Origin of the sequence: Flavobacterium sp. FlaQc-30, assembly GCF_044005885.1 — a bacterium.
In the GTDB taxonomy this organism is placed as follows: domain Bacteria; phylum Bacteroidota; class Bacteroidia; order Flavobacteriales; family Flavobacteriaceae; genus Flavobacterium.
In genome coordinates this window covers 1038086-1095756 of record NZ_JBIPCO010000001.1, presented here as the reverse complement: position 1 = coordinate 1095756, position 57671 = coordinate 1038086, and the positions used below count along the sequence as shown (strand labels likewise).

Sequence of the window (57671 nt, the reverse complement as noted above, 5' to 3'; positions counted from 1 at the left end):
GTGTCAATGAGAAAATTTGATAATTAGATAATTAGATAATTCACTGTTATATGTTAAATATTAGATCGGAATACAAGACCATATTCTTTTTCATTGTTTATTTCTCAATAACCTTTATTTATACCAAAATTGATGCAGGAGGTCCATGCGCTCCCGGAATGGGTGCTTTTCTATTTCTTCTTGCAATTCCGATAAGCATAATTTACACTATTGTTCTTTTTTACAAATTATATAAATCTGAAGAAAATCAATATTTATATTCCATTTATACCCTTGCAGGATTTTGGGCTTTACTTTTTGTTCTTCTGCAATTAAATGAAAGCTAAATAAAATAAAATAAAAACCCGACAGGTTTTAAAAACCTGTTGGGTTTGCTATAAATTATCTAATTGACTAATTATCTCAATTATCAAATTAATTCCTTCTGCTTCCTGAATAAATCGAGATATAGTACAACAGCGTTGCAATTGAACCTATAGCCGCGACAACATAAGTTCTTGCCGCCCATTTTAAGGCATCTTTCGCACCAGCCTGTTCTTGCTGAGTCAGCATATGTTTATTTTCTAACCAAGCCAAGGCTCTATTACTTGCATCATATTCTACTGGCAGCGTAATAATTGTAAACAATGTAGTTGCCGCAAAAATAACAATCCCAAGTAGCAGTAATTGAGGAAAAGTTCTAATCATTAAGATTCCCGCAAGCAAAATCCACTGCACATAATTCGAAGCCACACTTACAATAGGCACTAATTTAGAACGCATTGTTAACCACTCATAACCAATAGCATGCTGAACCGCGTGCCCGCACTCGTGCGCCGCAACAGCAGCCGCAGCCGCGTTACGATGATTGTAAACCGCTTCACTTAAATTAACTGTTTTATCTGCAGGATTATAATGATCTGTTAACTGACCTGGAGTCGAAATTACACGAACATCTGTAATACCATTATCAGCAAGCATTTTTTCAGCGATTTCCGCACCGCTCATTCCGTTTCGTAATTGCAATTTAGAATACAATTCGAATTTACTTTTTAGTCTTGAACTTACCAGCCAGCTGAATAACATTATAGCTCCGGCAATAATTAAATATCCACTTCCCATATTTTTATCTTTTTTGATTGATTTCTAAAGTTACAAAACAAATCACAATTTCTGAACCAAACTCAAAAAATGACATTTTGACATCTAAAACAGTAATTACGGCAGTAGAAATATTAAAAATTTAACAAAAAAAAGACGCACTTCGGTGCGTCTGTACAATACGGTCATAAATCATCCCTTAAAGCAGCTGATTATTTACTTCTTCAAACTTCTCAATCAAGGCATTTATTTTGGACTGCTGTTTTTTAATTTGTTTCGGGCGAATATAAAACCAATTAAACGCCATCCAAAGCAATGTTATTCCGTAACACAAACTTGCACCCAAAACAATCATTCTGCTGGCATATTCATACATATACAAGCAAATTCCAGTTGTAAGCAGCAGAAAGTACAAACTCATCATTTTTGTCTGCATAAACTGTTGTTTCTTTTTAATCAAAATCAGTTTTTGTAAATATTCCTGATTCGTTTGTGTCGCATCAATATTTCTATACGGAGCAAACAATTTATTAAAAGCAAACACATAAATAACCATCGCCAAAATCGTTAAAACAATCCCAATTTTAGTCGAAATAAACTCTGGCTGATAATATATCCATATAAAAACAATAAATGCAGTTGTCAAAAAAAGCAAAACATTTGTTATCCATAAACTTCTTAAACCTGCTTTTTTAAATTTACTCACTCTCGACAGCAAATCTTTCATGTCTGGCTGACTTACGGATTGTCTTTTCCATAAATCTTTAAAATCTATATTGTTATCGTTGTCCATTTTCTTTAAATTTTTCGGTCAGTTTTTCTTTTATTCTGTGAATTTTCACTCTAACATTAGCATCAGAAAGTCCAACGATTTTGGCAATTTCCGACTGCTTAACTTCTTCTAATTCCAGTGAAATAATGATACGTTCTGTTTCTGGTAATTCGGCAATACATTTATACAAAAACTGAATTTGCGGTTCTATCGAAGTTTGTTTCTCTTCTGAAAGATGAATTGGTAAATCGGATTTTGGGAAACGCTTTTCTTTTTCAATCTGCCTTAAACAATTGTTAGACGCAATTCTAAAAATCCAAGTTCCAATAGCCGATTCGTTTCGAAAAGTTTCCAATTTCTGCCATACAATTATAAAGGTTTCTTGAGCCAAATCCTGTGCCGCATCATAATCATTTACGAAACCCATGCAAAGCCTGAATATTCTATCCCAATAAGTCTTATAAATTTCTTCAAATTCCATTCTTACGATTTTACAAAAGTGTTTAATTGCGCTAAATACCAAGCCGCATCGTCATACATAATAAAATGCAGACCTTTGCTCGCATACTGAAAATCAGCTGTTTTTAAATTTTTATATTGTTCCTCGATTGCTGGTTTTAAATTTATAAAATAAGATTCTAATAAAATTAATGACGGGCATTTTATAGCTGCAATTTTATTTCTCAAATCGGTATTTGAAAAATCACAATACATTTGAGCAAATGTTTTTCGGTCTGATTTTACGCTCCAATCTACAACTGTATCCATTTTTGAAGTATCTGCCAAAAGCCTTGGCATTGTTTTTTTCTGCATTTCAAGAAACTGAGCATCTGTCATTCCAGTCATTTGACTTACCATTGCTGAACAATCATTATTTTCTTTTGATTTAAATGAAGGATCCATCAGCGCAGCCAAACACGGAAGCGCATCTACAACTACAATTTTCCCAATTAATTCTGGATAATCTGCTGCGATTGCAAGTGCAAGTCCGCCGCCCATACTGTGACCAATTAAAATTGGCTTTTCAATTTTACTGTCTTTAATATAATTTGCAATTTCTGTTTTCCAATTTTCGAATGATGGATTCTGTTGTGGTTTTGCTCCCGCAAATCCTGCCATTGTAAGCGTATAACAAATATAGTCTTTTTCGAAAGCTGTTTTGGTTTCATTCCACACCTCTCCAGAAGAAGCAAATCCAGGAATGAAAATTATTGATTGTTTTCCTTTTCCCGTTTTAATAACTTCGAAAGGATATGATTTTGTTTGTGCAAAAACATTTAGACATAAAGCTGAGAATAAGAATGCGATAATTAAGATGATATACTTTTTCATTTTTTAATAGTTTTAAGTTGTTAATTTAATCGGATCCGCCTTTTGGATACGAGAACTATTAAAATGTTACAAAAGTTTTTAAATTTTTAATCATTAAGTTTAAAATCCCAATGTTGGTACGAGTTTTTAACCGCAAAGTACGCGGAGGTTTACGCAAAGGACGCTATGTTTTTTGCTCGCAAAGACGCTAAGTCGCAAAGTTTTTACCACAATCTTGTCATTTCGACTGAAAGGAGAAATCACACACGTAACTCGACAAAGATTAGCGATTTTGATTGCAGAGTTTCTAGTGTGATTTCTCCTTTCAGTCGAAATGACAAACTGTACGCATTGTCAGTCTAAGTGAAGTTAAAATCCTCTCGTAACGAAAGTCCTTCGACTCCGCTCAGGATAACAACGGTATAAAAAAAATCCCAAACCCCAATCGTAAAATTGGAATTTGGAATTTTTAATATTTAAGAATCAAACTGGTTTATCCAACCAAATTGATAATTTTTCCTGGAACGATAATCACCTTATTTGGTGTTCTGCCGTCTAATTGTTTTTGAGTTCTTTCGTCTTTCATTACAATTTCTTCGATTTGTTCTTTGGTTAAATCCAAAGGCAATTCGATTGTAAAACGCATTTTTCCGTTGAAAGAAACTGGATATTCTTTATTTGTTTCAATTAGATGTTTTGCTTCAAAAGCAGGGAAAGCAACTTCTGAAATTGAAGTTGTATGTCCTAACTGCGACCATAATTCTTCTGCAATATGAGGAGCGTAAGGAGAAACCAAAACTGCTAATGGTTCTAAAATCGCTCTTGAATGACAGTTTTGAGCAGACAATTCATTTACACAAATCATAAACTGAGAAACCGAAGTATTGAAAGAGAAATTCTCGATATCTTCTGCTGCTTTTTTGATTGTTTTATGTAATGATTTCAAGTTGTCTTTTGTTGGTTCGTCATTGTTTACAATTAAACCATTATCATCAAAATACAATCTCCATAATTTTTTCAAGAAACCAAAAACTCCAGAAATTCCAGCAGTATTCCAAGGTTTTGCCTGTTCTAACGGACCTAAGAACATTTCGTATAAACGTAATGTATCTGCTCCATATTCATTACAAATATCATCAGGTGTTACAACATTATAGTATGATTTAGACATTTTTTCGACTTCACGACCTACAATGTATTTTCCGTTTTCATCAAAAACAAATTCTGCTGTATTGAAATCTTCTCTCCAAGCTTTGAACTTTTCGATATTCAATTCATCTGAAGAATTTACAAAATGAACATCAACACGAATTGGCTGTACATTTTGTCTTTCAATTTTATTTTTAGACACAAAAGTATTTGTTCCTTCTAATCTGTAAACATAAGCCGTCGTACCTAAAATCATTCCCTGATTAATCAGTTTTTTGAACGGCTCTTCGGTTGGAGCAAAACCTTTGTCTTTTAAAAATTTGTTCCAGAAACGAGAATACAACAAGTGCCCTGTTGCGTGCTCACTTCCTCCAATGTACAAATCTACACTTTCCCAATACGCTAATGCTTCTTTACTTGCAAATTCATTTTCATTGTGTGCATCCATATAACGCATCCAATACCATGAACTTCCTGCCCAACCCGGCATTGTGTTTAATTCTAGAGGAAAAATCGAAACATTGTCAACTAAATCTGTATTGACAACTTTATTTTGTTTTGTATCCCAAGCCCAAACAGCTGCGTTTCCTAATGGAGGCAAACCGTCTTCTGTTGGTAAATATTTTTCTACTTCTGGTAAAATAATTGGCAAGTGCTGCGCATCAATCATTTTAGGCAATCCGTTTACGTAGTAAACTGGAAACGGTTCACCCCAATAACGCTGACGAGAAAAAACAGCATCACGCAAACGGTAATTTGTTTTTCCTTTTCCTTGTCCTAATTTTTCTAATTCAGCGATTGCTTTTTGAGTTGCCTCTTTATAATTTAATCCGTTTAAGAAATCAGAATTTGCGATTTCAACGTTATCTTTTGATCCGTAAGCGGCTTCAGAAATATCAACATTTGCAAAAATGTTTTTGATTTCCTGCATTCCGTTTTGACCTTTAAAGAAATTAGCAAAAGCATAATCTCTTTCGTCTCCGCAAGGAACCGCCATTACAGCACCAGTTCCGTAACCTGCCAAAACATAATCTCCAATCCAAACCGGAATCGCTTCTTTTGTAAATGGATGTTCTGCATACGCTCCTGTAAATACTCCAGAAATTGTTTTTACATCGGCCATACGCTCACGTTCAGAACGCTTTGATGTTTTTTCGATATAAGCTTCAATTGCCGCTTTTTGTTCTGGAGTTGTAATTTTGGCAACCAAATCATGTTCTGGTGCCAAAGTCATAAACGTTACTCCAAAAATAGTATCAGGACGAGTGGTAAAAACTTCGATAACTTCATCGTGATTTTTTACATTAAAAGTCACCAAAGCCCCAACCGATTTACCGATCCAGTTTCTTTGTGATTCTTTGATTGACTCACTCCAATCGATATCATTTAGACCTTGAAGTAAGCGTTCGGCATAAGCAGAAATTCGCATACTCCATTGTGTCATTTTTTTTCTTATAACAGGAAAACCTCCACGCTCAGAAACTCCGTTTACAATTTCGTCATTTGCCAAAACAGTTCCTAAACCGGGACACCAGTTTACTTCGGTTTCAGCCAAATAAGTCATTCTGTATTGTAAAAGGATTTTTTCTTTTTGATCTTCAGAATAAGAGTTCCATTCCGCAGCAGTAAAAATCGCAACATTATCATCACAAACTGCTTCAACTAATGCATTTCCGCTTTCTTCAAAAACTTTTACAAGCTCTGAAATTTCAAAAGCTTTTCCTTGTTTTTTGCAATACCAAGAATTAAACAATTGAATAAAAATCCATTGTGTATGTTTGTAATAATCAGGATTTGAAGTTCGCACTTCACGCGCCCAGTCAAATGAAAAACCAATTTTATCCAATTGTTTTCTGTATCCTGCAATTTGTTTTCCTTCTTTGTCTACGCCGCCATCAATATTTACGCGTGTTGTATCTTCTGGACGTTGTCCTGTCTGAATCGCATATTGTTCTGCCGGTAATCCGAAACTATCATAACCCATTGGATGCAAAACATTGAAACCTTGATGTCTTTTGAAACGAGAATACACATCTGAAGCTATATAACCAAGCGGATGCCCAACGTGCAGTCCTGCTCCAGATGGATAAGGAAACATATCGAGTACATAATGTTTCGGTTTTTCAGAGTTGTTTTTTGCTGCAAAAGTTTGATTTTCTGCCCAATATTTTTGCCATTTGGCGTCAATTTCGTTTGGATTGTACTTCATTTCTAAGTGACTAAGATTCTAAGTTACTAAGGTTCTAAGGCTTTTCACTAAATTAATTATTAGGCGCAAATTTACATTTATTGTTGCTTGTTGCAAAGCTATTTCACTGACAAACAAATAAAATAACAAAATACGTATTTTAAATTAAGTAAAAATACGTAAATTTGTAATAACAATACTTAGCCAAGGTGTTTTTAATTGTTTATTTTTTAATAATAGAAGAATACTATTACAGTAAAAACAATTATTTTTACAAGGATATATTTAAGAATGAAATGGGTAATGATAAAAAATATTCTATTGAAGTACGACTTTGGATTGAAGAAGCTGAAGGTCCATTTTTAGGTATTGGAAAAATCTGGCTTTTAGAAAATATTCGCAAAACAGGCTCTATAACAAATGCAGCTAAGGAGATGAAAATGGCATACAGACAGGCTTGGCAGTTGGTTGAAGAAATGAATCAGCGAGCACAAAGTCCGTTAGTCGAAAAATTATTGGGCGGAAAAGGCGGCGGCGGTGCAAAATTGACTGATGCTGGAGAAAAAGCGATTGCAGTTTTTTATGAAGTAGAAAAACGCATTAAAGATTTCGCCGAAAAGGAAACTCAAAATTTGAAGTTTTAGAGAGCTTCAATTTCATAGATCGTTTTCAATGAAATTTCCAAATATGATTTTGGTCATAATTTAAATGTGTAGAAATTGCTTTTTTTGTCGTGCAAATCAGTATTCCTGAAAAAACACACTGAATTTTTATTTTAAAAAACATACAAACCAAAAACAAATTTCTTAATTATCAGTATTCATTTTAAAACATACTGAAAAATCGTATCCTTATGAAACTAAAATTTATCGCCTTTTTACTCTTTCCGCTAATCGGATTTTCCCAACAAAACAATTCAACTCCAACAGATTCCATAAAACCATCAAACGTTTTTATGCTGGGGGAAGTAATTGTTACCAATCATCAAAACAAAGACACTTTAAACAGAGTAACTTCAAAAACAATGGTTTCTCAAAACAAAATGGATGTTTCGAGAGCTTTAAATATGCTGCCAGGAATTACATTAACGGCTTCTGGACCACGAAACGAATCGATGGTTTCTGTACGTGGTTTCGATTTAAGACAGGTTCCGGTTTATATGGACGGTATTCCTGTTTATGTTCCTTATGACGGTTATGTTGACTTGGCAAGATTTACCACTTTTGATCTCGCTGCAATTGATGTTTCAAAAGGATTTTCGTCTGTACTTTATGGTCCCAACTCACTTGGCGGCGCTATAAATTTAGTTTCTAGAAAACCTTCTCAAAAATTAGAATATGACGGCTCGCTTGGAATAATTAATGAAAATGGCTATAAAGGAAACCTCAACATTGGTTCTAACATTGGAAAGTTTTATTTTCAGGGTGGATTTTCGTATTTGGATAGAAATTCAACTAGAATGTCATCTAATTTTGTTCCAACAGCAAATGAAAACGGCGGACAAAGAGACAATTCATATCGCACGGATCAGAAAATTAGTTTTAAAATTGGATGGACTCCAACTGAAAAAAGCGAATATGCAATTGGTTACATCAATCAGCAGGGCGAAAAAGGAAATCCAGTTTATACAGGAAGCGATCCTTTGAATTCACTTTTACTAAAACCTCGTTACTGGCAATGGCCAAACTGGGATAAAGAAAGTTTTTACTTCATCTCAAATTCTAATTTTGATGACAAAAACAGCTTAAAAACAAGGTTGTATTTTGACCGTTTCAAGAATACTCTTGACAGTTATGATGATGCAAGTTATACGAAACAAACCAAACCGTATGCTTTTGAAAGTATTTACAATGATTACACTTACGGTGGAAATCTAGAATACAACACGAAATTTATTCCAAAAAATGATTTGAAAATTGCTTTTCATTTTAAAGAAGATGTACACCGCGAAAACAATCTTGGTGAACCAGTTCGCCATTTTATAGACAATACGGTTTTGGTAGGAATTGAAGATATTTATAAAGTTACTCCAAAATTTACTGTTATTCCGGGTGTGAGTTACAACATTAGAAAAAATACTGAAGCAGAAGATTACAACAGTACTACAAAAGTGATTTCAGATTATCCATCCGCTGGTGCGAGTGATGCTTTTAATGCTCAAATTGGATTTTTTTATCAGTTGAATGAAGCGCAGAAATTGGGCGCAACAGTTTCACAAAAAACAAGATTTGCAACTATCAAAGATCGTTATTCGTACAGAATGGGAACTGCAATACCAAATCCGGACTTAAAACCTGAAAAAGCTGTAAATTACGAATTGAATTATACGGCTGGACTTTTTAATAAAGTTACTTTTCAGACGGCGCTTTTCTACAGCAAACTTTCTGATGCAATCTTAAATGTAAGCAACGTTCAACCTGGAAAATCTCAAATGCAGAATTTTGGCGAAGCAGAATATCTTGGCGTTGAAGCTCAAATAAACTATGAAATCTTATCTAATTTGTCGCTTAACGTGAACTACACTTATATTGAACGAAATAATATCACAAATCCGAATATTCATTTTACCGATGTTCCAAATACTAAGGTTATGGGAACTTTAGAATATAAACCGATTACAATATTGCGATTAATTGCTAATTCTGAATTTAACTCATCTCGTTTCAGCACGAGTTATGGTGCAAGAGTTCCTGATTACACGCTTTTAAATTTTTACGCTTCGGGCAAAATAGCTAAAAATTTCAGTATCGATGCGGGAATTAATAATATCTTCGATAAAAACTATTGTCTTGTTGAAGGTTATCCTGAAGAAGGCCGCAACTTTTTTGTAACGCTTCGTTTTTTCAATAACTAAACCTAAAAATAATTTTATATGAAAACTCAAAATTATATTCTCGTACTTCTTATTGCATTTTCATGCACAATGTGCAATTCATCTAAAAAGGAAAAAGAAGATTCGATTGCTACAGAAAAGGTGTCTAAAACAGACAATGATAAGCATGCTGTTCTTACGCCGGCTGACAGTTTAAAAATGGTAAATCACACTATTGAAGTAAAAGGCGATGTCGAATTTCCGCTTCAATTAAGTGTTGATTCTTTAAAAAAGATGAAAGTGGTAACTATTGATAATTTTAAAGTTGTCTGCCAAAGCGGCGAAGTTAAAAAAGACAACAAAGTGTGCAAAGGCGTGCTTTTGAAAGATATTTTAGAGAAGGCAAAAATCAAACAAGACGGACATAAGGATCGTAATTTTTATATTGTGGCTCGAGCTTCTGATGATTACAAAGCCACTTTTTCATGGGCAGAAATTTTCAACAATCCAACCGGAGAAAATGCTTTTGTTCTTTTTGAGGAAAACGGAAAACCACTAAAAAGCGGCGAAATGATTGCTATTTGCAAAAATGATATTAAAACTGGGCCTCGTCATGTTTACTGGCTTAAAAGTATTGAGGTTTATAGAGTAAAATAAGGTTCTAAGAAACTAAGGCTCTGAGATTCTAAGGCTCTGAGATTCTAAGGCTGAAAGTTTTTTCTACTATTTAACCGCAAAGTTCGCAAAGCTGATCTACAAAAAGCTTTGCGAATTTTTTGTTATCATCAAATTAAACCATAATGCACTTTCTACTTAAATCAACAAAAATTTTATGCACTTTGCTGTTAAATAAACTTTTATTCAATATGGAATTGTACATTTATGGTATAAAAGTTCGTTAATAACTTTAAATAAAGAAATTCTTTATTATTTTTACCACATAATTTAAGCAAACTATGAGTTCTAACTTTGATAAATTTCAAAAACGCAGGTTAATTTCCTCTTATTTTTCGGTAGTATTAAGTGTATTTCTAGTATTATTCCTTTTGGGAGTATTAGGATTATTTATTATTAACTCTAAAAAACTGGCAAACGATTTTAAAGAAAAAATTGCTATGACGGTTTTCTTTAAAAATGAAGCAAACGACAGCGTTATCAAAGCATTTAATACGGAATTAAAAAGAGCGCCTTTCGCTAGATCTTATGCTTATGTTTCTAAAGAAAAAGCAGCAAAAGAACATACTGATATTATTGGAGAAGATTTCCTGACATTTTTAGGAGAGAATCCTTTATTGAATTCATACGACATTCATTTAAAAGCAGATTATGTTGAAAGAGACAGCATTCTGCAAATCGAAAGCAGTTTACGTAAAAACACCATGATCGAAGATATTGTTTACGACAAACAATTGGTAAATCTGGTAAATGATAATATCAAGAAAGTAAGTATGTGGATTTTGATTATCAGCGGTTTCTTAGCGATAATTGCAGTTTTATTAATCAACAGTTCATTGCGTCTTTCTATTCACTCAAACCGTTTTATTATCAAAACTATGCAAATGGTTGGCGCAACCAAATCGTTTATTCGTAAACCTTTTGTAATGCGCAGTGTAAAACTAGGAATGCTGGGTGCTGGATTGGCAATTATTGCTTTAATTGGACTTTTATTCTACGTTGAAACTAATTTCCCTGGTTTAGGAATTCTAGAAGATAAAGCTTTAATTGGATTGGTTTTATTAGCGGTTTTTGGATTAGGAGTTTTAATTACGTGGGTAAGCACACACTTTGCAACGCAACGTTTCTTGAATTTAAGAACTGATGATCTCTATTAATTTTAGATTTTAGACTGTAGATTTTAGATTAAAATAATTGCCTTATCCTAAAACATTGGGTTTTACAGGCTCACAAAATAAATAAAAATGAAAAACAATAATACAGACGAAACTCCAAAACACGAATTCCTTTTTGACAGTGTTAATTACAAAATCTTATTGATCGGAATTGCTGTTATCGCTTTAGGCTTTATTTTAATGTCGGGCGGAGGAAGTCATGATCCAAATGTTTTTAATGAAGATATTTTTAATTTCAGACGTATTCGTTTAGCTCCAACTACCGTTTTAATTGGTTTTGGAATTACGATTTATTCTATTTTCAAAAAATCAAAATAGACAACTTAGACATCTTAGACAACTTAGATCTTTAGAATATTCTTTTCTAAAAAAATCTAAGAAGTCTAACATTCTAATAATCTAACAATCTAATAAATGAATACATTACAAGCTATCGTTCTTGCTATTATTGAAGGAATCACAGAATTTTTACCTGTTTCTTCAACTGGACACATGATTATTGCCTCTTCTTTTTTTGGAATTGCACACGACGATTTCACTAAACTTTTTACTATTGTTATTCAACTTGGAGCAATTCTTTCGGTTGTAATTCTATATTTCAAACGTTTCTTTCAAACACTTGATTTTTACTTTAAACTTTTAGTTGCTTTTATTCCTGCCGTTGTTTTAGGATTATTATTAAGTGATTTTATTGATGGTTTATTAGAAAATCCAGTAACTGTAGCAATTTCTCTTTTAATTGGAGGTTTAATTCTATTAAAAGTCGACGAATGGTTTAATACACCAAACAGTACCGAAACTTCACAAGAAATCAGCTATTTACAAGCTTTTAAAATTGGTTTATTTCAATGTCTTGCCATGATTCCCGGCGTTTCTCGCAGCGGTGCAAGTATCGTGGGCGGAATGTCTCAAAAATTATCAAGAACTACTGCTGCTGAGTTTTCATTTTTTCTTGCTGTACCGACAATGTTGGGTGCAACGGTAAAAAAATGTTACGATTATTACAAAGCGGGATTCGAATTATCTCACGATCAAATCAACTTATTGATAATAGGAAACATTGTTGCTTTTATTGTGGCGCTTCTTGCTATCAAAACCTTTATTGGATTTTTAACTAAAAACGGATTCAAGGTTTTTGGTTATTACCGAATTATTGCTGGAATCATTTTATTGCTGATTCACTTTTTCATTCACCCGCTTACCATTATATAATGACACCTGAAGAATATTTAGACGGACAAGTTTTACTGATAGACAAACCTTTAAAATGGAGTTCGTTTCAAGCTGTCAATAAATTAAAATACCTTTTAATTAATAAAGTCGGCCTGCCAAAAAAGTTTAAAATTGGTCATGCTGGAACCTTAGATCCTTTGGCTTCTGGGCTTTTACTAATTTGTACTGGAAAATTTACTAAGAGAATTTCTGAGCTTCAAGGTCAAGCCAAAGAATATACTGGAACATTTTATATTGGAGCTACTACTCCATCTTACGACTTAGAGACTGAAATCGATCAGACTTTTCCAACGGAACATATCGATGAAGCACTTATTCATGAAACGGTTAAACAGTTTCTAGGCGAAATCGATCAAAAACCGCCAATATTTTCTGCTATTAAAAAAGACGGAGTTCGTTTATACGAACACGCACGTGCTGGTGAAACTGTCGAAATTGCGAGCAGAAAAACTACAATTCACGAATTTGAAATTACCCGAATAGCATTACCTGAAATTGATTTTAGAGTAGTTTGCAGTAAAGGAACTTATATTCGTTCTCTTGCTTACGATTTTGGAAAAGCCATGAATTCAGGATCGCATTTAACTGTTTTACGCCGAACTAAGATTGGCGATTACGATGTAAAAAACGCAATTGATATTACTCTTTTTGAGGAAAATCTATAACATTATATTTTTTTGATTTTTGTAATTTAGTCGTTTGCTTTAAAATTTACAAAATGAAAAATTTCTTTTTAGCGTTATTTTTAATCTCCGCAAAAGTTTCTTTTAGTCAAACTGCCGGCCAAAAATTTGTATCAACTGATATCGACAATTTTTGGAAAGCATATGAAAAGGTTATTTCTACTTCTGACAGTATAAAACAATACCAATTTCTAAATGAGTTTTATCTTGACAAAGCCTCACTTGGTTTAAAAAGCCTTATTGAAGTTCGTAATTACACTCCAAAAGAATTCCTTAACTCAATTACAAAATACCCAAAATTCTGGAATTCATTAAAAGCAAACACCACAAATGTCAATAATCTTTATCCTGAAATCGAAACTGACATTCGTAAATTAAAAGAAGCATATCCACCATTAAAACCATCAACTATTTATTTTTCAATTGGTGCTTTTAGAACAAACGGAACGATACAAAATGATCGCATTTTAATTGGAAGCGAACTCTCATTAGCAGATGAAACTACTATTATCGACGAACTTCCTGCATGGAGACAGCCTTTTTATAAAGAATATAATCCAAGAAAAAACATTGCTTTATTATGCACTCATGAATATGTTCATACGCAGCAAAAAGAATTAGTGGAAAACTTACTTGCTATGTGTTTGTATGAAGGTGTCGCAGAATTTATTTCCTGCAAAGTAACTGGCAAAAAATCTAGCAGTCCTGCAATAGAATTTGGAAAAAACAACCAGGAAAAAGTAATCAATCAGTTTATTGCCGATTTGTATATCATGAGCAATAATTATAATTGGTTATGGGGTGAAAACAGAAATGATTTAAAAATTAGAGATCTCGGTTATTATATTGGCTATGAAATTTCTGAACGCTATTACAATTCATCCAAAGACAAAGCAAAAGCCATAAAAACGCTTATTGAGCTTGATTATCATAACGAAAAAGAAATGGAGCAAATCGTTGATGCCTCAAAATTATTTCCAAAAAGTGTAAAGAAATTAAATCAGGATTACGAAAAACAACGACCAACTGTACTAACAATATCTGGTTTTAAAAACGGAAGTAAAAAAGTAAAATCAGGATTAAGAGACATTACAATCACCTTTTCAGAACCGTTAAACGGTCGCAATACAGGTATTGATTTTGGTCCACTTGGCAAAGAATTTTGTCCAAAGTTAAGTTCTGAAAAAATCTGGTCTTCTGATAAAAAAACATGGACTTTTAAAGCCGATTTGCTGCCAAACAAAAAATATCAAATCTTAATTACAAGTAATTTCAGAAAGCAAAACGGAGTAAGATTAAAACCGTATTTGATCGAATTTCAAACAACTGAATAAAAAAAGCACATTACAAATCAAACCGTAATGTGCCACCTCTTTAATTAAAGTAGTGTTATTTCATACGCAATTTCTTTTGGAGTTAATAATGATGAACATTCTTTCCTCCAAACAAAAAGGTCGAAAAAAAATCGTAAAACCTTTCGAATAACTTTTTCATAATAGTGCATTTTTTAATTGTTAGACATTAAATAAACACCAATAAAAAGAGTAAATCAAAAAGTAAATAATAGAAGTGGGATTGCTTTACTAAGATACAAAAATAATGCTAAAAAAAAGAATACAAATACGTTTTTAAGAGCATTATAACATTTGTTATCAACAAGTTACAAACAATCAGCTTAAGAATTCATTTTAAAAATATTCAAAATTAAAGTCTATCGTATTTGATATTCTCCATAATCTCTATTAATTCTTCCTGAACAGAAATTCCTTTATCAGCCAAATACCATAACTGAAGATCTGTTTTAATTTTTTCGTCGATTACACCAAACTCTTTTTTATAGTTTTCCATCAATTCAGACGCTCCTTTTGGTCTTGGTCCCCAATCTGCACGAACAATTCCGGCTTCTTTACAAACAATAATTACTTTAGGTATCGCTCTTCCTCCATTTGTTAAATAATGATCCATCAATTCTGTATTCTCATCACGAAAGACAATTCGAAGATCTATTTTTTTATTCGAATCATGCGCCATTTTATTTAAAATTGGAAGAATCTGCGCCGCATCACCACACCAGCCTTCAGAAATAACCAGCCAAAAATAATGATTGTCTAAATTTTGAAGCTTCGAAATCACTTCTTCAGAAATCTTGACTGTTTTATCCAGCCGATTCATTCTAGCCTCGTTCAACTTTGAATAATTGGTCAAACTTTCAGACTGTTCGTTGCCTGTTGACTTTCCTTCATACAACAAATCAGTGACTATTTTTCGATATTCGGGATAGGAATGGCTATTGAATAATGCTTTTGCTATAAAGTTTTTCATAAATAATTATTTGATTACTATAAAAATACGGATTTTAAGAAGATGCAGAAATGACTTTTATCACATTCCATAGAAAAAAATCAAAACCCGCATAAATTAAAACAAAAGAGCAATTAATTTTTTGTAAACATTATTTTTAAAAATCAGAATATGTCTATATTTGCACAAATTAACGCAACACAAACATGAAATATAAAAGAATTCTTCTAAAACTTAGCGGCGAGGCCTTAATGGGTGATTTACAATACGGAATTGACCCTAAAAGATTAGGCGAATATGCAGACGAAATTAAGCAGATTCACGCAAAAGGAGTAGAAATTGCTATCGTTATTGGAGGAGGAAATATTTTTAGAGGCGTTGCTGGTGCAAGCGCAGGAATGGATAGAGTACAGGGCGATTATATGGGAATGCTTGCTACTGTAATTAACGGAATGGCTTTGCAAGGTGCACTTGAAGACAAAGGAATGAAGACGCGTTTACAAACGGCTTTGAAAATGGAGTCTATTGCAGAACCTTATATTAAAAGAAGAGCAGACCGTCACCTTGAAAAAGGAAGAATTGTAATTTTTGGTGCCGGAACAGGAAATCCATATTTTACAACTGATACAGCAGCTGTTTTAAGAGGAATCGAAATTAATGCAGATGTCATCCTAAAAGGAACTCGTGTTGATGGGGTATACGATTCTGATCCTGAAAAAAATGCATCAGCGGTAAAATTTGATATGATTTCGTTTGATGATGTTCTTAAAAAAGGACTAAACGTAATGGATACAACAGCTTTTACATTAAGCCAAGAAAATAAATTACCAATTGTTGTTTTTGATATGAATAAAATAGGAAACCTATTGAAAATCTGTGAAGGCGAAAACATTGGAACTGTAGTAAACGTTTAAGCTGCTTTAGATTGTTAGATTGAAATTCTAATAATCTTCAAAAACAAAAAAATAAAATTATATTAGTTAGTAAATTAAATGATCTGTTTTAATCTAAAATCCAATCGTTTAAAAATCTAAAAAAATAAAAAAAATGACTGAAGAAATCGATTTTATATTAGAAAGTACTGAAGAATCAATGAACGGTTCTATTGCACACTTAGAAAAAGAATTTCTAAACATTCGTGCAGGAAAAGCTTCTCCAGCTATGTTGGGAAGTGTTTTTGTAGATTATTATGGTTCAGCAACTCCACTTTCGCAAGTTTCAAAAATCAGTGTTCCTGATGCAAGAACAATTACTTTACAGCCGTTTGAAAAAAATATGCTGCAAGTTATTGAAAAAGCAATCATGGTTGCTAATATTGGTTTTAACCCAATGAATAACGGAGATGTTATTATCATAAGCGTACCGCCTTTGACTGAAGAGCGTCGTCGTGATTTAGCAAAACAAGCAAAATCAGAAGCTGAAGATGCTAAAATTGGTGTACGTAACGTACGTAAAGACGCTAACAACGAAATTAAAAAATTAGAAAAAGACGGAACATCAGAAGACATTTGTAAATCTGCTGAAGAAGAAGTTCAAAATCTAACAAATACATACATTAAAAAAATTGATGAATTATTAGCTGAAAAAGAAGCTGAAATCATGAAGGTGTAATTGTATTTCATAACAAAATAAAATCCGTTTGGTTAAATTTTACCAAACGGATTTTTTTATTCTTATTTTTGCATACTTAAATGACATATTTTTCGTTTTTGAATCTATATTATTCTCTATGAGGCTATTTTGCTTATTGACTTTACTTTTTACGCTTAGCATACAGGCGCAAGTTCAAATAAGCGGAATTGTAACTGACTCAAACAACAAAGCACTTCCGTTTGCTACAATAACTACTTCAAACAGCAGTAACACAATTACGGATGTAGATGGAAAATTTATTTTTAACATCGACTCAAAAACGGGAAGTTTTGCGGTTTCATACATTGGTTTTCAAACTAAAATCATAAGTATTACAGAAAATAAAAAATTCTATCCAATTTCGTTATCTCAAAAAACAGACGCTTTACAAGAAGTTATTGTTTCAAATGAAAATCCTGCTTTAACGATTATTAGAAAAGTAATCGCCAATAAAGACAAAAACGATCCACAAAAAAAACTCAGCAGTTTTGAATACAAAACCTATAACAAACTGCTCGTTACTGCAAATCCTGATTCTATCGACGGAAGAATAGATTCTTCTGCCGTTTATAAAGACTTTAATAAAAAGAAGATTAACATCGATTCATCTGATTATAAATTTAAAGAAATTATAAGCAAACAGCATTTGTTTCAAACTGAAAAGGTATCACAATATCAATTTGGAGAAAATAAGCTGAAAGAAACTGTTTTGGCGACTAAAATTGCAGGTTTTAAAAACCCAATTTACGAAGTTCTTGCTTTCAATCTGCAATCTATATCTATTTATGACAATAAATACGAGCTGTTTGAAACCAAGTATGAAAATCCAATTTCGAGATCGGCACCTTCAAATTACAATTATAAACTGCTGGACACTGTGAACATAAAAGGTCGAGAAACTTTTATGATTTATTTTAAAAACAAGCAAAAACGAAAAGCTTCTGGATTAGAAGGTGTATTATACATTGATGCAGAAAACTTTGGTATTGCAAAAGCTGTTATGCGTATAAAAGGCGTTTTGGACATTAGTGGAATTCATGAATTTGAATATGTTCCAAAAGAAAAAATATGGTTTCAGAGTAACACCACTTTTAAAATTGTAAAAGGGAAGAATGATGATGATATCAAGATTCTAGGCGGAACTATTCAGTTTGACGGAGATGTTGCAGACAATTACGAACCGCGAAAAAAAACAGCTTCAGATTTTACGTATTTGCTTTCTGAGAGTAACAATTTTGACATTCATTACAATACAAATTCCTCCATAAAAAATCCTTCGCTTTATATCGAAATTAAAGACGATGCTAATAAAAAACCTGAAAGCTTCTGGAACGAATACCGAAAAGACAGCTTAGATTTAAAAGGTCAAAAAACGTATCAATTACTAGACAGTTTATCTGTAAGCAAGAGAATTGAAAAACGCTTGGGACTTGGGCGAAAAATCATAAATGGTTATCTGCCAATTGGGCCAATTGATCTTGATTTAAAAAAAATAATCAGTTACAATAACTACGAAGGTTTCCGATTAGGACTTGGCGGTATAACAAACGATCGTTTTTCTAAAAACTTCAGAATTGAAGGATATACAGCTTATGGTACAAAAGACGGGGCTCTTAAATATAATTTAGGTGTAGGTGTATTGCTTGATAAAAGCACCAATACTTGGCTAAACGGATCTTATACTGATGATGTCAGAGAAATTGCGAGTACTTTTTTTGCTGTTGATAAACGGGTATTTAAAATCTATGATCCAAGACCAATCAACATTAGTACGTTCTATAAATACGACAGTTGGAGAGCAAATGTTCAAACGAAAATTATTCCTAAGACAGAAGCTGTTTTCGAATTATCAAGAAGCTTTGTAGAACCCAAATTTGATTATCTCTTTAACTACAACGGTCATCTGTATTCTAGTTATGTTATGACAACAGCAATGCTCTCGATTGTTTGGGCTCCATTCAGTAATTTTATGCAAACGCCGACAGGAAGAAATGAATCTGATAAAAAGTTTCCAAGGTTTACTTTTCAATTCACGCAATCCCTGCCAAATGTTTTAGATAATGATTTTACTTTTGGAAAAATAGATTTTAAAGCGGAGTACGAAAAGCAATATTTAAACGGTCAAAAAACCAGTATTTTACTGCAGGGAGGTTATGCAATTGGCGATGTTCCAATTACGCATTTATACAATACAATGCCGAATAACTTAACTAAAGAAACCGTAATTCAGCGTATTACTTTTGCAGGACGAAACAGTTTTGAAACCATGTTTTTTAATGAGTTTTTCTCTAGTCAATATGTATTCTTTCAAGTTAAACATGGTTTTGATAGAATCAAGATTATGAAAAAAGTACGTCCTTCTTTGGTTTTAGTAACACGAATGGCTTGGGGAAATATGGAAAATCCCGAACAACACGTAGGACCGACTTACAAAACATTAGACAAAGGCTTTTTTGAATCGGGAATTGAGTTAAATAAAATTTTCAAAGGTTTTGGTTTAGGCGGATTCTACCGTTATGGACCAAATCAGCTTATGAAGTTTGAAGATAATATTGCCGTTAAGATTTCTTATGTGATTGATTTAGGGTTATAAGATTTCCATTTAAAAATCCCAAACTCCAATTTTACGATTGGAGTTTGGGATTTCTAAATTGTAATTTCTAAAAAAATTATGGCTTCAAAATCAAAACTGAAGGCGTGTTATTCAGCCAAGTACTTTGAGATTCTATTAGTTTTTTCCAGCTGTCTAAACTAATAATCATTAAATTCTGGCTTTCAATAAACTCTTTTTTAATTGTTCTGTCATGCATAATCATAATATGATTTGGGGCAATTTGTTCAATAGATCGAATCGTTTCTTGAATCTCACGAGTATTTTTTACATCACCGCTGGCATCCAAAACTGTAATCTGTGAACCATTATTATTGATTAATTTCTTAGCATATTCAATTAAAAAAGCATCTTCTTTACTAAAAACAGGCATAAAAATCTGATTTACTTCTTCTAAATCTTTATCGATAAGTATCCCAACCGGCATTTTAGTTTTGGCAATAATATGACGCGTTCTTTCATCAAAAGGAGAATTTTCAAACAATCCTTCTTTTCCTGTAAACTTATCTATTAAACGATCTGGATTTACTATTCTGGTGGTAAACCCAAGTATTTTTCCCAGCAATGTACCTTCAAAAATAGATTGTCCTAAACCAACTAGCAATAAATCATATTCCCCTTGGTTTGCTGAATCAATAATTTCGGCATCAATATCATTGGTAACTTTAAAAACACTTACCATGTTCTGATTCAAACGCTGAGATTCTTCAACAACAGGCACCAACATTTTACGTTCATGATCTTTTATATCAAACGAATGTATTTCTGTACTCAACGATAAATGCATTGCTGTTACAATCGAATTGTCGCCTTGTTTTTTAACCAAACTATTTGCGATCTTCAACAGTTTCTTACCTCTTTCAGGAGTTGCAAACGACAATAAAATCTTGTATTTGCTTTTATTTCCTATTTCCTGCGGCACGACTGTTTCTTTATCTTTAAATATAAATCCGATAAAATCTAAAGCCGGGCCAGTCATAAAAGTCGTTACTAAAGCCATAATTACCATCATAGTAAAAATCTCTGTAGATAAAACTCCAAGATCATAACCAATGTTTAACACGACCAATTCCATTAAACCACGAGTATTCATTAAGGCTCCAATAGCTAAACTATCTTTCCAGTTTTGCCCTACGAACTTTGCAGCCAATGCACTTCCAAAGAATTTACCTGCAACGGCAACAGCGATAATCAATCCTGTAATTTTCCATAAAGCAGGATCGTTCAACAACCCAATTTGAGTACGTAAACCTGTAAACACAAAGAATAATGGCAATAATACAATTATAGAAACGTCTTCAACTTTTTCGATAAATATATTTCTGAACTTGTTATTTTCTGGCATAATAGCTCCTGCTAAAAAAGCACCAAATAAAGCATGAATACCAATTAACTCTGCTGCATACGCAGAAATAAGAAGCGTTATAAAGAAAATAGCAACAACAGGTTTATTTAAACTTTCTCTTGTCGAATTTAAATCTCCAACACGTTTTAGGAACGGGCGAACAATTTTCAACATTATAATTACGTACAAAATAGCCAGTCCAATAACATATAAAGCACTGGTAAAAGAACCCGCTTTTACAATCGCAATTACAACTGCCAAAATACACCAAGCCGTAATATCATCAGCTGCAGCACAGGTTATGGCAATGGTTCCTAGTTTTGTTTTCTGCATTCCGCGTTCCTGTACAATTCTAGCTAGAACTGGAAACGCAGTAATACTCATCGCAATTCCCATAAAAAGTCCAAAAGAAGAGAACTCAACACCAACTGGCGCAAACGTATGGTAAATATAATAGGCTAAACTTAATCCTAAGGCGAACGGAATTACAATACTTGCGTGACTGATAACAACGGCGTCATGTGCTTTATTTTTTAGAACCTTCAAATCCAGTTCCATACCTATAACAAACATAAAAAGGATTAAACCAATCTGGCTTAAAAATTGTAAATTACCTAAGGATTCTTTTGGAAATAAAGCTGCCGAAAACTCTGGAAAATACATTCCAACCAGTGACGGTCCTAAAACAATACCCGCAATCATTTCGCCAATTACAGATGGCTGCCCTATTTTTCTAAAAACCCATCCAAACAAACGTGCTACTAAAATAATGGTAACGATCTGTGCTAATAATATAGCTAAAGGATGCTGCAGGTTTTCGACCATTGAATGCAGGAAATCATTCCAATGATTACTTTCGATCTTTTTCTTAACGATATTACGCCCCACTTCCAGCGCTGCGCCTTTAGAAATTACCCAATATATCAGCGCTGTAAAACCGCCGATAATTGTAACGTAAAATAAAGAGTTTTTAATGTTATTCATAACTCGTTCTTTTGATTTATTGCAGCAAATATCATAACTGAGGTTTAAGTGAAAAAGGAAAACTACACCTAATTTTCAATGTATGTAACAAGTGGGAAAAACTTTGTAATAAGTTATAATTTTACTTTTTTCAAAAAATCAGAACGATACGTTTCACTTAAAATTATAGTGCCATTTTTGTTGTTTTCATCCGTATGATGCAATACAATTTCATTATGATTAAAGAATTTTATGGCTTTTACAGCCACAATTTCTTTTTTATTTGCGCGGCAAAAATCGGCATCAGGCAGCTCCTCTAAAAGTGTAGCGAATTTAACATTCTTCAAGTTCAAGAAACTTCCATCTGTAAGCAAAACCGTTTTATCACGACTATCGCTTGAAGCCGTTTTTATATATTGAATTTGATTAAAGTAAAGCAGTGTTTTGCCTTTATCTGTATTGAGCTGAATAAACTTTTTAGCTGCATCAGGCTTTTCGAAATGTTCTACAGCTTTTGTAATTGCTTTTTGCAGACGTTCTAATTTTACAGGTTTTGTAATATAATCTATCGCATCAATATTAAAAGCGTCGGCTGCATACTCTTTGTAAGCCGTGCAGAAAATAACCATTTTATCACTGAGCATTTCCGCCAGATGAAGTCCATCCATTCCCGGCATTTCGATATCTGATATTAACAGATCAAAATCTAGGTTCGGAATATCTGATAACAGTTTCTCTGGATTATTATACGTTTTTACAATTTCGACTTCATGAATTTGTTCACAAAGCATTTTTAAGTACGTTAATCCGGGAAGCTCATCGTCCAGCAGCAAGCATTTCAGTTTTGTATTCAAGAAGATCAATTTTTAGATGAGCAATATAAATATCGTTTTCTACAAACCTGTCCAGTTTGAAATTATTTTTATAGATAATTCGTAAACGATGTTCCAAAGTAGCATGACCAAAACCGCTTCGTTCTTTTTTAAGTACTTTTTTATCTGAGATTTTATTCGAAACCGTCATAAAAAAAGCATTATCGCGAAACTCAAAAACAACAGATATAAAAGCATCTGCACTTTGCAAATCAGCATGTTTAAAGGCATTTTCAATTAAGTCAATCGAAATTAAAGGCGCCAGCAAAGGCTGATCGTACAATTTATCTTCCTTATTAATGTTGGTTTTTATCTTTAATTCGAAAAGCGGACTAATCTTGATTTTATTGATTTCGATTAAATTCAATGCAAAATCAATTTCTTCTTTTGCGGTAACAAATTTCTTTTTGCTTTCGTATAAAATATAGTCCAAAACATTCGCCAGTTTATCTAAAGCAAAATAGGTTTGGTAAGCATGCGACTGAATTGAATTTAGAATATTCTTAAACAAATGCGGATTCAGTTTGGACTCTAATGTTTCTAACTGTAAATCATTCACCTTTACTTCAAGCGCATAAAAACTCCTTTCGGCATCGTCTTTTGCCTTCTTCGCCTGCATTAATTGGTAAATCATAAAACAAATTATGACGATGAGAAGTAAAAGAATCGCTAAAAAAATAAATGTTGTGGTATTGTTTTCTTGCATTGGTTAGTTTGTTTTTATGCCACTGATTAAAACGATTAAAATGATTTTTTCTATACTTAAAAAAATCTGTGAGAATCTCTGTAATCTGTGGCTTATTTTTCTTTAATGACTAGAAACAAATTTCAATCCGATAATTGAAGCAATTAATGTTGAAAGGAAAAATATTCTCCAAAAAGTAGCTGGTTCCTTAAAAATTAAAATTCCAACCAGAACAGTTCCAACAGCCCCAATCCCTGTCCAAACCGCATAAGCCGTTCCAATTGGCAGTACCTGTGTCGCTTTATACAATAAAATCATACTGATCGAAAGGCATACAAAAAAACCAATCATCCAGTAAGTAGACACCATTCCTGCTGTTTCTTTTGCTTTTCCAAGGCATGATGCGAAACCAACTTCAAAAAGTCCTGCAATAATTAATAAAATCCAACTCATTTTCTTTTCCTTTTAAATTAATTGCAAATATGAGAAAAGCTGATGATTAAACAGTAAAAAGAAAGAAATTTATCACAAAAAACGATATGAATATTTGTGTTAACATTAAGTAAAATACAATCTATTGTTTATGATTTTGAGCACTTTTCACTACATTTGCATCCATTTTTAAAGAATTTATGAAAAACACTATCCAAGTTGGATTTTGGGAGAAACTGGCCCGAATTATACTTAAAAACAGAATAACAATTCTAATTGTACTTTCTGCTTTAACCATTTTCCTTGCTTTGCAATGGAAGAATCTTTCAATGACTTATACCGAAGCAAATCTGCTTCCGAAAGACCATATTGCAAATAAAGATTATCAAAAATTTCTAGACAAGTTTGGCGAAGAAGGAAATCTTGTGGTAATTGGTTTTAAAGATCCTAAATTTTTTACTCCAAAAAATTATGCGGCTTGGAATGAGCTTATGACGGGTTTAAAAAAATCTAAGGAAGTTGATTTAGTAGTTTCATTAAATGATTTAAAGAAACTTGAAAAAGATACCGTTAACGAAAAATTTGTTTTATCACCGTTTATTGATCAAAGTAAAGCTTTAGATCCAGCTTATTTAAAAACAGTTCAATACGATTTATTTCATAATTTACCTTTTTACGAAGGTCTTTTATTCAATAAAGAAAGCGGCAGTGTTCGTTCTGCAATTTATATCAATAAAGCATTAGTAAATACTGCTGAAAGAAAGACTTTTATCCTAGAAAATTTAGTTCCGAAAATCGATAAATTTGAGAAAACTACCGGAATTGATCTTCGCGTTTCTGGAATGCCTTATATCAGAACGATCAATGCGGACAATATGAAAGGTGAAATTGGTCTTTTTATCGGTGCAGCTTTACTTACTGTTTCTTTAATATTCTTTTTCTTTTTCCGTTCGTTCAGAGCAACATTCATTTCAATTTGTATTTTAATTGTTGGCGTAATCTGGTCTTTTGGAACGCTGGGATTATTTGGTTATAAAATCACGATTTTAACAGCCATTATTCCGCCGTTAATTATCGTAATTGGTATTACAAACTGTATTTTCCTGATCAACAAATACCAGCAGGAAATCAAATTACATAACAATCAGGCAAAAGCATTGCAGCGTGTAATTTCAAAAATTGGAGTTTCGACTTTAATGACGAATTTAACCACAGCAATTGGTTTTGCAACCTTTATGATTACAGGAAATGATTTGCTTTTTGAGTTTGGTCTGGTAACTTCAATCAATGTAATTTCTGTTTATTTATTGACCCTTTTTATTGTGCCGATTATATACAGTTTTATGCCATTGCCAAAAGAAAAACACTTATATCATTTAACTAAAACATATATTTCGACACTTTTAAATGTTGTTGAAAATCTAGTTAAATCAAAACGTAAAATTGTATATATTGTTTACGGTTTACTTTTAGTTTTCAGTGTAATTGGAGTTTCACAAATGAAAGTTTCGGGAAGTTTAATTGGCGAAATGCCAAAAAGTGCTTCTTTCTTTAAAGACATTTTATTCTACGAAAAAGAATTTAACGGAGTAATGCCGCTTGAAATTATGATTGACACCAAAAAGAAAAAAGGTGTTATGAAAGCGTCAACCATTCGTAAAATGGATGAATTGCAAACTACAATCGCAGAAATTCCAGAATTGGCTAAACCAGTTTCGATCGTTAATTTAGTTAAATATTCAAAACAGGCTTTCTACAACGGAAATCCAGAATATTATCAATTACCGACTTCGCAAGAACAAGCTTTTATTTTAAGTTACGCTAAAAACGCAACTAAAAACAGCAAGGAAAATCTAATGAAAGCTTACGTCGATTCGACTGGACAATATGCCCGAATCACTACTTTTATGAAAGATATTGGTACGGATGAAATGGCAAAAGTGGAGAAAAAACTTCACACTAAAATAGATGAAATTTTTCCAAAAGACCGTTATGAAGTAACTGTTACCGGAAAAGCATTGGTTTTCCAAAAAGGAACGTCGTATTTAGTAGATAATTTAATTGAATCACTGATTTTTGCAATCGCGGTTATTGCGATTTTAATGCTGTATTTGTTTAGATCTTTCAAAATGGTAATGGCGTCTGTAATTACGAATATTTTACCGCTTTGCATTACATCTGGATTGATGGGTTATTTCGGAATTCCGTTGAAACCTTCAACGATTTTAGTGTTTAGTATTGCATTTGGAATTTCGGTCGATAATGCGATTCAGTTTATGGCAAAATACAAACATGACCTGCTTCAAAGCGGCGGAAAGGTAAAGAAATCAGTTTTCAGTGCTTTAAGAGAAACTGGAATTAGTACTTTTTACACATCAGTAGTTTTAATTCTAGGTTTTGCGACTTTTACATTATCAAGCTTTAGCGGAACGATTGCTTTGGGAGGATTAATTTCATGTACTTTAGCTTTTGCAATGTTTGCGAATTTAGTGGTTTTACCTTCGCTGGTTTTGACTTTTGAGAAGAAGAAAACTAAGAAAGAGGAATTGGAGAATTTGGATAAGTAATTTTTTTTTTGCCACAAATTTCACGAATTAACACGAATTAAAAATAAAAAACCTTTATCAAAGGTTGACACACAGTTTGTCATTTCGACGAAGGAGAAATCTTCGCAAGTAGCTCCGCACTGCAATTCCAAACTTTGTCGAGTTTCTTACGAAGATTTCTCCTTCGTCGAAATGACAATAATGAGGATAAATATAAATTCATAAAAAGAATTACCTATCCTGAAACCGAGTGCCCTAGCCCTGATAGAAGCGGCATCCTTTATGTTTTTTCTTTAAAAACATAAAGATACAGCGGATAGCAGGAAACAGCTTCAAAAATTAATTATTATCGTTTATATTTGCAGTTGTTGAAAAACAAATAATTTAATATCAATATTATATAAAATGAAACACACAAAGGTTAAAGACTTATTAAACAGTACGACGACGCTACAGGAAGTGAATGCAAAAGGATGGGTGAGAACTTTTAGAAATAATCAGTTCATCGCGCTTAATGACGGTTCTACCATTAATAATATACAATGTGTTGTTGATTTTGAAAATACACCTGAAGAGACTTTAAAAAGAATCACGACTGGAGCGGCGGTTTCTGTAATTGGAACTTTGGTTGAAAGTAAAGGTGCAGGACAGAAATACGAAATTCAGGTGAACAAACTTGAAATTCTTGGAGATTCTGATGCAGAGAAATTCCCAATGCAGCCTAAAAAACACTCTTTAGAATTTTTACGTGAAAACGCTCACTTGCGTGTACGCACAAATGCTTTTGGTGCGATTATGCGTGTGCGTTCAGTATTGTCATTTGCAGTTCACAAATATTTTCAGGAAAAAGGTTTTGTGTATGTAAACACGCCAATTATCACTGGAGCTGATGCTGAAGGTGCTGGAGAAATGTTTCAGGTAACTTCATTACCTTTGGATAATCTTCCAAAAAACGAAGAAGGAAACATTGATTTCAAAAAAGATTTCTTCGGAAAACATACCAACTTAACGGTTTCTGGGCAATTAGAAGGTGAAACTTTTGCAATGGCTTTGGGTCAGATTTATACTTTTGGACCAACGTTTAGAGCAGAAAACTCAAACACTTCTCGTCACTTGGCAGAATTCTGGATGATTGAGCCTGAAGTTGCTTTCAACAACCTTGATGACAACATGGATTTGGCTGAAGATTTTATTCAGTATGTAATTAAATATGCTTTAGACAATTGTGGAGATGATTTAAAATTCTTAGAAGGAAGACTTCTTGAAGAAGAAAAATCAAAACCACAAGCTGAAAGAAGCGAAATGGCTTTATTAGAGAAATTGAACTTCGTTTTAGAAAACAACTTCAAACGTGTTTCTTATACGGAAGCAATTGACATTTTAAGAGATTCAACTCCAAACAAAAAGAAGAAATTTCAATATATCATCAACGAATGGGGTGCTGATTTACAGTCAGAACACGAGCGTTATTTAGTAGAAAAACACTTTAAATGTCCGGTAATTTTATTTGATTACCCAGCAAACATTAAAGCGTTTTACATGCGTTTGAACGACAACACTGAACCAGGAAGAGAAACCGTTCGCGCAATGGATATCCTTTTCCCTGGAATTGGAGAAATCGTTGGTGGTTCCGAAAGAGAAGAGCGTTACGACGTTTTGATTGAGAAAATGAAAGCTTTAGAAATCGACGAAGAAGAATTATACTGGTATTTAGATACGAGAAGATTTGGTTCTGCAACGCATGCAGGTTTCGGTTTAGGATTTGAGCGTTTGGTATTGTTTGTAACTGGAATGACAAACATTAGAGACGTAATTCCTTTCCCAAGAACTCCTGGTAGCGCAGAATTCTAAAAAAGTTTAATCGGTTAATCGTTCATTCGGTTAACCGATTTTCACGAAAAAACGAATTAACGATTAAACAAATAAACGATTAAACAGTATAAATGCTAAAGCAATTTTTAAATTTAAAATTATCCCAAAAATTATCTCCACAGCAAATTCAGCTGATGAAGTTAATTCAATTGCCTACGCAAGCTTTTGAACAGCGTTTATTAGAAGAAATGAACGAAAATCCAGCTCTTGAAGCTGGAAAAGAAGATGAATACGAAGCAGATGAATTTGCTAATGAAGACTACGACGATTATGATGATGCAGAATCAGACAGAATCGAAGCAGACGACATTAATATTGACGAATATTTAAGCGACGACGATACGCCTGATTATAAAACTCAGGTGAATAATTACAGTGATGACGAAGAACGCGAAACGCCTTTTGCTTCACCAATTAGCTTTCATCAGGATTTAATCAATCAGTTGAATACTTTTATTTTGAATGATGAAGAACGCGAAATCGCCGAATTCCTTGTTGGAAGTATTGATGATATGGGTTACATCCGCAGAAGCGTTCCAGATATTGTAGACGATATGGCTTTTACTCAGGGAATTTATACTGATGAAGCGATGGTCGAAAAAATGTTGACTGTAATTCACGAACTTGAACCTTCGGGAGTTGGAGCGCGTGACTTGCAAGAATGTTTGTTACTTCAACTAAAGCACAAAACACCTACGGAATATGTTGATTTAGCGATTGATATTATCGAAAATCAGTTTGATGCTTTTACGAAGAAACATTACGATAAACTTTTACAGAAATACAGCGTTTCGAACGAACAGCTTAAAAAAGCGATTCACGAAATTGAAAGATTAAACCCAAAACCGGGAGGTTCTTTTACAGGAAATAATAAAGTTACCGAAAACGTAGTTCCCGATTTCGCGATCAGAATTGTTGATGGTGAATTGGAACTTACTTTAAACGGAAGAAATGCTCCTTCCCTGCACGTTTCTAAAGATTATCAGGAAATGATGCAGACGTACAAAGATTCTCGTGATAAATCGTCGGCACAAAAAGATGCGGTTCAGTTTATCAAACAAAAACTGGATTCGGCAAAATGGTTTATCGACGCAATCAGACAACGTCAGGAAACCCTTTTTGTAACAATGAATGCAATTATGCATTATCAGGAAGAATATTTCTTAGACGGTGACGAAACGAAACTAAAACCAATGATCTTAAAAGACATTGCCGATATGGTTGGTTTGGATATTTCGACAATTTCACGTGTTGCCAACAGTAAATATGTTGAAACACCTTACGGAACAAAACTGATTAAAGAATTCTTCTCTGAAGCGATGAAAAACGATCAAGGAGAAGATGTTTCAACTTTAGAAATCAAAAAGATTCTTAAGAATACAATTGAAGAAGAAGATAAAAAGAAACCACTTCCAGACGATCAATTGGCAGAAATCTTAAAAGAAAAAGGATATCCAATTGCAAGAAGAACAATTGCAAAATACCGCGAACAATTAGATATTCCAGTGGCAAGAATGAGAAAGAAAATTTAATTCTTTTATTTAAATAAGTTCATTTAAAATAACAAACCCGACATTTTTTAAAACTGTCGGGTTTTGTTTTATAAATATTTTTCTAATCTTACAGATTAAGTTTGTCAGGCTGAGCAAAGTCGAAGCCCTTTTCCATTAATCGAGCCTTCGACTTCGCTCAGGGTGACAAACGTTTTAACAACGTCTTAGAGAACGTTAATTTATTTATATTGATCTGGCAATATCTTCACATTAAATAAAAACGTCTTCTTTTTATCGCTATAGCTGTAAATCAAAGTATAATCATTATCTCTAAAAACCTGCAGTCCCGTATTTGCTTTTGCGGTACTTAAGAGACTTTTTTCCATTTCTACTTGTATTATATCGACTTCAGCAGTTACTTTCTCCACATTCAGCAATGTCAAATTATACTGAACAACTCTCTCTTCAGGTAAACTTACGCTGTCGAGACGAATCCCTTCTTGAATTTTCAGCGGGCAGTTTTTATTGTATTTTTCAACTAACGTTGTTATTTCTGTATTTACTTCATCTGCCTTTTCAGAAAGAAAAAATTGAAAATAAACAGCCAGAGCTATCGCAATTCCAATTATAACTAATAGTATGATATTCTGTTTTCTTTTACTTTGCTTTTCTTGCATGGTTTATCAGGCTTAAATGAATTTTAAATCTATTTTTCTTGACTCTTTTTCATAGCGTTAAAATAAGCTGCACGACTTAATGGCTCATATTCTTCTGTTTCCCCAAGCATTACTAACTTATCATTATCTGTTTTACGAAAACTATAATTGGCAAGATTTCCTGTTCTGGTACAAACCGCATGAACTTTGGTAACATATTCTGCTGTTGCCATAAGCCCCGGCATTGGTCCAAAAGGATTTCCTTTAAAATCCATATCAAGCCCCGCAACAATTACACGAATTCCCTGATTGGCAAGATCATTACAAACTGTAATAATTTCATCATCAAAAAACTGAGCTTCATCAATACCAATAACATCACAGCCTTGGGCTAAAATCAAGATGTTGGCTGCAGCCGGAACTGGCGTAGAACGAATTTCGTTGGCATCGTGAGACACCACCATTTCGTCATGATAGCGAGTATCAATTGCGGGTTTAAAAATTTCGACTCTTTGTTTGGCAAATTGGGCGCGTTTTAATCTGCGGATTAACTCCTCGGTCTTACCCGAAAACATTGATCCACAAATAACTTCAATCCAACCAAATTGTTCTTTGTGATTTACTGTATTTTCGAGAAACATTTTGTATTTTTCTACCTTTAAAAATGAATAGTTTTTATTACTTTGTACTGGTAATAAATTGACGCAAAAAACTGCTGTTTTTCGGTTTTTCAAAAGTAGAAAATTTTTATCAAAACGGAGATTCGCAATCGCTTATTAACAGAAATAAAAAATTATCTCGTTGATTTTCTCCCAGAATAAAGACATTCAGATACAAAACATAATAAATTACCCTATTCACTATAATTTCAACAGTTATGAAAAAAAAATTGGAAGCCGACTTAATCAGCATTGCACATCGAATTTTAAAACTTAAAAACAAATCCGATATCAATCAATTATATCTTGAAACTCAGAAATTATATGAGAAACTAGCGGTGTTAAAATTTGTTGATGAAAATTTCGACAGCCTAAAACCTACAATAAACCACAGTGAAATTACTTCTGAAATCGAAACTATTTTTGAAAAAGAAGAAATTGTTCCTGCAGAAGTTAAAACCGAAGAACCTATTGCAGTTGAAGAAACTGTAACTGAAACCATAATTGCAGAAGAAACAAAAACCGAAGAGGTTATAGAAGAAACTGTACCTGAAATTATTGCAGAAATCTCTGAAGAAATCATTTTAGAAACTAAAGTTGAGACTATTCCTGAAGCTGTTGCCGAAATCAATGAAGAAATTGAAGCAGAAGAAATTGAAGAGCCGATTTTTGAAGCCAAAAAAGATATCGAAGCTGCTGACGAACTTTCGTTTACTACTATCAGCGATTTAAAGCCAATTCCTGATTTCATACCTGCTTTCGAATTAGAAACGGAAGAAATAGTTGCAGAAATCAAAGAAGAGACAAAAATCGAAACAGAGACAAAACCTCAAGCAGTTCATATGACTTTAGAAGAGCTTTTAGGCGTAAACTATGCTGATGCTCAATTTGTGAAAGTTGATAGTTTTGAAAATGTTTCAGCAAATACAACAACTACCGAATCTAAAGAGAAAAAAACTACGGAAACAGCCATTTTAGAAACTCCAGCAGAACCTAAAACTGTTACATTAAACGAAAAACTGGCAAAAGGTTTCCATGTTGATTTGAATGATCGAATTGCATTTACAAAAAACCTTTTTGGAAACAGTTCTGAAGATTACAGTCGTGTTCTAAATCAGCTTTTAACATTTGATTCTTATGCAGAAGCTAAAGAATTTATTGACGATATGGTAAAACCTGATTACAACAATTGGGACGGAAAAGATGATTATGCAGAACGTTTCCTTGGAATTATCGAGAAGAAATTCGCATAAACCCGAATTCCACAGATTTACACTAATTTATATTCGTTAAATTTCAACACTTTAATTATTCGTGTTAATTCGTGTAATCTGTGTTTAAATATTAAAAACAACTATGTCAAAATTATATATCGTTCCAACGCCAATTGGCAATCTTGAAGACATGACTTTCAGAGCTATTAGAGTTTTGAAAGAAGTCGATTTGATTTTGGCCGAAGACACTAGAACGAGCGGAAAATTGTTGAAGCATTTTGAAATTGGCACGCACATGCACAGCCATCATATGCACAACGAACACAAAACAACCGAAAATTTAATTGCACGTTTAAAAGCTGGTGAAACGATCGCTTTAATTTCAGACGCAGGAACTCCGGCAATTTCAGATCCTGGATTTTTGTTAACACGCGCTTGTGTCGAAAATAAAATTGAAGTAGAATGTCTTCCGGGCGCAACGGCTTTTGTTCCAGCTCTTGTAAACAGCGGACTTCCAAATGACAAGTTTGTTTTTGAAGGTTTTCTTCCTGATAAAAAAGGACGTCAGACTCGATTTTTGGCTTTAGCCGAAGAAACCAGAACAATGATTTTATACGTTTCTCCACATAAACTCGTTAAAACATTAGCTGAATTTATTCAGTATTTTGGAGAAGACAGACAAGTTTGTGTTTCAAGAGAATTATCAAAATTACACGAAGAAAACGTACGCGGAACCGCAAAAGAAGTTCTCGCACATTTTGAAAAAACAGCACCACGAGGCGAAATCGTAGTTGTGGTTGCAGGAAAAATAATAACAAAAGAACCTAAGAAAAGTAAGTTTTCTAAGGATGAAGAATAATTTATTTAAGCCACAGATTAAAAAGATTAACACAGATTAAAAATTAAGTCGCCACGAATTAGCACGAATTAAATTAGTGTAAATTAGTGCAATTCGTGGCGAAAAAACAATAAAAATCATTCTAATCATTTTAATCTGTGGCAAAAACCTAAACTGCAAAGCAGATAAACAATACAAATCATGAGCATTCAAGCCTTTTTAGAAAAAGTAAAACAAACTCCAACACAAATCACATTTCCTGAAACTATTGCCGTAATCGAAGAAAATTACAGCTTTACTCCAACTGCTTTTCAAAACGGAACACAGCATAACACTGCCGGAGAAAATTCTGGTTCTTGTAAATTATTTTCGTTTGCAAAACTGCAAAACCTAAGCAAAGAAGAAACTTTAACGTGTTTTGGCGCTTTCTATTTTGAAGAAGTTTTAGGAGATCCAAACGGAACAAATCACCAAAATATTAGAAACTTCATCAACTTAGGCTGGGATGGAATTCAGTTTGAAGGAAATGCTTTAGAAGCGAAATAATTTTATTTAAGATTTTTGATTAACGATTTTTGATTTCAGATCTGAAAAATCAAATGATTTAAGATCATCTATAGCAAATCAAAAATCGTTAATCAACACTCTAAAATCTAAAATCAACCCATGCGTTGGACATTAAAACCAAAACCTTCTCAAGATAAAATCAAACATTTGGCGCAAGCCATAAATGTAGAAGATTTTGTTGCAACGCTTTTGATTCAGCGCGGCATTGAAACTTTTGAAGATGCTAAAAATTTCTTTCGTCCCTCTTTAGAACATCTTCACGATCCTTATCTGATGAAAGATATGGATAAAGCGGTTTCCCGAATCGAATCTGCAATTGAAAATCAGGAAAACATTTTAGTTTTTGGCGATTATGATGTTGACGGAACAACGGCGGTTTCTTTGGTTTCATCGTATTTAAAATCACATTATCCAAATATTGCAACTTATATTCCAGATCGTTATGATGAAGGTTACGGAATCTCTTTTAAAGGAATTGACTTTGCTGACGATAATGGTTTTTCGTTAATTATTGCACTCGATTGCGGCATAAAATCTATAGATCATATCGCTTACGCGAAAGCAAAAAACATCGATTTTATTGTTTGTGATCACCACAGACCTGGTGAATTTCTTCCAGATGCGGTTGCGATTCTTGATCCAAAAAGAGAAGACTGTACTTATCCCTATGATGAGTTATGCGGCTGTGGAGTTGGTTTTAAATTGATTCAGGCTTTAGGCCAAAACCGAAATGAAACTATCGAAGATTTAGTTCCCTATCTAGATTTGGTTGCAACTGCAATTGCTGCAGATATTGTTCCTATTACAGGAGAAAATCGTGTTTTAGCTTATTTCGGTTTAAAAGTAATTAACAGCGAACCAAGACCTGGAATTAAAGCTTTGGTTCATCAGGTTAAAAAGACAGTTTTAGATATTACCGACGTTGTTTTTATTATTTCACCAAGAATAAACGCAGCTGGAAGAATCAAACACGGAAATCATGCAGTTGAATTATTGACCGAATTTGATTTTGAACAAGCGCAGCAGTTTGCATCTGAAATTGAACAATATAATGCTGATCGAAAAGATCTCGATAAAAAAATCACAAAAGAAGCTTTTCTGCAAATTACAGAAAACAATGAGGAAGAACGTTTTTCTACCGTTGTTTTTCAAGAAGACTGGCACAAAGGCGTTATTGGAATTGTTGCTTCTCGATTAATTGAAACCTATTATCGACCAACTTTAGTTTTTACCAAAAGCGGCGATAAATATGCGGCTTCTGCCCGATCTGTAAAAGGATTTGATGTTTATAATGCATTAGATGCCTGCGCAGAACATTTGGAACAATTTGGAGGTCATATGTACGCGGCGGGAATGACTTTAAAAGCTGAAAATTATCAGATTTTTAAAGACGCTTTTGAAAAACAGGTTTCCTCAACTATTCTACCCGAAATGCGAACTCCTGAAATCGAAATTGATGCCGAAATTAATTTCTCTGATATTACTCCAAAACTCATCCGTATTCTTAAACAATTTGAACCTTTTGGCCCGCAGAACATGACACCGGTTTTCATGACAAAAAACATAAAAGATACTGGTTATGCCAAAACTTTAGGTTCTGAAGAGGAACATTTAAGGCTTTTTGTAAAACAATCTAATTCAGATGGAATTGCAGCAATTGGCTTTGGACTCGGAAAAAAATTAAGTATAGCACAAAATCAGAATCTGTTTCAGCTGGCTTATTCTTTATCTGAAAACGAATGGAACGGAACTATTTCAACACAGCTTATGCTGAAAGACATTAGAACAAATGACAACTAAATCAACAAAACCAGATCCGTATCAAGCGCTTCGCTATAGAGAGTTTAATATATTTTTACTATTGCGCTTTGCGATGGTTTTTGCTTGGTCGATGCAGTTTATTGTGATTGAATGGGAGGTTTACAGTTTAACTAAAAATCCGCTTTCGTTAGGAATTATAGGTTTAATGGAAGTGATTCCAGCGGTTTCAATGGCATTGTTTGCAGGACATATTGTTGATCAAAGAGAAAAGAAAGGATTATTGGTAAAATGTATTCTAGGATTTTCAGTAATTAGTTTTGGACTATTTTTATTGACTTGGCCAAAAATTATCAGCGGTTGGTCGACTGAATCTATCTTATATTCCATTTACTTTTTAGTATTTCTTGGCGGATTAGTTCGTGCTTTTCTTGGCCCTACTATTTTCTCACTACTATCACTTATTATCCCTAAAAAAGCATATCCAAATGCCGCTACTTGGAGCAGTTCGGTTTGGCAGATTGGTGCGGTTATGGGACCGGCACTTGCAGGATTTTCAATTAACTGGATTGGTGTTCACTGGTCAATGTGTCTCGTTTTTGGATTCTCAATTCTTTCCTTAATTGCCTTATCACAAATCAGTAAAAAACCAATCATAAATCCGAAGATTGGAGAATCCATAAAAGACAGTCTTACAGAAGGTTTGACTTTTGTATTTAAAAACCAAATTGTTTTAGGTGCTTTGTCACTTGATATGATTGCGGTACTTTTTGGAGGTGCAGTAGCATTGTTACCTGTTTTTGCACAAGATATTTTAAAAGTGGGTTCTGAAGGTTTTGGTATATTAAGAGCCGCGCCTGCCGTGGGTGCTTTTATTACGATGATTGTTTCGGCGTATATCCCTTTATACAAAAATGCCGGAAAAAAACTTTTAGTAGCCATATTTGTTTTTGGATTGTCGATTATTTTATTTGGACTTTCTACGTCATTCTGGCTTTCTGTTTTTGCTTTATTCTTGAGCGGACTTGCTGATGGAATTTCGGTAGTAATTCGCCAGACCATTTTACAGCTTAAAACTCCTGATCATATGCGTGGACGTGTTGGTGCTGTAAATTCGATTTTTGTAGGCTCTTCAAATGAATTAGGTGCGTTTGAAAGTGGTGCAACAGCTAAATTAATGGGAGCTGTAACATCTGTTGTCTTTGGCGGAAGCGTTACGCTTTTGACCGTTTTAGGTTTTGGTTTTATATCTCCAACTTTTAGAGATTTAGATCTTCATAAAGATATGGAAGAGCATCACAAATTGGAGTAATTAGTTTTTAAACCATATAAATTATATTAAGTTCATTTAAAAAATGGATCTTAAACTTAGAGACTTCCAATAAAAGGGGGTCTTTTTATTTTTGCATCCAGCAAAAACAAAAAAGCCTTTACTATGAACTTATAGTACTTATATAGTAAAACATTTTTCAAATTTTTATGATTTTTTTATTTAGAATTAATATAAATAATATTTATATTTGCTGGAATAAAAGGATTTACAATGAGAGAAATACAACAAATATATCACAACAGCTTCGGCATAGCCTTTTACTGGAAACAAAACAGCCAGACAATTCTTGACAAAGTACAGTTGGTTTTTAAAGAAACAGGCTTCTATTTTACAGTTTCAGAATTGAATATGTTTTGCGATTTAATCGAAGACAGCATTATCGAGAACGCTTGTTGCGAAGCTTGTGAGTTAAAATATTCTTGTCATAAATTTTTACTAAAAACTCCTTGTTCGTCAATAGATTTAGCGGTTTCAATGACAGAACTAAAATCAATTAAAGATTTAGTTGAAGGCTCTTTGTTTAAAATCGAATTAGACGAATATGTTTATGGTCCTGGATTAAACTAAGAAACATTCTAAATATTTTAACAACATTTTTTCATTATTGAAATATATTTTGATTTTATTCAAAAAAAAGTATATTTACGGCAATGAAAAAAATAAGCATTCTTATTGCCTTTACTATTCTAGCACTCTTTTTTACAAACTGCAAAGACGCTTCTGAAGAGTATATTGATCCGCGAGGCACTGATTATGCAGGCTCAGAAAGCTGTATTCAATGTCATCAGACTCAATATGACATGGCAGCAAAAAGCGCTCACTTTAAAGCAACTGCTCCCGCAATTCCGGCAAATATTTTAGGGGATTTTGACAAAGCAAATCACACTTTTATCTATGACAAAAACACCAAAATTGTCATGGAAAAACGCAACGACAGCTTGTATCAGGTTTTATATAAAAACGGAAAAGAGGTTGAAGCGCATCGTTTCGAGATTGTTTTTGGAATTAAACATGCACAAACTTCGGTATACTGGCGAGATCGCAACACCTACGAATTACCTGTTTCTTATTATAGATCAATAAACAATTGGGCAACAAGCCCAGGATTTCCAGCCGATAAACCTTATTTTGACCGTATGGTCGTAAAAGACTGTTATTCTTGCCACAGCTCAAACATCAGCAGCAGAAATGTTAATCAGAATTCTACAGATAAAAACTTTTTATCGATGGAGGTTGAAGATGTTATTGATAAAAAAACGATTGTTTACGGAATTGATTGTGAACGCTGTCACGGACCAGCGAAAAAGCATGTTGATTTTCATCTAAAAAACCCAACTATCAAAGTTGCAAATAGCATTACCAGTTTTAAAACACTTAACAGACAACAAAAGTTAGATGCCTGTGCGCTTTGCCACGCTGGAAATGACGGAATGAAAATGAAATCGCGTTTTGACTTCAAACCGGGCGATAATCTTTCAGATTTTTATAGAGAAACAAGAAGTGTAACTGATACAGCGAAATTTGATGTTCACGGAAACCAATTTCGCTTAATGGCGCAAAGTAAGTGTTTTATAAAAAGTGACAAAATGGATTGTATAACTTGCCATAATCCGCATGAAAATGCTTCTAAAAATATAGCATCGTATTCAAAAATCTGCATGAGCTGTCATCAAGGTTTAAAACACAATGAAACGACTTTAAAAACGATGCCTGAAAAATTATTGGCTGCTAATTGCGTGGAATGTCATATGCCGAAAAAAACATCAGGAGCAATTAAATTTCAACTTTCTAACAGCAAGCAACTTTCAGAATATATTTTGAGAACGCACAAAATTGGGATTTATCCAACAAGTACAAAATAAGACATTTTTTAGCTTTTGGTTTTAGCCATTTAGCCTCAACTTTGCGACCTGCAACTTTCGACTTTCGACTTACTTATTTCTCGAATTTTTTAAGTTCAAAATTCTCCCCGTCAAAAACGCCATAAGTAAAATAACCAATCCAATCGCCTAGATTTACATAATTAGAATCTTCGCCAACAGGAATAATCATTGGTAAATGGCGATGCCCAAAAACAAAGTAATTATAATGTTTGGTTTCGAGTTTGCGTTTGGCGTACAAAACAAGCCATTCGTTTTCTTCACCAAGAAACTTTACATCTTCGTCACCAGAGATCAATTTGTTTTTAACTGATAAATATTGCGCTAAACTTACGCCCACGTCTGGATGAAGCCATCGAAAAAGCCATTTTGAAAACGGATTTGTAAACACCTTTTTCATTCTTTTATAGCCTTTATCTCCGGGACCTTTTCCGTCTCCGTGACCAATTAAAAAAGTTTTTCCGTTAAAAGTAAATTCTTTGTTATCATGATAAACGGGAATATTCAATTCGGTTTCAAAATAATCATTCATCCAAAGATCATGATTTCCAACAAAAAAGTAAATTGGAATACCGCTGTCGCGAATTTCAGCCAATTTTCCTAAAATTCGAACAAAACCTTTTGGTACAACTGTTTTATATTCGAACCAAAAATCAAATAAATCACCAAGTAAAAAAATCGCCTCGGCATCTTCTTTAACCTCATCTAACCAAGCCACAAATTTCTTTTCGCGCGGCAGACTCAATTCAGGAGTCGGCGCACCAAAATGCTGATCTGAAGCAAAATATACTTTTTTCATTTAGATTTTTAGATTACTGGACTTCTTAGAATTTTAGACTTTTGTCTCTCTGAGCGAAGTCGAAGAGTTTGGAATTTCTTTTTTTGAATATTAAATGTTATCACTTGCATACCACTCTGCAAACGACGATTCCGTTTCTTGAAGTTTAAGAGAGAAAAGCGAAATTCCTTTTGGCAGTCTTGCGATAATTCTATCAGCAAAATCAACTACCATATTTTCGCTTGTTGGCTGATAATCAACCAATATTACGTGATGTCCGCGATTTTTCAATTCATTTGCTAATTCGATATGCGGCGTTGTTTGATTGAATACAGTCGCATGGTCAAACTGATCGACGATTTCTTCTTTTACAATTTTCTTTAAATCAGAAAAGTCAATTACCATTCCGAATTTCACATTCGATCGATCTGTAATTGGCGAACCAATAACAGTTACCGACAATTTATAACTGTGTCCGTGAACGTTCTTGCATTTTCCGTCGTAACCGTACAATGCATGCCCGGTTTCGAAACTAAATTGTTTTGTAATTCTAATATTACTCATCGATTTTTAATTTAAGCTTGCAAATTTACAAATTAATAACCGTTTTCGTCTCTTTTTTTAGCACGGTTATACATCCAATAGGCAATTCCTACTAAAACGACAAACGGAATAAATGATCCTATAACAACACCTATTTGATAACTGCTGTCTGGAGCGTTTTTAATTTTCTCTGCCACATCAACCTTTTGGAATAAAGAAATAATAGTCATATTCAATAATTTATATGATGAAAAATTGGTTTTAAATCCTTTTTCAAAACTATGTTACTATTTGTATAAAATCAATGACTTATGTCATGCCTATTTTTTAAACTGCCTTAAAGCATTTCTGCTAAAATCAGACAAAACCAATTTACCTGTAATAGCGGCACGTTCAAAAAGCAGCGATTCCCAGTTTTCTGTATTTTCCCAAATGATCTTTTTCATTTCGTGTAATGCTTCCGGATTGTATGAACTTAATTTTTGAGCAAAATTTTCTACCTCTTTATCTAGATTTTCTGAATCAATTAAAACAGAATAAAGTCCTTTTTGAAAAGCCCAATCTGCTGATTTCCATTCGTGCGCTGCCAATGTCATTGCTGTCATTGCAGTTTTACCAATTTTACGAGATACAGCGGGCTCAATTACAAACGGACCAATACCAATTGCAAGTTCAGATAATTTAATATCACTTTGAGGAGTTGCAAAAACATAATCGCAAGCCGCAATTATTCCTACTCCGCCTCCAACTGCTTTTCCTTGAACTCGCCCAATTATAAGCTTGCTGCAGCTGCGCATAGCATTTAGTAAATGTGCAAAACCAGAAAAAAATTCTGTTCCTTGTTCTTCATTTTCTACCTGCAGAAGTTCATCAAACGAAGCGCCGGAACAAAAAGCTTTTTCGCCTTCGCTCTTCAAAACAATAAGGGAAACTGCATCGTTTCGGCTCAATGAATTAATTTCTAATGTAAGTTTATTTAATAATTCTCGCGGAAAAGAATTACTTGCAGGATGCCCAAATTGCACCGTTGCAATTGTATCTTGAAAAGAAGTCGAAAGCGATCCTTTTGTTGTTTCTAAACTCATAAAAATAGTTTTAAATGTAAAGTTACGGTTTTGACAACTATTTTTACTCAGATCCTTTTCTAAATTTGTTTATTGAAAATTAATTGACTTTATTTGCTATGACTTTGGGGGATTAGCTCATTTGGCTAGAGCGCTACGCTGGCAGCGTAGAGGCGATCGGTTCGAATCCGATATTCTCCACAAAAACTGTATTACTTAATTGAAATACGGTTTTTTTTATGATTTATTTTAAACACAATCAACTTTAAACCAACACAAAACCCCATGAAAAAAAGCATTCTGATTGCATTACTTACTCTAGCTGGCGCAAGCTCTTTTGCACAAGAATTCAAAGTTAAAAAAGGTGAAGTTTTACTAGATGGTAAACCTATTGCTAAAATGTCAGCTAAAGTACTTCGCCAATATGAAATTTCGAATCTGGACGGAACAAATACAATTACAGCATACATGAGAGTCTGTGAAAATCCTGCACCTGGAAAAGCTTATATTGAAATTGCTAATGAAGAAAAGAAAGCAAACGATCTTGATTTTGCAAAATATTCACCTTTCAACGTTGACCGAAGCATTATTCAAACCTTATTTGCAAAAGGTATGATTACAGAAAACGGAATTCAATTAGAACAAGTAAACACTTTTTTAAATGGCGAACCAACTGGTTTAGGTGAAAAATACGGGTGTAAACAACAAAGTGCAGAAAAAGCAATAACAGATGCATTGGCCTTAACAATTGATGATAACGGAAATGTTTTTAGTAAAAAAGAAAAAATAGGTTACATCAGAATGATTACAAACAATGGAACTACCAGTGGTGCTGTTGAAAAATACGAAGTAACAAATCTAGATTACAAAGTAATCGGAACTTGGTATGGAAAGTTTGGAATGGTTCAAGGTTACAGCAAAGCTTTAAATCAAGAAATTTATACTTACGATGGTAAAGTTTTTAAAGTAGAATTTAATAACGGAGGAAATTTTATTGGTTACAAAATGAGCCAAGACGTTACTGCCATGAACATTATAAAAAAATTAACTGGAAATGGATATTCTTTAGGCCATAAATAAAACCAGCAATACAAAAGCAAAAAAGAGTTCTCGTTGTTAATTCGAGAACTCTTTTTATTTATAGCTTCTTCTTATTTCTCATTTGCCGCGTCATCGGCGTCTATTCTATCTTTTACAGCTTTCTTGAAATCATTATTCAACAAATCTGTTAGTTTCTTTTTCTCTTTTTGATTTTTTCTGATTGTAAGTACAACTAGAATAACTACTAGTACTGCAACAACCGCCATTACAACCCAATTAATTTCCATAGCTTTAATTTTTAATTAAAAATAAGAAACTATATCTAAATACTATATTATCAAAAAGTTAAGTATTAGATCTTCAACAAAAACTTATTCTGACAGAATTATACCTTTTACAAGACATCTCACTAAATGATATGATTACTTTTGTATATCAAGAATCTTAAAAAAGTGAATGTTTGTAAAATTTCAAAAAACAAATCTTTTAAAATGAATCAAAATTTAAAGTCTGAGATACTTTCATTCTTAAAGAAACTTATTGCAATTGCACTATTAACATTCATAGTCACTTTCTTAGAAATATATTGGTCAATGCAAAGTCTTTCTGAACAAATATCCAGCGGGAATCCAGATAGTCATTTTTTTGATGATGCTTATTTAATATCTGTATTTACAACCGTTTTTCTAACAATTATTTTTATGCCCCTTGCATTCATAAAAAAAATATACCTGAGAATAACAGCCCAATTACTGATTATAATTTCAACATGGTTTTTCTGGAATTACAGCATTTTTGTTGATCGTGAATCTTCGTGGAGTACGTATCTTTTTAAAGAAGAATTAATGTACACTCTTACATTGTCCTTTTTTCCTATCTTGGTTTTATCAATTGTTATGGTATTTGCTTTAAATTATATCTCAAAAAATAGGAGCCTAAAACATGAAAAAACAAATACTGCAAACATTTAAAACTCCTATCAACATTTTTTCAGCTCGATTTTACAATTTTACTTAAAACTATCAATATGCGTAACTTAAAATTTTTACTTCTCGGATTTTTGCTAATGTTTTCTTTTAAAGGCATTTGCCAAGATAAAATTTCACAACAAATACTAGAACGTCTAAAAGCGCAGCAAACCTGCTGGAATAATGGTGATCTCGAAGCTTATCTTGACTTTTATGCTCCCGTAGATTCAGTTCGAATGATTTACAGCGGAGGTGTGGTATATGGGAAAAACAACATTACAGATTTTTTCAAAAAATATTGGCCAAAAGAAAGAATGGGAAAATTAACTATGACCGATTTTGTTATTGAACCTCTTTCGAAAAAAGATGCTTTTGTGAGTGCAAAATTTAGTGTCGAAGCTCCGAATGGTAAAAACAGTTCTGGGCAATTTTCGGGAATAATGCGAAAAATAAACGGTGTTTGGTATTTGTATGTTGATCATTCGGGATAAAATAATAAAGACGCTCAATTGAGCGTCTTTATTATCCCTAAATCATTCTTTTTGAATGGGTTGTATGATTAGTTTTCCTTTCATTACTGTTACGGCAACAGGTTTATCAATTAAAAATCCAGCCTCTTTGAGCCAATTACCGCACAAACGTATCTGTGGTACAATTACTGGCTGTGTTTTATACATGCCTATAGAACGCGAAAGCCTGTAAAATGCATAAGCTTTCATTCGCCTAATTGATAATACATTTGAAGTTTTTTCGATTTCAGAGGTTGTAGTTTCTACCTCTTTACTGCTTGTTTTTTCTGTGTAAGTCATTTCAGAATTTTTTTAGCCAGCCAAAAAAATACGGTTTCAGCCTTTCCCGTTGACTTACACCTTTATAGGGCAGTGGGCGCATTAACGCACCACACGGGGGTACCGAAACCGCGTATCTATTAGGGCAGATAAAAAATCCGCCTTATTTTGACGAAGTAATCGCCCTATAAAAGATGTAAGTCGTAGCAAATGTAGCGAAAAAGCTTTTCTGTTTTGTAAGAAAAAAGATAAAATTAACTTTTAAAACTTATGCAGGCTTTAAACTTTTGATTTTCAAATTAAAACAAATTAAAGTACTTTCGTACATAACGAAACTCAAAATCATATTTAAGTAATGACAACAAGATTGTTCTTTTTATCAAGTGCTTTTTTAATTTTATTATCTGCTTGTAATAAAAAAGAAAACACCTCAAATACACTTCCTAAAGTAACAGAACAGAAGGCAGCTGAAACGAATACTCTTCAAGCTGAAGAAACCTCGAGAAAGGAAAGCATCTATTTATTTACTGTTATGCCAAAAGACAGCAGCGATGTTGCTTTTGTTTCTCTTTCGGATATTTATCCTATTGACAACGAAAAAGATACTCTGACTTTACCCAACCTTGAAAAAATGGCAGATGCCGATGCCCAATATTTCACCTTTACCAAAAACTACAGAAAAAGATTTTTATCTAAAACCAATATTTCTGAAACCGATTCGCTGTTTGTTTACGATTATGCCAAAAACAAACTTGCATCTTTTTTAGTAAAAAATCTAAAAACTGCTGCGATGCTAAATGTGTATTCTATTGGAGATGCCGGACCGTATCGTAATTATGATTTTATGATTGGTTTCGAAATTAACAAAAAACATTTAAACGGATTCAGCGATTATTACAGAAATGCTTTGGTATATGTAGGCAAAGAAAATCCGTTTTCGAAAGAACGCTTGAAGCCAATTTCGTGGAAAAAAATCGCAAAAAAAGATTATCCGTCTAAAGCACTGAAAAATAACGACCGTGCTTTGCTAAAGAGTACAATAGCGGGAAATACGTATTTTTACAAAACAGAAAGCTATCAGTATTTTTTACAAGACTATCTAGACAGCAATAAAACAATTTATGGCAGACGTTTATTAGTCGTTGATTCAAAAACCAAAGATGTTATAATCGAAAAACTTTACAGCCAAAGCGAAGGCACATCACCTGCTCCGCTAAATTATGAAAATGGAGAAGATTCTATTGAGCAATGGACTGGAAAACTTTTTAAAAACAAACCTGAAGTTGTTTTTGGTTTCGAGTATCTTTCCTTTAGTTGTCCAAGTATTTCTGTAATCGACAAATCAAATGAAGAGATTAATATTCAATGCGATAATCGTCATTAAGATTTCTTCAAAAAATATTAACCAAAAGAAATAATATAAAACAATATCGGGCATTTATATGTTGATCATTCGCGATATTTTTTTATCAGAATTCTAAAACCGTAATTTAATTCCCTAGCAACAATCCAAAAACAATTTTCACAATACTTAACTACAGAGGAATTACTAAAGGAGAAATAAATCTTTCAATTCATCACTGCAAAAAATCCATTTCTGTTTTTGAGCATGCTCAAAAACAGAAATGGATTTTTTTTATTACAATGACTTAATTACAACAAGTAAAACGGTTATTAAAATCTCATTTTCTTAATCTCTGTACAATATCATGTCTTATTTTGCTGCAAATAAAACTTTTACATGCTGTCTTTTTTCTTTTGCTTTACAATATTTGGATGTTTTATTTTATAATAATCACCCCAAAAAGATTGCATCTCAAATAGCATCAACGCATTACAAAAATTCTGTTAAAATGAATAAAACATTAAAACTTATAATTTTTTTGACAGGAACAACTCTTCCATTAGCCTGTCAAAATAATTCCTCTTTATTAACTGCAGAAAATGAAACTCTTTTAATTGCTGCAAAGGGAGAAATAGTAAACATAAACCTTGAAACTAATACAATAAAATGGCAGTATAAATCTAAGAATGACACCATTATTAACTATTCTGTATTTACTGTTGACGATAAAACAATATACGCTCCTTTCAGTAGCGGAAAAATAACTGCTTTAGATCTTAATTCAGGAAAACAAGTTTGGGAAGGCGCAATAAACAATAGTGATATGGAAATTCAGGAAAACACACAAAACAATCCTTATATTACAACAACCCCCTTAATTTACGAAAATAATCTTTACCTAAACACTTCTTCACTGGACCGCTCAAAAAGTACAGCATATTGTTTTGATAAATTTTCAGGCAAGAAAAAATGGCAAACAGAAACAGATATCTATGAACGACAGTGCATTAACCTAATTAATGATTATCTATTTCTAGGATTCTCAAAATATACTTTAGAAGGTAAAGCAGAAAGTATATTTAAAAATCCCAAAGAACAGGAAGAACTCGATCCACAACTTTGGACACAAAGAATTCATATACAAATACAAGCCGACAAAAACAATCTATATGCTGCCAACAAAGATTTTGGAAGGATATTTTGTCTGACATTTGATAATGATACCTATCTTGAAAAACATACCTTAAAAGAGAGTCCTTTTATAAACAATCCAGAGATATTTAAATGGATATTTTATGATTATGAATTTAACAGTGCAACAGATCTCTTATCTTCAGAAGATATGCTTTTTGCAGCTCTTGAAGATCAGTATTATCGCACCTGCATATTTGCTATTGATAAAAAATCAGGAAAAACAGTTTGGAAAAGACTATTAGGTACTAATAATACCCCTAAAGAAAATGATCCTAATACTTCCAATTTTTTTATGAATAAGGTAAAAACATGGTCACTTATCAACAACCAATTGACTGTATGTGATCAAAACTATATATACCAGATTGATCTTGATGGAAAACTAATAAATCAGGTATTGATCCAGGGAGAAAAACATAATCCACTTTCTAATATTGAGATGGATCACAACAATAATTTTTATTTTATTACCATAGATGGGGTAACAAAATACAATGCAAAATCAGAAAATTTTGAAATCATCCTGAAGAAAAATTTTTACAGAATGCCATTTACCCGCATAAATGATTTTCAGATAAAATATTTACCAAAAAAATAATAAATGTAAAGCCAATGAACAAGTATTTGCTTATAAAACACATTGCCGTAAGAGTTGTGGTTATTCTTATCGCTTATGCATTTTTGCTGTATAAAATGATGAGCAACAACAGAGATGGCGGAAGCAATTTTGTTCCAGACAACTTTGTACCTATGATGATTGGGCTTGGAGGTCTATTAGCCTGGAGCATTTGGCTTGTAGCCGAAACAGTTGTATATGCCATACAAAAATCAAAAATGGCGTTTGTTGATTTTATCCTCTTGATTGTTCTGGTTGGAATACCTTTGGCTGTTTCCTATTTGATGCATAAATATTATTGAAAAATTCGATGCCGGAAATATTCAATAAAAGTTGGTCAAAAGCAGTTCAAAATAAATGTAAAGATGATCTAAAAGATGAAAGAGTTTTAGAAAAAGAGATTGCCAGATGTGAGCGAATTATAGATGCAAACAAACAGAGTCAAACCGCCTGTTTAAAAACAAATGCTGACATTACCAAAGACAGATTATATGTATTTAAGTTATTAGTCTCTCCTCTTTGCAAAAATTCACAAAACATATGAAGACAACTTAACAAATAACTACTATGAAAAACTATTTAATAATGATACTAATTCTATTTTCCTTAATTAGTTGTAAATCTCAAGAAACCGAATTATTCACGGTTTTTGGCAAAGAGCTAAATAATACCTTATTCACTGCTAAAGTTAACGATAAAACAAGTATCGTAATAGAAGAGAATAATGACAAACTTAATGAAAAAATAAAAGTCACTGAGCAGTTGCAAAGCACTACCCGACAAAACATTTATTTTTTTCAAAGTAATGGACTTGATAGTAGAAAAATCAAAGGCTTAACTGTGGCAGAATTTATAGAAAATGACAATGTACTATGTATTTATATCGATACAATTTTTGCTAATAAAGAACAGGTTAAAAAATTTATTTCCAAACCTATGAATCTGGAAATGGCAATACCTATTTACTTCGTAAAAAACATAACGTTAAAACAGGTAAACAGAATGCCTACCATTAAAAACATATCTGCAGAAGATTTAAAAACGCTGAAAGAAAGAAACAATCAAAGAGTAGAGAGATTGAAATTACTGCCTGAAAATTTGGATGATTTTACAAAATTAAAATTATATATGAAACAACAAACGTGGCTGAACACACAATGTTTACTATTAGGTTATAAATTTCCTCTTACCAGCGACGAACATAAATGGCTCATTAGTGAGATAAATAAACAATGCTACTACAAAAAATAACTACAGTATTCTCAGAAATGTTTTGAAAGCACAAGAACAAATCACGACAAACAACTATGAAAAATTTTACAGCCCTACTACTCGCTTCAATACTTTGCTTGCAGTCCTGTGCGCAAAATGATAAAGAGATGAATGAAAAAGCGACACAAATATTAAGCAATTTATATAAAGAAGTACGACATTACGATCAGCGTATCAATTATCAAGCAGATATATTTATAGGCGGTTGTAATTTAGAACTATTAATAAATGATTTTCCTGTACAAACTTATTTTGATTCGGGCAATGGCGCTATTTCTACCAGTATCCCTATCAATACCGCTATTCTCAGACCTGGAACACAAACCTGGAAAATCAGAATATACCCCATACATGATGTAACGCAAATAAACGGCGTGATTACTAAACTACCCCGAGCCTCAATAGAGGAAAATGCCCGTGTAGAAATCAAAATTGAAGGAATACGGTACAAAGAAAATGGAGATATCGAAAAACATTTTGGAAAAGTTTTAGAATTTAAAGCTCCGCTAATAAAAGATGAAAAAACAGGAAAAAACAAATTGGCAGATGCTGGAAAAACCTACATAGAATACAGCGGAACATTTGAAGCCAACGTTCCGTACAACTTATCTGGCTGGCAAAACAGTGAAGATTTGAGAAGTATAGAACCCGAAATGCTTAAGCTGGAAGTAGTAAAAGAATACGAAAAAATAAGTCAATGGCTCAAAGACAGAAACCTTATCAATATTGCACAAGCCAAATTAAAAAGTAAAAAAGAAGAAGCACAGGCACTCTTTTACAATAACTCAACAAACAACGAATACATTACCGATTTTATTGACACCTGGGGGCATGAAAATACCAAAGTGCAATCACTAGAAAATTATTCACTTCAATTTTATGGAAATGGAAAAATAGTCACTTTAATTAGTAATACTTATAAAAAATCGCCTTTATGGGCCACTTTTAAAGATGATAAAAATGAAGACAATTATGTTATCTATTCCCTTTATTTACACAGTCCCAAAGGGAAAAAGGAATTAGAAATTATCCGGTGAAAAAATTGATTATGAATAAAAAAGAAATTATTGAGTAAATAGAACGCAAACATGTATAAAATCTACAAAGCCCGCACAGAAAAAGTTAAATGATGCAAAATGAAACAATTTAATCCTATATGGGCACTTAAAGCAGTTTTTCTCCTGTTTATACTTTTAGGAATAGGATTGGCTTGTTTTGCATTTTGCACAATTAATATACCCTTTGGCGCATGGATTATTATTGGCGCTTTTATCCTAGTACCGTCATTTTTGCTTTATAGTTTAAGTTACAGAATTCCTATATCAGCAAAAACACAAAAAAGAATAGACGAAAGACGCAGTATTCTTCAGTTCGAAGAACTACGTTTTTTAATTATCGATCCTTTATTTGATCAAACCACAATTGTAGAATGGGATAATATCGCTCAGATCAACTACCATAATACAAACATAACAGATTATGAAGCCGTTTTTTGTATAGAACTGGAAAAGCTTCCCGAAGTAATAATGCATCAAAATAGATGGTGGTTAAACCGATGGGCTAATAAAAAAGGAATTGTATCTAAAAAAGTAACTATAAAAGAAGACACCAAAAATACAAATCGTTTTTTAGATCAGATCAGTAGACATTTACTAGTTACAATAGATGATGAAATTTTTGTAGACAAACGAAAAGGACATTTATTGAGCACAATTAAGGTAGAAGACGTTAATCCGAGAACCATTACAGAACATTGGAAACCTGTTAATAATACCGAAACAACAGTTTTGTTTTACAAAAGAAAAAGCTCAAAATACTAAAGTTCTAAAAAAATCCCACTGGAATTTCTTAGATATCTCCTTTCTTTCGATGTTTTATCTCAACAAAAAACCCATCCTTATCGACCCATAAAAATATCCCGAATTGGTGTCAATTCCTGGATCATTCAATTCACGTCCTCGATAAAGAAAAGAATAAGATAAGTTGAAGTTATTGTGTCGGTATTTTAAACCTGCTTCGGCATTAAAACGAAGCGGCACCAAATCAAAAGTTATGGGACTTGTGTTATTAAACATACTACCTTCGATTGTGGCATCATAAAACTGATAATTAACGCTTGGCAAAGCGTAAAAATAGAATTCTCTAATATTTGGTTGTGCTTGTGCACTCACCGAAGCCTCATGCATATTTGAATCGTAAATTGGAAGCAGTTTTTTAAAACCAATCCTAGTCATAAAACCTGTTGAAACTCCCGTAAAAATAGTTCCTAAATTGGCGTCTGACTGCCAATGAAGATCTGCAAAATCATTATGTTTTGATGGAAATAATTTCTTCGAATACATTACATGAGCCTGTACAGCAAAAGCATTATGAAGCTGATTTTCCCAGCCATACACCTTTTTATATCCAATAATTTTATGAAATCCTTCCTGAGTTTCTCTGCCTAAAGCATTTGGCCCCATAAAACCCAGCTGAAAATCTGTCTTTAAAACAGATTCACTTTGGTAAAAAAAACTTCTTCCTGCTTCGGCAAAAAGATATGCCGTAAACGGACGGTCATTTACATTAACTGCCTCTTTGTTTATAAATCTCGGATTATAAATATATTGCCCGATTCTAAATTCAGTAATTTTCTTGTTGATTTTTTCATTGTCGTTTTTAGACAGAAATCGATAAAAAAATTCTAAACCATTGGTGTAATACATATCATTTTTTGATGATGTGTATAAATCATTATCAGATATGAAACCAATTTCTGTTTTTTTACCTTGACCAAAAGTCAAAGCTGTAGTTAAAATGAGAAATGCAAAAAATATGTTTTTACTTCCCATTATAATTAATTTTTCCAACGGCACGCATTTCGCGTACGATTCTTTCTTTTCTGCGGTTTATATAACTTGAAGAACCTGTAGCCTTAAATTTTCTTGGGTTTGGCAAAATTGCTGCTATTCCAGCTGCCTGCATGGGCGTTAAACTTGAAGCGTCGCGACGATACCAATGTTCCGTTGCGGCATAAGCACCATAAACGCCATCTCCCATTTCGATACTATTTAAATACACTTCCATGATACGCTCTTTGCCCCAAATCAATTCAATTAAAACAGTAAAATAAGCTTCAAGTCCTTTACGGAAGTAGCTTTTTCCCTGCCATAAAAAAACGTTTTTTGCAGTTTGCTGTGAGATTGTACTTCCGCCTCGAATTCGGCGTCCGCGCTCGTTACTTTTATATGCCTTTTGAAGTGCTTTAAAATCAAAACCATTGTGACTTAAAAAAGTTCCATCCTCGCTGGCGATAACCGCTTTTTGCAAGTTCATTGAAATCTTTTCAATTGGTTCCCAATCGTGATCAAAGTAAACTTCTTTTCCAGCCATTTTGTTTTCGATTGCTCGAATAACCATTAAAGGCGTAAAAGGTACAGGCACATATTTAAAAAACACAACCGATGCGATCGAAATTCCAAAAAACCAGAGACATAGTTTAATGAAAAACCATTTTACTTTTTCTCCAAAAGAACGATTTGTCTTCTTAGAAGCTGTTTTAGGTTTAGGTTTGCTTGCGGTTGTTTTTTTTGGTTCTGCTTTTTTGATTGCCATTATATTAAATCTGCTAATTCTGTTCCTATTAAACTGCCTATCGCTACTCCCATTCCGCCTAAACGTACTCCACAAAACACGTTTTCAGACAGTTGAGCAACAACAGAACTTTTACTATTTCCGACTCCCATAATCCCACTCCAACGGTGTGCAATCTTGAAATCCTGATTCGGTAAAATTACATTTTTCAACAACTCCTCCAATTTATTTTGAATAATTTTCGTCTGCCCAAATTCCGTTGTCGTTTCACCTTCAAAATCTAGATTTCGACCTCCTCCTAGCAAAATGCGATCGTCTATATTTCTGAAATAATAATAACCGCGATCTAAATGAAACGTTCCTTTTATATCCAGATTTTTTATGGGTTCGGTAATTAAAACCTGTGCTCTAGCAGGCTTTACTTCTCCTTTCGTCAAAGAACCTGCAAAACCATTTGTAGCAAAAAGCACTTTACTCGATCTAAAACTAAAATCGTTTAGAACCAGCTCTACATAATTTCCTGCATCAAAATACGAAGTTACTGTTTGCTGATTTAAAATTAAAATACCCGCAGAAACAGCTTGTTTCAACAATTCCTGCATCATATTTCCCGTATCTATCTGCGCTTCAAATGGATTAAAAACCAAATAATCCTGAGTATTTATAAATCCAAATCGATCTGTTTCTTTAGAAAAAACATCTGCTTTAAAAAGTGGTTTTAAAATTTCATTAATGAAAGGCATTTTCGAAATACATTCATTAAAACCAGTTTCATCTTCCTTCAAAAACAATTCATATCCGCCGTGAGGTTTAAAATCAATTACGGAATCTCCTAATCTTTTTCGGAGTAATTGCAGTCCTTTCCAACGTTTTTCGATTAAACCCACAACATCATCTTCTGAATTTGTTTTTAAGTCATCCATAATTTCCGAAAGACTTCCAAAACAAGCAAAACCTGCATTTTTTGTACTCGCGCCTTGTGGTAGCATTCCTCTTTCTATAACTAGAATTTTTGAAGCAGGAAATCTTTCGCGTAAGCGCAAAGCAGTATGCAGACCAACAATTCCGCTGCCTACAATTGTGTAATCAATATTTGTAAACCAGTTCTTTAATTCCCAATAACTTAGTTCCATCTTCAGAGTTTTTATAAAAATAATGTTTTTTTATTCGCCACGACTCGAGCGATAGCGAACAGACGAAGTAATTCACGAATTATTTTTTTTATTAGTCTTTGAGAATAAAAAATTTGTGAATTCGCGGCGAACAAAATTTTAAAGATTCCATTTTTGGATCTCTATCCAAATGTCAGGCTGAGCGAAGTCGAAGCCTCTTTTGGGAACGAAAGCCCCTTGACTTCGCTCAGGGTGACAATGGATGATAAACTTTAACAAATTTTGGAATTTTAAATTCGTATTTTTAGCCCCACAAAAAATAGAATTTTTATTATGAAAAAAGTATTATTTACAACCTTAATAATGATGAGTTTAAACGCTATCGGACAAAATGTAATGTCGCCAGAATTGTTATGGAAATTAGGAAGAGTGAGTGCACTTGGACTTTCAAAAGATGAAAAAAATGTTGTTTTTAAGGTTTCTACTCCATCTGTAGAAGAAAACAAATCGCATTCTAAATTTTATACTATCCCTGTAGGCGGTGGTAATGCAACTGAAGTTACGGATACAAAAGCGATTTTAGCCGACAAAAACATTTCGCCTGACGGAAAATTTTTAGTGTACAATGAAGAAGTAAAAATTGACAAGGTTTTAGGTAAAGATTTTTATCCAAAACTTGATAAATCTGACGCACAAATTTATGATGGTTTAGATTATCGCCATTGGGATACTTGGAACATAGGTAAATTTAACCACGTTTTTTATAAGGAAAACAAAGACGGTGCTAAGGGAATTGACATTTTGAAAGGAGAAACTTTTGACTCTCCGCAAAAACCTTTTGGCGGTGATGAAGATTATATCTGGTCTCCTGATGGAAAAAGCATTTTGTATGTGTGCAAGAAAAAAGCAGGAACTGATTATGCAGTTTCTACGAATACCGATATTTATGAGTACAATTTAGAGACTCAAAAAACAACTAATAGAACTGAAGGCAACTTAGGTTACGACACTGCTCCTCAATTTTCTCCAACAGGAAATTTAACTTGGCTACAAATGAAACGTGATGGTTATGAGGCTGATAAAAACGACATTATTGTTGAATTTAAAGGAATCAAAACGAACTTAACGGCAAACTGGGATGGAACTGTAGATAATTTTATCTGGAGTAAAGACGGAAAAAATGTATTTTTTGTTGCGCCTGTTGATGGTACAAAACAACTTTTCAGCGTTAATTTTCCTGGATTAACAAGAATTGCAATTACTGTTCGCCAAATAACAAAAGGTGATTTTGATGTAAATGATTTAGTAGGATTTGCTGGTGATGATATTATTGTAACTAGAAATGACATGAATCATGCACCGGAGATTTTTTCTTTTAACTTGAAGAAAAACACTTGGAAACAACTTTCAAATGTAAATACTGATACTTACAAAACGTTGACTCTAAGCAAAACTGAAAAACGTTATGTGACTACAACTGACGGTAAAAAAATGTTGGTTTGGGTAATTTTGCCTCCAAATTTTGATGCTTCAAAAAAATATCCAACTTTGTTATTCTGTCAAGGCGGACCTCAAAGTGCATTGACACAATCGTATTCTTTCCGTTGGAATTTCTCATTAATGGCAGCAAAAGGTTATGTTGTTGTGGCGCCAAATCGTCGCGGAATGCCTGGTCATGGTGTTGAATGGAACGAGCAAATTAGTAAAGATTGGGGCGGACAGGTTATGGACGACTATCTTTCTGCAATCGATGATGTTGCCAAAGAGAGCTATGTTGACAAAAGCCGTTTAGGATGTGTTGGTGCGAGCTACGGTGGATATTCAGTATTTTATTTAGCAGGAATTCACAAAAACCGTTTTAAAACTTTCATTGCTCATGATGGTGTTTTCAATACGGTAAGTATGTTGGGAACTACTGAAGAAGTTTTCTTTAACAACTGGGATTTTGGCGGTGCATATTGGGAAAAAGACAATGCTGTTGCACAAAAAGCATATACGACTTTTAACCCTGCAACTATGGTTGAAAAATGGAATAAACCAATCTTGATTTTCCAAGGCGGGAAAGATTTCCGTGTGCCAATCGGACAAGGACAAGAGGCTTTTCAAGCGGCACAATTACGAGGAATTAAAAGCCGATTTGTTTATTTCCCTGAAGAAAATCACTGGGTTTTACAACCTCAAAACGCTCAAGTTTGGCAAGGTGAATTCTTTAAATGGTTAAACGAAACACTTTAATCTCAAAATAAAAACAAAAAATCAGCCTCAGATATTTATATAATCTGAGGCTGATTTCTTTTTAAGACTGTTTAATTATATAAACATTTGGACTGTTTTTGCTTTTTTGAGATCGAAATTTTGAATAAATTGCAGATAATTCCAATATCTCAAACACTTCCTCAATCTACACCTAAATATTTATGGAGAGTAAAAAAAGTTATACAGCACTCAAAGTCTTATTCAGTTATGTTGCATTACTGGCTTTGGTCGTTACTGTTGGATGGTTTTTATACTCTGAAAATGTAGTCTACAATAAATTGGAAGATAAAATTGCTTTTGAAAAAACTAAAATTTTAAGAGTCAGCAAACTATTTTCAAACGTTTATAAAACGGAAAGTTTAGCTCGAAAAACAATTCAGACCAATTCTGAAAGTGATTTTAAAAATTATCTTATTGAAACGGATTCTTTAAGAGCAAGAATTGACACTTTAAAACAAATTGTTACTACTGAATATCAAAAAGTTCTATTAGACAGCGTTACTTATTTATTGTCTGAAAAAACAGAAAACATCCGCAAGCTAAAAACTATAAAAAACAAAGCTGATGATGAAGTTTCTGTAAATACCGCTATTGATGAAATCACTAAAATGGAATTTAAGCTTAGAAAACTGGAACTTCAGGATTTTAGCAAAAACCCAAATCAATTAGGCAGTTATCAACGAAATGTACTTCAAAAATATGTGGATTATCTGAACCAAAATATTCCAGATGACAGCACAAATACTTTAAGCAAGCAAGCTTCTGATTCTATCTTGGCCAATTCGAAAAAATTACTGAGTAATGTAAAATTGAAGGCTGAAAAGAAAAAGGAATCGTTGAATTTTGAGGAAAACAAGTTACTAAAAAACGAAATTGCCATTTCTGAACAACTTAGAAAGGTTCTTCGAATTATCGAAAGAGAGATCATTATTAATTCGATAAAAAACAATTCACTAAAAGAAAAATCATTACGCAAAGTCAATGAAATTGTAACTGCTTCTGCCATTATAGGATTAATATTGACTATTTTCTTTTCGATTTTAATTGTAAGCGATTACTCGAAATCGCAATTGTATAAGAAACAGCTTGAAATTGCGAATTTTAAAACTAAAAATTTATTAAAAAGCCGAGAGCAGTTAATTTCGACAGTAAGTCATGATTTAAAAACGCCGCTGAGCACCATTGTGGGTTATTCTGAACTTTTGGGAAATTCTGATGTCAATACAAAACAATCTTACTTTATTAAGAACATCAAAAATTCTTCGGAATATATTACACAGCTTGTTCAGGACTTATTGGATTTCTCTAAAATTGAAGCTGGAAAAATTACTATCGAAAAGGTTCCTTTTTCTTTAACTGAAATTATTGAAGATACTGCCAAAAGCATTCAATCTGTTTACGAGCAAAAAAACATTGATTTAATTATAAATGTTGACGAAAAATTAAAAACAAGAATCGTTGGCGATCCGTTTCGATTAAAACAGATTTTAACCAATATTATTGGTAATGCCTTTAAATTTACTGAAGAAGGTTTTATTAAGATCAGCGCATATTGTACTGATGATGAAAAATCTTTTGCAATTACAATTGAAGACACTGGTATTGGAATCGAAAAAGGCAATCAAAAATTAGTTTTTGAAGAGTTTGCACAGGCTAATGAAAACATTGAAAAGAAATACGGCGGCACAGGATTAGGTTTATCAATCTGCCAAAAAATAATTGCAATTCTTGGCGGAAGTTTAAAACTCGAAAGTACGTTTGGAAAAGGAAGCACATTTAAAATCAAACTTCCTCTACAGTTTGACAGCAGTAATAATACTGTTGAACACAACGAAAAACCAAAACTTGGTTTTACTCAAAAACTGACTTTTATTGTAATTGATGACGACACTAATCTTTTGAATTTAACCAGCGGCGTGCTTCGACAAGAAAAGCACGAAGTTTTATCCTTTAACAGCGCCGTAAAAGCATTGGAGACTATTCAAAATACGCCTTTTGATTTTGTTATTACCGACATTCAGATGCCGGAAATGGATGGTTTTATGTTTTTGAAAAAGCTCCAGACTTCTGAAAAAGGATTGTACAAAAACCAACCTGTTATCGCTTTGACCGGAAGAACAGATTTAGAAGCGTCTGTTTACACCGAAGCTGGATTTACAACGGTAATCAAAAAACCATATTCGCCAAAAGTACTTATAGAAACAATTCAATCTATCTTGGCAGATGACAGACTTCCAAATGCAGTAATAAATGAGCAAGAATCTGGAGAGACTTCTTCTCAATTGTATTCTTTAAAAACGCTAAAAGAGTTTTTGGGTCATGATAATGATGCTTTAAAAGACATTTTAAAAGCTTTCATGGCTAGCAGTAACGAGAATTTTACGGC

At 33.1% G+C, this 57671-nt stretch carries 55 protein-coding genes and 1 tRNA gene (1 of these 56 cut by a window edge); 35 read left to right on the top strand and 21 right to left on the bottom strand.

From position 1 onward, the window contains the following. Positions 1 to 50 precede the first annotated feature (50 nt). Entirely contained in the window at positions 51 to 326 is a 276-nt protein-coding gene (locus tag ACHRV0_RS04850) for a hypothetical protein (RefSeq protein ID WP_395440080.1), read from the top strand. Positions 327 to 414: 88 nt separating this feature from the next. Here the strand turns inward: ACHRV0_RS04850 and ACHRV0_RS04845 are convergent, their stop codons facing one another. The 5 genes from ACHRV0_RS04845 to leuS form a co-directional block, all read right to left on the bottom strand. Then, the gene (locus ACHRV0_RS04845; RefSeq protein WP_395440079.1) at positions 415 to 1101 is read right to left on the bottom strand and encodes a zinc metallopeptidase; all 687 of its coding nucleotides are present in this window, start codon (positions 1099 to 1101) and stop codon (positions 415 to 417) included. 178 nt (positions 1102 to 1279) lie between these two features. Continuing rightward, entirely contained in the window at positions 1280 to 1873 is a 594-nt protein-coding gene (locus ACHRV0_RS04840; RefSeq protein WP_395440078.1) for a hypothetical protein, read from the bottom strand. After that, positions 1860 to 2333: an RNA polymerase sigma factor gene (locus tag ACHRV0_RS04835; RefSeq protein ID WP_089054312.1), complete on the bottom strand. Its 474-nt coding sequence runs from the start codon at positions 2331 to 2333 to the stop codon at positions 1860 to 1862. The genes ACHRV0_RS04840 and ACHRV0_RS04835 overlap by 14 nt, the downstream gene beginning before the upstream one ends. 2 nt (positions 2334 to 2335) lie before the next feature. After that, the gene (locus ACHRV0_RS04830) at positions 2336 to 3184 is read right to left on the bottom strand and encodes an alpha/beta fold hydrolase (protein ID WP_395440077.1); all 849 of its coding nucleotides are present in this window, start codon (positions 3182 to 3184) and stop codon (positions 2336 to 2338) included. Positions 3185 to 3656: 472 nt separating this feature from the next. After that, the gene (leuS, locus tag ACHRV0_RS04825) at positions 3657 to 6521 is read right to left on the bottom strand and encodes a leucine--tRNA ligase (RefSeq protein WP_395440076.1); all 2865 of its coding nucleotides are present in this window, start codon (positions 6519 to 6521) and stop codon (positions 3657 to 3659) included. 275 nt (positions 6522 to 6796) lie between these two features. Here leuS and ACHRV0_RS04820 point away from each other — a divergent pair, with 275 nt between their 5' ends. The 8 genes from ACHRV0_RS04820 to ACHRV0_RS04785 all read left to right on the top strand — a co-directional run bounded on the left by ACHRV0_RS04820 (position 6797) and on the right by ACHRV0_RS04785 (position 14412). Further along, positions 6797 to 7144 carry a winged helix-turn-helix domain-containing protein gene (locus ACHRV0_RS04820; RefSeq protein ID WP_129023758.1) on the top strand — a complete coding sequence of 116 codons (348 nt, stop codon included), beginning with the start codon at positions 6797 to 6799 and terminating at the stop codon, positions 7142 to 7144. Between the two features lie 209 nt (positions 7145 to 7353). Next, positions 7354 to 9354: a TonB-dependent receptor plug domain-containing protein gene (locus ACHRV0_RS04815; RefSeq protein ID WP_395440075.1), complete on the top strand. Its 2001-nt coding sequence runs from the start codon at positions 7354 to 7356 to the stop codon at positions 9352 to 9354. A gap of 18 nt (positions 9355 to 9372) precedes the next feature. After that, positions 9373 to 9969, top strand: a complete 597-nt coding sequence (locus tag ACHRV0_RS04810; RefSeq protein ID WP_395440074.1) for a molybdopterin-dependent oxidoreductase — start codon at positions 9373 to 9375, stop codon at positions 9967 to 9969. Between the two features lie 299 nt (positions 9970 to 10268). Further along, complete coding sequence (locus ACHRV0_RS04805; protein WP_089058423.1) at positions 10269 to 11144, top strand: ABC transporter permease; 876 nt, start codon at positions 10269 to 10271, stop codon at positions 11142 to 11144. Between the two features lie 87 nt (positions 11145 to 11231). Further along, positions 11232 to 11480, top strand: coding sequence for a DUF3098 domain-containing protein (locus ACHRV0_RS04800; RefSeq protein ID WP_395440073.1), 249 nt, complete (start codon positions 11232 to 11234; stop codon positions 11478 to 11480). 96 nt (positions 11481 to 11576) lie between these two features. Further along, entirely contained in the window at positions 11577 to 12374 is a 798-nt protein-coding gene (locus ACHRV0_RS04795) for an undecaprenyl-diphosphate phosphatase (RefSeq protein ID WP_089054319.1), read from the top strand. After that, the gene (gene truB, locus ACHRV0_RS04790; protein ID WP_129023756.1) at positions 12374 to 13060 is read left to right on the top strand and encodes a tRNA pseudouridine(55) synthase TruB; all 687 of its coding nucleotides are present in this window, start codon (positions 12374 to 12376) and stop codon (positions 13058 to 13060) included. Before ACHRV0_RS04795 ends, truB begins: the two co-directional genes overlap by 1 nt. A 53-nt stretch (positions 13061 to 13113) precedes the next feature. Then, positions 13114 to 14412: a DUF2268 domain-containing putative Zn-dependent protease gene (locus ACHRV0_RS04785; protein ID WP_395440072.1), complete on the top strand. Its 1299-nt coding sequence runs from the start codon at positions 13114 to 13116 to the stop codon at positions 14410 to 14412. A gap of 370 nt (positions 14413 to 14782) precedes the next feature. On the opposite strand, the gene ACHRV0_RS04780 is transcribed toward ACHRV0_RS04785, so the two are convergent. Then, entirely contained in the window at positions 14783 to 15400 is a 618-nt protein-coding gene (locus ACHRV0_RS04780; protein WP_395440071.1) for a thioredoxin family protein, read from the bottom strand. A 185-nt stretch (positions 15401 to 15585) separates the two neighbouring features. Between ACHRV0_RS04780 and pyrH the strand changes: the two genes are divergently transcribed. The 3 genes from pyrH (at position 15586) to ACHRV0_RS04765 (ending at position 19604) form a co-directional block, all read left to right on the top strand. After that, complete coding sequence (gene pyrH / locus ACHRV0_RS04775) at positions 15586 to 16293, top strand: UMP kinase (RefSeq protein WP_089054323.1); 708 nt, start codon at positions 15586 to 15588, stop codon at positions 16291 to 16293. 133 nt (positions 16294 to 16426) lie between these two features. After that, the gene (frr, locus tag ACHRV0_RS04770) at positions 16427 to 16990 is read left to right on the top strand and encodes a ribosome recycling factor (protein ID WP_089054324.1); all 564 of its coding nucleotides are present in this window, start codon (positions 16427 to 16429) and stop codon (positions 16988 to 16990) included. A gap of 118 nt (positions 16991 to 17108) precedes the next feature. Further along, positions 17109 to 19604, top strand: a complete 2496-nt coding sequence (locus ACHRV0_RS04765; RefSeq protein ID WP_395440070.1) for a DUF5686 family protein — start codon at positions 17109 to 17111, stop codon at positions 19602 to 19604. A 76-nt stretch (positions 19605 to 19680) separates the two neighbouring features. On the opposite strand, the gene ACHRV0_RS04760 is transcribed toward ACHRV0_RS04765, so the two are convergent. From ACHRV0_RS04760 to ACHRV0_RS04745, 4 genes are all read right to left on the bottom strand, one after another. Further along, positions 19681 to 21951: a cation:proton antiporter gene (locus ACHRV0_RS04760; RefSeq protein WP_129023752.1), complete on the bottom strand. Its 2271-nt coding sequence runs from the start codon at positions 21949 to 21951 to the stop codon at positions 19681 to 19683. Positions 21952 to 22064: 113 nt separating this feature from the next. Then, positions 22065 to 22784 (bottom strand): LytTR family DNA-binding domain-containing protein, encoded by a 720-nt coding sequence (locus tag ACHRV0_RS04755; protein WP_129023751.1) that lies wholly within the window; start codon positions 22782 to 22784, stop codon positions 22065 to 22067. After that, a complete protein-coding gene (locus tag ACHRV0_RS04750) occupies positions 22747 to 23508 on the bottom strand; it encodes a sensor histidine kinase (protein WP_395440069.1) in 762 nt (253 codons plus the stop codon). The genes ACHRV0_RS04755 and ACHRV0_RS04750 overlap by 38 nt, the downstream gene beginning before the upstream one ends. Positions 23509 to 23610: 102 nt before the next feature. Continuing rightward, positions 23611 to 23940: a multidrug efflux SMR transporter gene (locus ACHRV0_RS04745; protein WP_089054330.1), complete on the bottom strand. Its 330-nt coding sequence runs from the start codon at positions 23938 to 23940 to the stop codon at positions 23611 to 23613. A 179-nt stretch (positions 23941 to 24119) separates the two neighbouring features. Here ACHRV0_RS04745 and ACHRV0_RS04740 point away from each other — a divergent pair, with 179 nt between their 5' ends. The 3 genes from ACHRV0_RS04740 (at position 24120) to rpoN (ending at position 29869) form a co-directional block, all read left to right on the top strand. Next, a complete protein-coding gene (locus ACHRV0_RS04740) occupies positions 24120 to 26486 on the top strand; it encodes an RND family transporter (RefSeq protein WP_395440068.1) in 2367 nt (788 codons plus the stop codon). Positions 26487 to 26870: 384 nt separating this feature from the next. Further along, a complete protein-coding gene (gene asnS / locus ACHRV0_RS04735; protein WP_129023749.1) occupies positions 26871 to 28316 on the top strand; it encodes an asparagine--tRNA ligase in 1446 nt (481 codons plus the stop codon). Positions 28317 to 28408: 92 nt separating this feature from the next. After that, a complete protein-coding gene (gene rpoN, locus ACHRV0_RS04730) occupies positions 28409 to 29869 on the top strand; it encodes an RNA polymerase factor sigma-54 (RefSeq protein ID WP_089054333.1) in 1461 nt (486 codons plus the stop codon). Positions 29870 to 30069: 200 nt separating this feature from the next. Here rpoN and ACHRV0_RS04725 read toward each other — a convergent pair whose 3' ends face one another. Continuing rightward, positions 30070 to 30507, bottom strand: coding sequence for a hypothetical protein (locus tag ACHRV0_RS04725; RefSeq protein ID WP_395440067.1), 438 nt, complete (start codon positions 30505 to 30507; stop codon positions 30070 to 30072). Between the two features lie 29 nt (positions 30508 to 30536). Further along, positions 30537 to 31127: a thymidine kinase gene (locus tag ACHRV0_RS04720; protein ID WP_089054374.1), complete on the bottom strand. Its 591-nt coding sequence runs from the start codon at positions 31125 to 31127 to the stop codon at positions 30537 to 30539. Positions 31128 to 31363: 236 nt separating this feature from the next. Here ACHRV0_RS04720 and ACHRV0_RS04715 point away from each other — a divergent pair, with 236 nt between their 5' ends. From ACHRV0_RS04715 to ACHRV0_RS04685, 7 genes are all read left to right on the top strand, one after another. Continuing rightward, complete coding sequence (locus ACHRV0_RS04715) at positions 31364 to 32398, top strand: hypothetical protein (RefSeq protein WP_395440066.1); 1035 nt, start codon at positions 31364 to 31366, stop codon at positions 32396 to 32398. Positions 32399 to 32501: 103 nt separating this feature from the next. Then, positions 32502 to 33218, top strand: a complete 717-nt coding sequence (gene rsmI / locus ACHRV0_RS04710; RefSeq protein WP_395440065.1) for a 16S rRNA (cytidine(1402)-2'-O)-methyltransferase — start codon at positions 32502 to 32504, stop codon at positions 33216 to 33218. Positions 33219 to 33398: 180 nt separating this feature from the next. After that, positions 33399 to 33743 (top strand): HopJ type III effector protein, encoded by a 345-nt coding sequence (locus ACHRV0_RS04705; protein WP_395440064.1) that lies wholly within the window; start codon positions 33399 to 33401, stop codon positions 33741 to 33743. Between the two features lie 120 nt (positions 33744 to 33863). Next, positions 33864 to 35564, top strand: coding sequence for a single-stranded-DNA-specific exonuclease RecJ (gene recJ / locus ACHRV0_RS04700; protein ID WP_395440063.1), 1701 nt, complete (start codon positions 33864 to 33866; stop codon positions 35562 to 35564). After that, complete coding sequence (locus ACHRV0_RS04695; RefSeq protein ID WP_395440062.1) at positions 35554 to 36834, top strand: MFS transporter; 1281 nt, start codon at positions 35554 to 35556, stop codon at positions 36832 to 36834. The genes recJ and ACHRV0_RS04695 overlap by 11 nt, the downstream gene beginning before the upstream one ends. Before the next feature lie 231 nt (positions 36835 to 37065). Next, on the top strand, positions 37066 to 37422 hold the full coding sequence (locus ACHRV0_RS04690; RefSeq protein WP_089054340.1) for a hypothetical protein: 357 nt from the start codon (positions 37066 to 37068) through the stop codon (positions 37420 to 37422). An 83-nt stretch (positions 37423 to 37505) separates the two neighbouring features. Next, positions 37506 to 38717 (top strand): cytochrome c3 family protein, encoded by a 1212-nt coding sequence (locus ACHRV0_RS04685; protein WP_395440061.1) that lies wholly within the window; start codon positions 37506 to 37508, stop codon positions 38715 to 38717. Positions 38718 to 38790: 73 nt separating this feature from the next. Here ACHRV0_RS04685 and ACHRV0_RS04680 read toward each other — a convergent pair whose 3' ends face one another. The 4 genes from ACHRV0_RS04680 to ACHRV0_RS04665 all read right to left on the bottom strand — a co-directional run bounded on the left by ACHRV0_RS04680 (position 38791) and on the right by ACHRV0_RS04665 (position 41141). Further along, on the bottom strand, positions 38791 to 39534 hold the full coding sequence (locus ACHRV0_RS04680) for a UDP-2,3-diacylglucosamine diphosphatase (RefSeq protein WP_395440060.1): 744 nt from the start codon (positions 39532 to 39534) through the stop codon (positions 38791 to 38793). Between the two features lie 90 nt (positions 39535 to 39624). Next, positions 39625 to 40077 (bottom strand): 6-carboxytetrahydropterin synthase, encoded by a 453-nt coding sequence (locus ACHRV0_RS04675; RefSeq protein WP_089054343.1) that lies wholly within the window; start codon positions 40075 to 40077, stop codon positions 39625 to 39627. A 32-nt stretch (positions 40078 to 40109) separates the two neighbouring features. Beyond that, positions 40110 to 40286: a hypothetical protein gene (locus ACHRV0_RS04670; RefSeq protein WP_395440059.1), complete on the bottom strand. Its 177-nt coding sequence runs from the start codon at positions 40284 to 40286 to the stop codon at positions 40110 to 40112. A gap of 90 nt (positions 40287 to 40376) precedes the next feature. Then, positions 40377 to 41141, bottom strand: a complete 765-nt coding sequence (locus ACHRV0_RS04665) for an enoyl-CoA hydratase/isomerase family protein (protein WP_395440058.1) — start codon at positions 41139 to 41141, stop codon at positions 40377 to 40379. A 106-nt stretch (positions 41142 to 41247) separates the two neighbouring features. Between ACHRV0_RS04665 and ACHRV0_RS04660 the strand changes: the two genes are divergently transcribed. Next, positions 41248 to 41321 (top strand) — tRNA-Ala (locus ACHRV0_RS04660). An 84-nt stretch (positions 41322 to 41405) separates the two neighbouring features. Continuing rightward, positions 41406 to 42200, top strand: coding sequence for a hypothetical protein (locus ACHRV0_RS04655; protein WP_129023739.1), 795 nt, complete (start codon positions 41406 to 41408; stop codon positions 42198 to 42200). A gap of 71 nt (positions 42201 to 42271) precedes the next feature. Here ACHRV0_RS04655 and ACHRV0_RS04650 read toward each other — a convergent pair whose 3' ends face one another. After that, on the bottom strand, positions 42272 to 42448 hold the full coding sequence (locus tag ACHRV0_RS04650; protein ID WP_164973663.1) for a hypothetical protein: 177 nt from the start codon (positions 42446 to 42448) through the stop codon (positions 42272 to 42274). 204 nt (positions 42449 to 42652) lie between these two features. On the opposite strand from ACHRV0_RS04650, the gene ACHRV0_RS04645 reads away from it, so the two are divergent. Together ACHRV0_RS04645 and ACHRV0_RS04640 are read left to right on the top strand one after the other, a co-directional pair. Next, positions 42653 to 43132, top strand: coding sequence for a hypothetical protein (locus tag ACHRV0_RS04645; RefSeq protein ID WP_395440057.1), 480 nt, complete (start codon positions 42653 to 42655; stop codon positions 43130 to 43132). A gap of 56 nt (positions 43133 to 43188) precedes the next feature. Beyond that, on the top strand, positions 43189 to 43620 hold the full coding sequence (locus ACHRV0_RS04640; protein WP_089054346.1) for a DUF4440 domain-containing protein: 432 nt from the start codon (positions 43189 to 43191) through the stop codon (positions 43618 to 43620). A gap of 42 nt (positions 43621 to 43662) precedes the next feature. Here the strand turns inward: ACHRV0_RS04640 and ACHRV0_RS04635 are convergent, their stop codons facing one another. Further along, a complete protein-coding gene (locus tag ACHRV0_RS04635; protein ID WP_395440056.1) occupies positions 43663 to 43938 on the bottom strand; it encodes a SymE family type I addiction module toxin in 276 nt (91 codons plus the stop codon). A 334-nt stretch (positions 43939 to 44272) separates the two neighbouring features. On the opposite strand from ACHRV0_RS04635, the gene ACHRV0_RS04630 reads away from it, so the two are divergent. The 7 genes from ACHRV0_RS04630 to ACHRV0_RS04600 all read left to right on the top strand — a co-directional run bounded on the left by ACHRV0_RS04630 (position 44273) and on the right by ACHRV0_RS04600 (position 50164). Beyond that, on the top strand, positions 44273 to 45301 hold the full coding sequence (locus ACHRV0_RS04630) for an oxidoreductase (RefSeq protein ID WP_395440055.1): 1029 nt from the start codon (positions 44273 to 44275) through the stop codon (positions 45299 to 45301). 469 nt (positions 45302 to 45770) lie between these two features. Next, entirely contained in the window at positions 45771 to 47054 is a 1284-nt protein-coding gene (locus ACHRV0_RS04625; protein WP_395440054.1) for a PQQ-binding-like beta-propeller repeat protein, read from the top strand. A 14-nt stretch (positions 47055 to 47068) separates the two neighbouring features. Then, positions 47069 to 47374 carry a hypothetical protein gene (locus ACHRV0_RS04620; protein WP_395440053.1) on the top strand — a complete coding sequence of 102 codons (306 nt, stop codon included), beginning with the start codon at positions 47069 to 47071 and terminating at the stop codon, positions 47372 to 47374. 8 nt (positions 47375 to 47382) lie between these two features. After that, entirely contained in the window at positions 47383 to 47616 is a 234-nt protein-coding gene (locus tag ACHRV0_RS04615; protein WP_395440052.1) for a hypothetical protein, read from the top strand. Positions 47617 to 47639: 23 nt separating this feature from the next. Further along, on the top strand, positions 47640 to 48323 hold the full coding sequence (locus ACHRV0_RS04610; protein WP_395440051.1) for a hypothetical protein: 684 nt from the start codon (positions 47640 to 47642) through the stop codon (positions 48321 to 48323). A gap of 56 nt (positions 48324 to 48379) precedes the next feature. Beyond that, positions 48380 to 49381 (top strand): hypothetical protein, encoded by a 1002-nt coding sequence (locus ACHRV0_RS04605; protein ID WP_395440050.1) that lies wholly within the window; start codon positions 48380 to 48382, stop codon positions 49379 to 49381. Positions 49382 to 49480: 99 nt separating this feature from the next. After that, positions 49481 to 50164: a hypothetical protein gene (locus tag ACHRV0_RS04600; protein ID WP_395440049.1), complete on the top strand. Its 684-nt coding sequence runs from the start codon at positions 49481 to 49483 to the stop codon at positions 50162 to 50164. 54 nt (positions 50165 to 50218) lie between these two features. Here ACHRV0_RS04600 and ACHRV0_RS04595 read toward each other — a convergent pair whose 3' ends face one another. The 3 genes from ACHRV0_RS04595 to ACHRV0_RS04585 are packed head-to-tail and all read right to left on the bottom strand — an operon-like array spanning position 50219 to position 53050. Next, positions 50219 to 51175 carry a lipid A deacylase LpxR family protein gene (locus ACHRV0_RS04595; protein ID WP_395440048.1) on the bottom strand — a complete coding sequence of 319 codons (957 nt, stop codon included), beginning with the start codon at positions 51173 to 51175 and terminating at the stop codon, positions 50219 to 50221. Further along, positions 51165 to 51938, bottom strand: a complete 774-nt coding sequence (gene mtgA, locus ACHRV0_RS04590) for a monofunctional biosynthetic peptidoglycan transglycosylase (RefSeq protein ID WP_129053021.1) — start codon at positions 51936 to 51938, stop codon at positions 51165 to 51167. The genes ACHRV0_RS04595 and mtgA overlap by 11 nt, the downstream gene beginning before the upstream one ends. After that, on the bottom strand, positions 51938 to 53050 hold the full coding sequence (locus tag ACHRV0_RS04585; RefSeq protein ID WP_395440047.1) for an NAD(P)/FAD-dependent oxidoreductase: 1113 nt from the start codon (positions 53048 to 53050) through the stop codon (positions 51938 to 51940). The genes mtgA and ACHRV0_RS04585 overlap by 1 nt, the downstream gene beginning before the upstream one ends. Before the next feature lie 312 nt (positions 53051 to 53362). Here ACHRV0_RS04585 and ACHRV0_RS04580 point away from each other — a divergent pair, with 312 nt between their 5' ends. Together ACHRV0_RS04580 and ACHRV0_RS04575 are read left to right on the top strand one after the other, a co-directional pair. Next, entirely contained in the window at positions 53363 to 55264 is a 1902-nt protein-coding gene (locus ACHRV0_RS04580) for a S9 family peptidase (RefSeq protein ID WP_129025054.1), read from the top strand. A 182-nt stretch (positions 55265 to 55446) separates the two neighbouring features. Continuing rightward, positions 55447 to 57671, top strand: the 5' portion of a protein-coding gene (locus ACHRV0_RS04575) for a hybrid sensor histidine kinase/response regulator (RefSeq protein WP_395440046.1). The gene runs 220 nt beyond the window's last position; only the first 2225 of its 2445 coding nucleotides appear in the window; the start codon lies at positions 55447 to 55449; its stop codon lies beyond the right edge, outside the window.

What these genes read in the sequence shown, in the direction of transcription:
- ACHRV0_RS04850 (WP_395440080.1), top strand. Translation starts at nt 51, where the DNA reads ATGTTAAATATTAGATCGGAATACAAGACCATATTCTTTTTCATTGTT.
- ACHRV0_RS04845 (WP_395440079.1), bottom strand. Translation starts at nt 1,101, where the DNA reads ATGGGAAGTGGATATTTAATTATTGCCGGAGCTATAATGTTATTCAGC.
- ACHRV0_RS04840 (WP_395440078.1), bottom strand. Translation starts at nt 1,873, where the DNA reads ATGGACAACGATAACAATATAGATTTTAAAGATTTATGGAAAAGACAA.
- ACHRV0_RS04835 (WP_089054312.1), bottom strand. Translation starts at nt 2,333, where the DNA reads ATGGAATTTGAAGAAATTTATAAGACTTATTGGGATAGAATATTCAGG.
- ACHRV0_RS04830 (WP_395440077.1), bottom strand. Translation starts at nt 3,184, where the DNA reads ATGAAAAAGTATATCATCTTAATTATCGCATTCTTATTCTCAGCTTTA.
- leuS (WP_395440076.1), bottom strand. Translation starts at nt 6,521, where the DNA reads ATGAAGTACAATCCAAACGAAATTGACGCCAAATGGCAAAAATATTGG.
- ACHRV0_RS04820 (WP_129023758.1), top strand. Translation starts at nt 6,797, where the DNA reads ATGGGTAATGATAAAAAATATTCTATTGAAGTACGACTTTGGATTGAA.
- ACHRV0_RS04815 (WP_395440075.1), top strand. Translation starts at nt 7,354, where the DNA reads ATGAAACTAAAATTTATCGCCTTTTTACTCTTTCCGCTAATCGGATTT.
- ACHRV0_RS04810 (WP_395440074.1), top strand. Translation starts at nt 9,373, where the DNA reads ATGAAAACTCAAAATTATATTCTCGTACTTCTTATTGCATTTTCATGC.
- ACHRV0_RS04805 (WP_089058423.1), top strand. Translation starts at nt 10,269, where the DNA reads ATGAGTTCTAACTTTGATAAATTTCAAAAACGCAGGTTAATTTCCTCT.
- ACHRV0_RS04800 (WP_395440073.1), top strand. Translation starts at nt 11,232, where the DNA reads ATGAAAAACAATAATACAGACGAAACTCCAAAACACGAATTCCTTTTT.
- ACHRV0_RS04795 (WP_089054319.1), top strand. Translation starts at nt 11,577, where the DNA reads ATGAATACATTACAAGCTATCGTTCTTGCTATTATTGAAGGAATCACA.
- truB (WP_129023756.1), top strand. Translation starts at nt 12,374, where the DNA reads ATGACACCTGAAGAATATTTAGACGGACAAGTTTTACTGATAGACAAA.
- ACHRV0_RS04785 (WP_395440072.1), top strand. Translation starts at nt 13,114, where the DNA reads ATGAAAAATTTCTTTTTAGCGTTATTTTTAATCTCCGCAAAAGTTTCT.
- ACHRV0_RS04780 (WP_395440071.1), bottom strand. Translation starts at nt 15,400, where the DNA reads ATGAAAAACTTTATAGCAAAAGCATTATTCAATAGCCATTCCTATCCC.
- pyrH (WP_089054323.1), top strand. Translation starts at nt 15,586, where the DNA reads ATGAAATATAAAAGAATTCTTCTAAAACTTAGCGGCGAGGCCTTAATG.
- frr (WP_089054324.1), top strand. Translation starts at nt 16,427, where the DNA reads ATGACTGAAGAAATCGATTTTATATTAGAAAGTACTGAAGAATCAATG.
- ACHRV0_RS04765 (WP_395440070.1), top strand. Translation starts at nt 17,109, where the DNA reads ATGAGGCTATTTTGCTTATTGACTTTACTTTTTACGCTTAGCATACAG.
- ACHRV0_RS04760 (WP_129023752.1), bottom strand. Translation starts at nt 21,951, where the DNA reads ATGAATAACATTAAAAACTCTTTATTTTACGTTACAATTATCGGCGGT.
- ACHRV0_RS04750 (WP_395440069.1), bottom strand. Translation starts at nt 23,508, where the DNA reads ATGCAAGAAAACAATACCACAACATTTATTTTTTTAGCGATTCTTTTA.
- ACHRV0_RS04745 (WP_089054330.1), bottom strand. Translation starts at nt 23,940, where the DNA reads ATGAGTTGGATTTTATTAATTATTGCAGGACTTTTTGAAGTTGGTTTC.
- ACHRV0_RS04740 (WP_395440068.1), top strand. Translation starts at nt 24,120, where the DNA reads ATGAAAAACACTATCCAAGTTGGATTTTGGGAGAAACTGGCCCGAATT.
- asnS (WP_129023749.1), top strand. Translation starts at nt 26,871, where the DNA reads ATGAAACACACAAAGGTTAAAGACTTATTAAACAGTACGACGACGCTA.
- rpoN (WP_089054333.1), top strand. Translation starts at nt 28,409, where the DNA reads ATGCTAAAGCAATTTTTAAATTTAAAATTATCCCAAAAATTATCTCCA.
- ACHRV0_RS04725 (WP_395440067.1), bottom strand. Translation starts at nt 30,507, where the DNA reads ATGCAAGAAAAGCAAAGTAAAAGAAAACAGAATATCATACTATTAGTT.
- ACHRV0_RS04720 (WP_089054374.1), bottom strand. Translation starts at nt 31,127, where the DNA reads ATGTTTCTCGAAAATACAGTAAATCACAAAGAACAATTTGGTTGGATT.
- ACHRV0_RS04715 (WP_395440066.1), top strand. Translation starts at nt 31,364, where the DNA reads ATGAAAAAAAAATTGGAAGCCGACTTAATCAGCATTGCACATCGAATT.
- rsmI (WP_395440065.1), top strand. Translation starts at nt 32,502, where the DNA reads ATGTCAAAATTATATATCGTTCCAACGCCAATTGGCAATCTTGAAGAC.
- ACHRV0_RS04705 (WP_395440064.1), top strand. Translation starts at nt 33,399, where the DNA reads ATGAGCATTCAAGCCTTTTTAGAAAAAGTAAAACAAACTCCAACACAA.
- recJ (WP_395440063.1), top strand. Translation starts at nt 33,864, where the DNA reads ATGCGTTGGACATTAAAACCAAAACCTTCTCAAGATAAAATCAAACAT.
- ACHRV0_RS04695 (WP_395440062.1), top strand. Translation starts at nt 35,554, where the DNA reads ATGACAACTAAATCAACAAAACCAGATCCGTATCAAGCGCTTCGCTAT.
- ACHRV0_RS04690 (WP_089054340.1), top strand. Translation starts at nt 37,066, where the DNA reads ATGAGAGAAATACAACAAATATATCACAACAGCTTCGGCATAGCCTTT.
- ACHRV0_RS04685 (WP_395440061.1), top strand. Translation starts at nt 37,506, where the DNA reads ATGAAAAAAATAAGCATTCTTATTGCCTTTACTATTCTAGCACTCTTT.
- ACHRV0_RS04680 (WP_395440060.1), bottom strand. Translation starts at nt 39,534, where the DNA reads ATGAAAAAAGTATATTTTGCTTCAGATCAGCATTTTGGTGCGCCGACT.
- ACHRV0_RS04675 (WP_089054343.1), bottom strand. Translation starts at nt 40,077, where the DNA reads ATGAGTAATATTAGAATTACAAAACAATTTAGTTTCGAAACCGGGCAT.
- ACHRV0_RS04670 (WP_395440059.1), bottom strand. Translation starts at nt 40,286, where the DNA reads ATGACTATTATTTCTTTATTCCAAAAGGTTGATGTGGCAGAGAAAATT.
- ACHRV0_RS04665 (WP_395440058.1), bottom strand. Translation starts at nt 41,141, where the DNA reads ATGAGTTTAGAAACAACAAAAGGATCGCTTTCGACTTCTTTTCAAGAT.
- ACHRV0_RS04655 (WP_129023739.1), top strand. Translation starts at nt 41,406, where the DNA reads ATGAAAAAAAGCATTCTGATTGCATTACTTACTCTAGCTGGCGCAAGC.
- ACHRV0_RS04650 (WP_164973663.1), bottom strand. Translation starts at nt 42,448, where the DNA reads ATGGAAATTAATTGGGTTGTAATGGCGGTTGTTGCAGTACTAGTAGTT.
- ACHRV0_RS04645 (WP_395440057.1), top strand. Translation starts at nt 42,653, where the DNA reads ATGAATCAAAATTTAAAGTCTGAGATACTTTCATTCTTAAAGAAACTT.
- ACHRV0_RS04640 (WP_089054346.1), top strand. Translation starts at nt 43,189, where the DNA reads ATGCGTAACTTAAAATTTTTACTTCTCGGATTTTTGCTAATGTTTTCT.
- ACHRV0_RS04635 (WP_395440056.1), bottom strand. Translation starts at nt 43,938, where the DNA reads ATGACTTACACAGAAAAAACAAGCAGTAAAGAGGTAGAAACTACAACC.
- ACHRV0_RS04630 (WP_395440055.1), top strand. Translation starts at nt 44,273, where the DNA reads ATGACAACAAGATTGTTCTTTTTATCAAGTGCTTTTTTAATTTTATTA.
- ACHRV0_RS04625 (WP_395440054.1), top strand. Translation starts at nt 45,771, where the DNA reads ATGAATAAAACATTAAAACTTATAATTTTTTTGACAGGAACAACTCTT.
- ACHRV0_RS04620 (WP_395440053.1), top strand. Translation starts at nt 47,069, where the DNA reads ATGAACAAGTATTTGCTTATAAAACACATTGCCGTAAGAGTTGTGGTT.
- ACHRV0_RS04615 (WP_395440052.1), top strand. Translation starts at nt 47,383, where the DNA reads ATGCCGGAAATATTCAATAAAAGTTGGTCAAAAGCAGTTCAAAATAAA.
- ACHRV0_RS04610 (WP_395440051.1), top strand. Translation starts at nt 47,640, where the DNA reads ATGAAAAACTATTTAATAATGATACTAATTCTATTTTCCTTAATTAGT.
- ACHRV0_RS04605 (WP_395440050.1), top strand. Translation starts at nt 48,380, where the DNA reads ATGAAAAATTTTACAGCCCTACTACTCGCTTCAATACTTTGCTTGCAG.
- ACHRV0_RS04600 (WP_395440049.1), top strand. Translation starts at nt 49,481, where the DNA reads ATGAAACAATTTAATCCTATATGGGCACTTAAAGCAGTTTTTCTCCTG.
- ACHRV0_RS04595 (WP_395440048.1), bottom strand. Translation starts at nt 51,175, where the DNA reads ATGGGAAGTAAAAACATATTTTTTGCATTTCTCATTTTAACTACAGCT.
- mtgA (WP_129053021.1), bottom strand. Translation starts at nt 51,938, where the DNA reads ATGGCAATCAAAAAAGCAGAACCAAAAAAAACAACCGCAAGCAAACCT.
- ACHRV0_RS04585 (WP_395440047.1), bottom strand. Translation starts at nt 53,050, where the DNA reads ATGGAACTAAGTTATTGGGAATTAAAGAACTGGTTTACAAATATTGAT.
- ACHRV0_RS04580 (WP_129025054.1), top strand. Translation starts at nt 53,363, where the DNA reads ATGAAAAAAGTATTATTTACAACCTTAATAATGATGAGTTTAAACGCT.